The sequence below is a fragment of the Paenibacillus ottowii genome (assembly GCF_006874425.1).
GTDB lineage: Bacteria > Bacillota > Bacilli > Paenibacillales > Paenibacillaceae > Paenibacillus > Paenibacillus ottowii.
In genome coordinates, this window is record NZ_VIJZ01000008.1 from 173014 (window position 1) to 227021 (window position 54008).

82 protein-coding genes and 1 pseudogene (1 of these 83 running past the window's edge) are annotated in these 54008 nt (G+C 43.5%); 7 read left to right on the forward strand and 76 right to left on the reverse strand.

The features are described from left to right. Positions 1-17: 17 nt before the first annotated feature. From FKV70_RS18835 to FKV70_RS18865, 7 genes are all read right to left on the reverse strand, one after another. The gene (locus FKV70_RS18835) at positions 18-1559 is read right to left on the reverse strand and encodes an extracellular solute-binding protein (RefSeq protein WP_063210035.1); all 1542 of its coding nucleotides are present in this window, start codon (positions 1557-1559) and stop codon (positions 18-20) included. 110 nt (positions 1560-1669) lie between these two features. Next, positions 1670-2563, reverse strand: coding sequence for a carbohydrate ABC transporter permease (locus FKV70_RS18840; RefSeq protein ID WP_016821652.1), 894 nt, complete (start codon positions 2561-2563; stop codon positions 1670-1672). Between the two features lie 17 nt (positions 2564-2580). Beyond that, positions 2581-3573 (reverse strand): ABC transporter permease, encoded by a 993-nt coding sequence (locus FKV70_RS18845; protein WP_063210033.1) that lies wholly within the window; start codon positions 3571-3573, stop codon positions 2581-2583. A gap of 239 nt (positions 3574-3812) precedes the next feature. After that, positions 3813-4589: an NAD-dependent epimerase/dehydratase family protein gene (locus tag FKV70_RS18850; RefSeq protein ID WP_142613809.1), complete on the reverse strand. Its 777-nt coding sequence runs from the start codon at positions 4587-4589 to the stop codon at positions 3813-3815. A 127-nt stretch (positions 4590-4716) separates the two neighbouring features. Next, positions 4717-6267, reverse strand: a complete 1551-nt coding sequence (locus FKV70_RS18855) for a CbtA family protein (protein ID WP_142613810.1) — start codon at positions 6265-6267, stop codon at positions 4717-4719. Then, positions 6260-6784, reverse strand: coding sequence for a sigma-70 family RNA polymerase sigma factor (locus tag FKV70_RS18860; RefSeq protein WP_063210030.1), 525 nt, complete (start codon positions 6782-6784; stop codon positions 6260-6262). Before FKV70_RS18860 ends, FKV70_RS18855 begins: the two co-directional genes overlap by 8 nt. Positions 6785-6973: 189 nt before the next feature. Next, positions 6974-7861, reverse strand: a complete 888-nt coding sequence (locus FKV70_RS18865) for a DMT family transporter (protein ID WP_063210029.1) — start codon at positions 7859-7861, stop codon at positions 6974-6976. Positions 7862-8004: 143 nt separating this feature from the next. Here FKV70_RS18865 and FKV70_RS18870 point away from each other — a divergent pair, with 143 nt between their 5' ends. Next, positions 8005-8754 carry a YdcF family protein gene (locus FKV70_RS18870; RefSeq protein WP_142613811.1) on the forward strand — a complete coding sequence of 250 codons (750 nt, stop codon included), beginning with the start codon at positions 8005-8007 and terminating at the stop codon, positions 8752-8754. A gap of 109 nt (positions 8755-8863) precedes the next feature. On the opposite strand, the gene FKV70_RS18875 is transcribed toward FKV70_RS18870, so the two are convergent. Further along, a complete protein-coding gene (locus tag FKV70_RS18875; RefSeq protein ID WP_142613812.1) occupies positions 8864-9319 on the reverse strand; it encodes a 2-thiouracil desulfurase family protein in 456 nt (151 codons plus the stop codon). 260 nt (positions 9320-9579) lie between these two features. Between FKV70_RS18875 and FKV70_RS18880 the strand changes: the two are divergent. Next, a pseudogene (locus FKV70_RS18880) lies at positions 9580-9945 on the forward strand (sigma-70 family RNA polymerase sigma factor); the annotation flags it as partial. On the opposite strand, the gene FKV70_RS18885 reads toward FKV70_RS18880, so the two are convergent. The 7 genes from FKV70_RS18885 to FKV70_RS18915 form a co-directional block, all read right to left on the reverse strand. After that, positions 9940-11439 (reverse strand): recombinase family protein, encoded by a 1500-nt coding sequence (locus FKV70_RS18885; protein ID WP_142613813.1) that lies wholly within the window; start codon positions 11437-11439, stop codon positions 9940-9942. The pseudogene FKV70_RS18880 and the gene FKV70_RS18885 overlap by 6 nt on opposite strands. A 161-nt stretch (positions 11440-11600) precedes the next feature. Next, positions 11601-11966 carry a phage holin, LLH family gene (locus FKV70_RS18890; protein WP_142613814.1) on the reverse strand — a complete coding sequence of 122 codons (366 nt, stop codon included), beginning with the start codon at positions 11964-11966 and terminating at the stop codon, positions 11601-11603. Between the two features lie 12 nt (positions 11967-11978). Then, positions 11979-13046 (reverse strand): N-acetylmuramoyl-L-alanine amidase, encoded by a 1068-nt coding sequence (locus FKV70_RS18895; protein WP_142613815.1) that lies wholly within the window; start codon positions 13044-13046, stop codon positions 11979-11981. Further along, positions 12994-13335 (reverse strand): hypothetical protein, encoded by a 342-nt coding sequence (locus tag FKV70_RS18900; RefSeq protein ID WP_142613816.1) that lies wholly within the window; start codon positions 13333-13335, stop codon positions 12994-12996. Before FKV70_RS18900 ends, FKV70_RS18895 begins: the two co-directional genes overlap by 53 nt. Before the next feature lie 100 nt (positions 13336-13435). Continuing rightward, positions 13436-17830 carry an LPD38 domain-containing protein gene (locus tag FKV70_RS18905; protein WP_142613817.1) on the reverse strand — a complete coding sequence of 1465 codons (4395 nt, stop codon included), beginning with the start codon at positions 17828-17830 and terminating at the stop codon, positions 13436-13438. A 10-nt stretch (positions 17831-17840) separates the two neighbouring features. Next, complete coding sequence (locus FKV70_RS25925) at positions 17841-18065, reverse strand: lytic transglycosylase domain-containing protein (protein WP_162305675.1); 225 nt, start codon at positions 18063-18065, stop codon at positions 17841-17843. Between the two features lie 155 nt (positions 18066-18220). Continuing rightward, on the reverse strand, positions 18221-19774 hold the full coding sequence (locus FKV70_RS18915) for a hypothetical protein (RefSeq protein WP_142613819.1): 1554 nt from the start codon (positions 19772-19774) through the stop codon (positions 18221-18223). Between the two features lie 120 nt (positions 19775-19894). On the opposite strand from FKV70_RS18915, the gene FKV70_RS25930 reads away from it, so the two are divergent. Further along, positions 19895-20071: a hypothetical protein gene (locus FKV70_RS25930; RefSeq protein ID WP_162305676.1), complete on the forward strand. Its 177-nt coding sequence runs from the start codon at positions 19895-19897 to the stop codon at positions 20069-20071. Here the strand turns inward: FKV70_RS25930 and FKV70_RS25935 are convergent. From FKV70_RS25935 to FKV70_RS19015, 23 genes are all read right to left on the reverse strand, one after another. Then, positions 20068-20232, reverse strand: a complete 165-nt coding sequence (locus tag FKV70_RS25935) for a hypothetical protein (protein WP_162305677.1) — start codon at positions 20230-20232, stop codon at positions 20068-20070. The genes FKV70_RS25930 and FKV70_RS25935 overlap by 4 nt on opposite strands. Positions 20233-20371: 139 nt before the next feature. Then, positions 20372-20923, reverse strand: a complete 552-nt coding sequence (locus FKV70_RS18920) for a hypothetical protein (protein ID WP_142613820.1) — start codon at positions 20921-20923, stop codon at positions 20372-20374. Positions 20924-20988: 65 nt separating this feature from the next. Then, positions 20989-21654, reverse strand: coding sequence for a hypothetical protein (locus FKV70_RS18925; protein WP_142613821.1), 666 nt, complete (start codon positions 21652-21654; stop codon positions 20989-20991). A 12-nt stretch (positions 21655-21666) separates the two neighbouring features. Beyond that, entirely contained in the window at positions 21667-23073 is a 1407-nt protein-coding gene (locus tag FKV70_RS18930; RefSeq protein ID WP_142613822.1) for a hypothetical protein, read from the reverse strand. Beyond that, on the reverse strand, positions 23070-23630 hold the full coding sequence (locus FKV70_RS18935; protein WP_142613823.1) for a phage adaptor protein: 561 nt from the start codon (positions 23628-23630) through the stop codon (positions 23070-23072). Before FKV70_RS18935 ends, FKV70_RS18930 begins: the two co-directional genes overlap by 4 nt. 8 nt (positions 23631-23638) lie before the next feature. Then, entirely contained in the window at positions 23639-25402 is a 1764-nt protein-coding gene (locus FKV70_RS18940) for a glycosyl hydrolase family 28-related protein (RefSeq protein WP_244310789.1), read from the reverse strand. Positions 25403-25419: 17 nt separating this feature from the next. After that, the gene (locus tag FKV70_RS26280; RefSeq protein ID WP_142613825.1) at positions 25420-26721 is read right to left on the reverse strand and encodes a hypothetical protein; all 1302 of its coding nucleotides are present in this window, start codon (positions 26719-26721) and stop codon (positions 25420-25422) included. A gap of 1 nt (position 26722) precedes the next feature. Then, a complete protein-coding gene (locus FKV70_RS18950; protein WP_142613826.1) occupies positions 26723-27334 on the reverse strand; it encodes a phage adaptor protein in 612 nt (203 codons plus the stop codon). 13 nt (positions 27335-27347) lie between these two features. Next, positions 27348-27611: a spike base protein, RCAP_Rcc01079 family gene (locus FKV70_RS18955; RefSeq protein ID WP_162305679.1), complete on the reverse strand. Its 264-nt coding sequence runs from the start codon at positions 27609-27611 to the stop codon at positions 27348-27350. Continuing rightward, positions 27562-27714: a hypothetical protein gene (locus FKV70_RS25940; RefSeq protein ID WP_162305680.1), complete on the reverse strand. Its 153-nt coding sequence runs from the start codon at positions 27712-27714 to the stop codon at positions 27562-27564. Before FKV70_RS25940 ends, FKV70_RS18955 begins: the two co-directional genes overlap by 50 nt. Before the next feature lie 35 nt (positions 27715-27749). Next, positions 27750-27938, reverse strand: a complete 189-nt coding sequence (locus tag FKV70_RS18960) for a hypothetical protein (RefSeq protein ID WP_134902467.1) — start codon at positions 27936-27938, stop codon at positions 27750-27752. Then, a complete protein-coding gene (locus tag FKV70_RS18965; RefSeq protein ID WP_142613828.1) occupies positions 27935-28264 on the reverse strand; it encodes a hypothetical protein in 330 nt (109 codons plus the stop codon). Before FKV70_RS18965 ends, FKV70_RS18960 begins: the two co-directional genes overlap by 4 nt. 12 nt (positions 28265-28276) lie before the next feature. Beyond that, a complete protein-coding gene (locus FKV70_RS18970) occupies positions 28277-29239 on the reverse strand; it encodes a Mu-like prophage major head subunit gpT family protein (protein ID WP_142613829.1) in 963 nt (320 codons plus the stop codon). A 15-nt stretch (positions 29240-29254) separates the two neighbouring features. Then, positions 29255-29668 (reverse strand): hypothetical protein, encoded by a 414-nt coding sequence (locus tag FKV70_RS18975; RefSeq protein WP_142613830.1) that lies wholly within the window; start codon positions 29666-29668, stop codon positions 29255-29257. 11 nt (positions 29669-29679) lie between these two features. Next, positions 29680-30636 carry a hypothetical protein gene (locus FKV70_RS18980; protein ID WP_142613831.1) on the reverse strand — a complete coding sequence of 319 codons (957 nt, stop codon included), beginning with the start codon at positions 30634-30636 and terminating at the stop codon, positions 29680-29682. A gap of 105 nt (positions 30637-30741) precedes the next feature. Continuing rightward, a complete protein-coding gene (locus FKV70_RS25945) occupies positions 30742-30900 on the reverse strand; it encodes a hypothetical protein (protein ID WP_162305681.1) in 159 nt (52 codons plus the stop codon). Further along, entirely contained in the window at positions 30900-33011 is a 2112-nt protein-coding gene (locus FKV70_RS18985; protein WP_142613832.1) for a portal protein, read from the reverse strand. The genes FKV70_RS25945 and FKV70_RS18985 overlap by 1 nt, the downstream gene beginning before the upstream one ends. A gap of 44 nt (positions 33012-33055) precedes the next feature. Then, on the reverse strand, positions 33056-33301 hold the full coding sequence (locus FKV70_RS18990; RefSeq protein ID WP_142613833.1) for a hypothetical protein: 246 nt from the start codon (positions 33299-33301) through the stop codon (positions 33056-33058). A gap of 9 nt (positions 33302-33310) precedes the next feature. Further along, on the reverse strand, positions 33311-34771 hold the full coding sequence (locus FKV70_RS18995; protein WP_142613834.1) for a phage terminase large subunit: 1461 nt from the start codon (positions 34769-34771) through the stop codon (positions 33311-33313). Then, a complete protein-coding gene (locus FKV70_RS19000; RefSeq protein WP_142613835.1) occupies positions 34768-35163 on the reverse strand; it encodes a terminase small subunit in 396 nt (131 codons plus the stop codon). The genes FKV70_RS18995 and FKV70_RS19000 overlap by 4 nt, the downstream gene beginning before the upstream one ends. A 15-nt stretch (positions 35164-35178) precedes the next feature. Continuing rightward, positions 35179-35451, reverse strand: coding sequence for a hypothetical protein (locus FKV70_RS19005; protein ID WP_142613836.1), 273 nt, complete (start codon positions 35449-35451; stop codon positions 35179-35181). A 246-nt stretch (positions 35452-35697) separates the two neighbouring features. After that, on the reverse strand, positions 35698-35862 hold the full coding sequence (locus FKV70_RS19010; protein WP_142613837.1) for a carboxypeptidase: 165 nt from the start codon (positions 35860-35862) through the stop codon (positions 35698-35700). A gap of 66 nt (positions 35863-35928) precedes the next feature. Beyond that, the gene (locus FKV70_RS19015; RefSeq protein ID WP_142613838.1) at positions 35929-36381 is read right to left on the reverse strand and encodes an HNH endonuclease signature motif containing protein; all 453 of its coding nucleotides are present in this window, start codon (positions 36379-36381) and stop codon (positions 35929-35931) included. A 511-nt stretch (positions 36382-36892) separates the two neighbouring features. Here FKV70_RS19015 and FKV70_RS19020 point away from each other — a divergent pair. Then, positions 36893-37084, forward strand: a complete 192-nt coding sequence (locus FKV70_RS19020) for a hypothetical protein (RefSeq protein ID WP_142613839.1) — start codon at positions 36893-36895, stop codon at positions 37082-37084. A gap of 466 nt (positions 37085-37550) precedes the next feature. Here the strand turns inward: FKV70_RS19020 and FKV70_RS19025 are convergent, their stop codons facing one another. The 37 genes from FKV70_RS19025 to FKV70_RS19180 all read right to left on the reverse strand — a co-directional run bounded on the left by FKV70_RS19025 (position 37551) and on the right by FKV70_RS19180 (position 52093). After that, on the reverse strand, positions 37551-37979 hold the full coding sequence (locus FKV70_RS19025; RefSeq protein ID WP_142613840.1) for an RNA polymerase sigma factor sigma-70 region 4 domain-containing protein: 429 nt from the start codon (positions 37977-37979) through the stop codon (positions 37551-37553). Next, complete coding sequence (locus FKV70_RS19030) at positions 37979-38239, reverse strand: hypothetical protein (RefSeq protein WP_142613841.1); 261 nt, start codon at positions 38237-38239, stop codon at positions 37979-37981. The genes FKV70_RS19025 and FKV70_RS19030 overlap by 1 nt, the downstream gene beginning before the upstream one ends. A gap of 30 nt (positions 38240-38269) precedes the next feature. Further along, positions 38270-39148 carry a kinetochore Spc7 family protein gene (locus FKV70_RS19035; RefSeq protein ID WP_142613842.1) on the reverse strand — a complete coding sequence of 293 codons (879 nt, stop codon included), beginning with the start codon at positions 39146-39148 and terminating at the stop codon, positions 38270-38272. 191 nt (positions 39149-39339) lie between these two features. Continuing rightward, positions 39340-39534, reverse strand: coding sequence for a hypothetical protein (locus FKV70_RS19040; RefSeq protein WP_142613843.1), 195 nt, complete (start codon positions 39532-39534; stop codon positions 39340-39342). Continuing rightward, a complete protein-coding gene (locus FKV70_RS19045) occupies positions 39531-39938 on the reverse strand; it encodes a RusA family crossover junction endodeoxyribonuclease (protein ID WP_142613844.1) in 408 nt (135 codons plus the stop codon). The genes FKV70_RS19040 and FKV70_RS19045 overlap by 4 nt, the downstream gene beginning before the upstream one ends. Beyond that, positions 39935-40198: a hypothetical protein gene (locus FKV70_RS19050; protein ID WP_142613845.1), complete on the reverse strand. Its 264-nt coding sequence runs from the start codon at positions 40196-40198 to the stop codon at positions 39935-39937. The genes FKV70_RS19045 and FKV70_RS19050 overlap by 4 nt, the downstream gene beginning before the upstream one ends. A 103-nt stretch (positions 40199-40301) precedes the next feature. Then, on the reverse strand, positions 40302-40736 hold the full coding sequence (locus FKV70_RS19055) for a YopX family protein (protein ID WP_142613846.1): 435 nt from the start codon (positions 40734-40736) through the stop codon (positions 40302-40304). Continuing rightward, positions 40729-41073: a hypothetical protein gene (locus FKV70_RS19060; RefSeq protein WP_142613847.1), complete on the reverse strand. Its 345-nt coding sequence runs from the start codon at positions 41071-41073 to the stop codon at positions 40729-40731. Before FKV70_RS19060 ends, FKV70_RS19055 begins: the two co-directional genes overlap by 8 nt. Beyond that, positions 41066-41362 carry a hypothetical protein gene (locus FKV70_RS19065; RefSeq protein WP_142613848.1) on the reverse strand — a complete coding sequence of 99 codons (297 nt, stop codon included), beginning with the start codon at positions 41360-41362 and terminating at the stop codon, positions 41066-41068. The genes FKV70_RS19060 and FKV70_RS19065 overlap by 8 nt, the downstream gene beginning before the upstream one ends. Beyond that, positions 41355-41639, reverse strand: coding sequence for a hypothetical protein (locus tag FKV70_RS19070; RefSeq protein WP_142613849.1), 285 nt, complete (start codon positions 41637-41639; stop codon positions 41355-41357). The genes FKV70_RS19065 and FKV70_RS19070 overlap by 8 nt, the downstream gene beginning before the upstream one ends. Before the next feature lie 5 nt (positions 41640-41644). Next, a complete protein-coding gene (locus FKV70_RS19075) occupies positions 41645-42022 on the reverse strand; it encodes a BC1872 family protein (RefSeq protein WP_142613850.1) in 378 nt (125 codons plus the stop codon). A gap of 19 nt (positions 42023-42041) precedes the next feature. Continuing rightward, on the reverse strand, positions 42042-43331 hold the full coding sequence (gene dnaB, locus FKV70_RS19080; protein ID WP_142613851.1) for a replicative DNA helicase: 1290 nt from the start codon (positions 43329-43331) through the stop codon (positions 42042-42044). Beyond that, complete coding sequence (locus FKV70_RS19085; protein ID WP_142613852.1) at positions 43328-43696, reverse strand: replicative helicase loader/inhibitor; 369 nt, start codon at positions 43694-43696, stop codon at positions 43328-43330. Before FKV70_RS19085 ends, dnaB begins: the two co-directional genes overlap by 4 nt. Then, entirely contained in the window at positions 43697-44485 is a 789-nt protein-coding gene (locus FKV70_RS19090; protein ID WP_142613853.1) for a phage replisome organizer N-terminal domain-containing protein, read from the reverse strand. Positions 44486-44522: 37 nt separating this feature from the next. Beyond that, positions 44523-44690, reverse strand: a complete 168-nt coding sequence (locus FKV70_RS25950; RefSeq protein ID WP_162305682.1) for a hypothetical protein — start codon at positions 44688-44690, stop codon at positions 44523-44525. Further along, a complete protein-coding gene (locus FKV70_RS19095) occupies positions 44680-44919 on the reverse strand; it encodes a DUF3310 domain-containing protein (protein WP_142613854.1) in 240 nt (79 codons plus the stop codon). The genes FKV70_RS25950 and FKV70_RS19095 overlap by 11 nt, the downstream gene beginning before the upstream one ends. A 205-nt stretch (positions 44920-45124) precedes the next feature. Beyond that, the gene (locus tag FKV70_RS19100) at positions 45125-45421 is read right to left on the reverse strand and encodes a hypothetical protein (protein WP_142613855.1); all 297 of its coding nucleotides are present in this window, start codon (positions 45419-45421) and stop codon (positions 45125-45127) included. Next, positions 45422-45811, reverse strand: coding sequence for a hypothetical protein (locus FKV70_RS19105; RefSeq protein WP_142613856.1), 390 nt, complete (start codon positions 45809-45811; stop codon positions 45422-45424). A gap of 54 nt (positions 45812-45865) precedes the next feature. Beyond that, positions 45866-46066, reverse strand: a complete 201-nt coding sequence (locus FKV70_RS19110) for a hypothetical protein (RefSeq protein WP_068938620.1) — start codon at positions 46064-46066, stop codon at positions 45866-45868. Between the two features lie 5 nt (positions 46067-46071). Next, positions 46072-46221: a hypothetical protein gene (locus FKV70_RS25955; protein ID WP_162305683.1), complete on the reverse strand. Its 150-nt coding sequence runs from the start codon at positions 46219-46221 to the stop codon at positions 46072-46074. Next, entirely contained in the window at positions 46214-46396 is a 183-nt protein-coding gene (locus FKV70_RS19115; protein ID WP_142613857.1) for a hypothetical protein, read from the reverse strand. Before FKV70_RS19115 ends, FKV70_RS25955 begins: the two co-directional genes overlap by 8 nt. Positions 46397-46456: 60 nt before the next feature. Further along, entirely contained in the window at positions 46457-46882 is a 426-nt protein-coding gene (locus FKV70_RS19120; protein ID WP_142613858.1) for a BC1872 family protein, read from the reverse strand. Positions 46883-46956: 74 nt separating this feature from the next. Continuing rightward, complete coding sequence (locus tag FKV70_RS19125) at positions 46957-47136, reverse strand: hypothetical protein (protein ID WP_142613859.1); 180 nt, start codon at positions 47134-47136, stop codon at positions 46957-46959. Next, positions 47120-47401, reverse strand: a complete 282-nt coding sequence (locus FKV70_RS19130; RefSeq protein WP_142613860.1) for a hypothetical protein — start codon at positions 47399-47401, stop codon at positions 47120-47122. The genes FKV70_RS19125 and FKV70_RS19130 overlap by 17 nt, the downstream gene beginning before the upstream one ends. Before the next feature lie 55 nt (positions 47402-47456). Next, positions 47457-47579 carry a hypothetical protein gene (locus FKV70_RS26940; RefSeq protein WP_280115092.1) on the reverse strand — a complete coding sequence of 41 codons (123 nt, stop codon included), beginning with the start codon at positions 47577-47579 and terminating at the stop codon, positions 47457-47459. 93 nt (positions 47580-47672) lie between these two features. Then, a complete protein-coding gene (locus FKV70_RS19135; RefSeq protein WP_142613861.1) occupies positions 47673-47999 on the reverse strand; it encodes a hypothetical protein in 327 nt (108 codons plus the stop codon). Positions 48000-48025: 26 nt separating this feature from the next. After that, complete coding sequence (locus FKV70_RS19140) at positions 48026-48436, reverse strand: HNH endonuclease (RefSeq protein ID WP_142613862.1); 411 nt, start codon at positions 48434-48436, stop codon at positions 48026-48028. Between the two features lie 82 nt (positions 48437-48518). Beyond that, the gene (locus tag FKV70_RS19145; protein WP_142613863.1) at positions 48519-48902 is read right to left on the reverse strand and encodes a single-stranded DNA-binding protein; all 384 of its coding nucleotides are present in this window, start codon (positions 48900-48902) and stop codon (positions 48519-48521) included. Further along, positions 48903-49544 carry an ERF family protein gene (locus FKV70_RS19150; protein ID WP_142613864.1) on the reverse strand — a complete coding sequence of 214 codons (642 nt, stop codon included), beginning with the start codon at positions 49542-49544 and terminating at the stop codon, positions 48903-48905. Continuing rightward, a complete protein-coding gene (locus FKV70_RS19155) occupies positions 49519-49770 on the reverse strand; it encodes a hypothetical protein (RefSeq protein WP_142613865.1) in 252 nt (83 codons plus the stop codon). The genes FKV70_RS19150 and FKV70_RS19155 overlap by 26 nt, the downstream gene beginning before the upstream one ends. After that, positions 49754-49972 carry a hypothetical protein gene (locus FKV70_RS19160; protein ID WP_142613866.1) on the reverse strand — a complete coding sequence of 73 codons (219 nt, stop codon included), beginning with the start codon at positions 49970-49972 and terminating at the stop codon, positions 49754-49756. Before FKV70_RS19160 ends, FKV70_RS19155 begins: the two co-directional genes overlap by 17 nt. A gap of 75 nt (positions 49973-50047) precedes the next feature. After that, positions 50048-50272 carry a hypothetical protein gene (locus FKV70_RS19165; RefSeq protein WP_142613867.1) on the reverse strand — a complete coding sequence of 75 codons (225 nt, stop codon included), beginning with the start codon at positions 50270-50272 and terminating at the stop codon, positions 50048-50050. Then, a complete protein-coding gene (locus FKV70_RS19170; RefSeq protein ID WP_142613868.1) occupies positions 50256-50486 on the reverse strand; it encodes a hypothetical protein in 231 nt (76 codons plus the stop codon). The genes FKV70_RS19165 and FKV70_RS19170 overlap by 17 nt, the downstream gene beginning before the upstream one ends. Beyond that, positions 50479-50604: a hypothetical protein gene (locus FKV70_RS26945; RefSeq protein WP_267238285.1), complete on the reverse strand. Its 126-nt coding sequence runs from the start codon at positions 50602-50604 to the stop codon at positions 50479-50481. Before FKV70_RS26945 ends, FKV70_RS19170 begins: the two co-directional genes overlap by 8 nt. Next, on the reverse strand, positions 50601-50726 hold the full coding sequence (locus FKV70_RS26950) for a hypothetical protein (protein WP_280115093.1): 126 nt from the start codon (positions 50724-50726) through the stop codon (positions 50601-50603). Before FKV70_RS26950 ends, FKV70_RS26945 begins: the two co-directional genes overlap by 4 nt. 324 nt (positions 50727-51050) lie before the next feature. Continuing rightward, a complete protein-coding gene (locus FKV70_RS19175; protein WP_244310785.1) occupies positions 51051-51845 on the reverse strand; it encodes a phage regulatory protein/antirepressor Ant in 795 nt (264 codons plus the stop codon). A gap of 14 nt (positions 51846-51859) precedes the next feature. Then, entirely contained in the window at positions 51860-52093 is a 234-nt protein-coding gene (locus tag FKV70_RS19180; protein WP_142613870.1) for a helix-turn-helix domain-containing protein, read from the reverse strand. Positions 52094-52254: 161 nt separating this feature from the next. Here FKV70_RS19180 and FKV70_RS19185 point away from each other — a divergent pair, with 161 nt between their 5' ends. Both FKV70_RS19185 and FKV70_RS27130 read left to right on the forward strand, forming a co-directional pair. After that, the gene (locus tag FKV70_RS19185; protein ID WP_142613871.1) at positions 52255-52623 is read left to right on the forward strand and encodes a helix-turn-helix domain-containing protein; all 369 of its coding nucleotides are present in this window, start codon (positions 52255-52257) and stop codon (positions 52621-52623) included. A 192-nt stretch (positions 52624-52815) separates the two neighbouring features. Beyond that, complete coding sequence (locus tag FKV70_RS27130; RefSeq protein ID WP_142613872.1) at positions 52816-53031, forward strand: helix-turn-helix transcriptional regulator; 216 nt, start codon at positions 52816-52818, stop codon at positions 53029-53031. 188 nt (positions 53032-53219) lie between these two features. Here the strand turns inward: FKV70_RS27130 and FKV70_RS19195 are convergent, their stop codons facing one another. Next, positions 53220-53555 carry a LytTR family transcriptional regulator DNA-binding domain-containing protein gene (locus tag FKV70_RS19195; RefSeq protein ID WP_162305684.1) on the reverse strand — a complete coding sequence of 112 codons (336 nt, stop codon included), beginning with the start codon at positions 53553-53555 and terminating at the stop codon, positions 53220-53222. 162 nt (positions 53556-53717) lie between these two features. On the opposite strand from FKV70_RS19195, the gene FKV70_RS19200 reads away from it, so the two are divergent. After that, positions 53718-54008 carry the 5' portion of a hypothetical protein gene (locus FKV70_RS19200; protein ID WP_142613874.1) on the forward strand. The gene runs 99 nt beyond the window's last position, so the window shows 291 of its 390 coding nt (coding positions 1-291); its start codon is at positions 53718-53720; the stop codon falls past the right edge of the window.

The window sequence follows — 54008 nt, forward strand, 5'->3', positions numbered from 1 at the left end:
TCACAGCTCTCTACGTTTTATTTGATCCCCTTCTCCTTCACGTAGGCTTCCCATTGTTTTGTATATTCGGTTTGAATTTTCTCTAAGCCAGCTTGGTTCGCTTTTTGCAAAAAGGTCTCAAGACCTTGATCAACGTTGTCGATTAGTCCAGCTTGGAGTGGATACAGATACTGCTTCTCCACCTGTTCCAATGCTGCCTTTTCTGCTTGGTAGGTCGTATAGTCCTCTGCAAAGCCGGTAAACAGATCAGGCTTCTGGATTTTATCCAGCTCCGCAAATATCTTCTTCACACGGTCAAAACCTGAATCAAACAGCATGTATTCCGGATTACGCCAAGCCCAGCTGTTCATACCTTCCCGTGAAAATCCATTCGTGCTACCGCTACCTATCATATGATAGTAACCATCTTTGACTTCATAGTTTTTACCTTCGATACCATATTGCGTAAGCAGGTTATAGCGTTTGTCTGTCACCAGCTTTTCATAAAAGGCCAATGCGCGGGCTGGGTTCGGACTGCTTTTTGGAATTGCAAAGCCGTTATGAATCGGATGCACCGGAGTTGCATAGCCCGTTGTCAGCGGGAATGGATAGTACTCAAGCTTCCAGTCCGGGTGGGATGCTTTGAGCTTAATGACCATATCATTAAAGCGGGTTGGATTGTCGCCGAAAATACTCGCTGCTTTCCCAGAAGTGACTTGATCCTGAAGCGTATCTTTTACGTTTAATACATTTTTAGGAATGAATCCTTTATCAGCCCAGCGTTTATAAGTATTCAGCTCTTCTTTTTGTTCATCTGAGCCCCAATATTTATACACCTCTGTTGGTTTTTCATATTTGATGCCAATGCCATAAGGCAAAGCACCAATACTTTTCGTTACTAATTCGGTATATCGATCATGCAGATTTCCCTTGATATCGCTGTTCAAAGATACGGTTTTCATACCCGGCTCATGCTGGCGTATCCCATCCATATAAGCCTCGTAACTTTTGATATCGGTCGGTTTAGGCAAATTATACTTTTCACGTAAATCTTCACGCCATACAAAACCGTTTGTGACATATTCTTTGTACGTGCCAGGCACGGTATAAATTTTGCCACCGATTTTAACCCCATCCCACATGTCCTGTGGTACAAATTTTTGCAAGGCAGGTGCAGCCTTAGGGAGCAGATCGTCTAGCGGCAGGAATGCGCCCTTCTTGGCATAGGCCTGATACTGCGTCCAATCCGCAGTGAAGATCAGGTCAATAGGCTGGCCCGAAGACAATAACAGCTTATATTTTTGATCCCAGTCTGTCCACGTCGTATAGTTAAATTTGACGGTGGCATTCAAATCTTTTTCCGCCAACTTATTGATCTCTGCCTCAATGGTAGGCAGGTCCTTAGGCGCATCACCCAGCATATAAAATTGCAGCTGAACTTTCTGGGATTTATCATCCTCTCCATTTGCTTTTTGTGCGCTGTTTCCGCTACCTCCTCCACATCCGGCTAAGAGTGCCATGATAACCATGACTGCAATCAGGATGGACATGCGTTGTTTTCTTTTCTTTGTAAATGTCATGTGAATCCTCCCTTTGAAATGGTAGTCTGTCGCAAATAAAACGCTTACAAAAAGTGTTGCTTGGATGGCACAATGTCAGCACATCATGCCATCTTAACTCTTTAGTGCTGCTATCCTTTTACCGCACCAATCGTCAGTCCCTTGACAAAGTAACGCTGAATGAACGGATACAGTAGTAAAATGGGACCCGTAACCACGATCGCCATTGCCATTTTAGTCGACTCTGTCGGCATATCGTTGGACAAGGACACGCCGGTGCCTGCACCCATCTGAGCAATAAATTGCATAGAGTTAATTACATTATACAGATAGTATTGCAACTGGTATTTATGCGGGTCATTAATAAAGAGTGAGGATGAGAACCAGTCATTCCAGTAGGCCAAAGCCAGAAACAGTCCGACAGTAGCAATACCTGGAGTAGATAAAGGCAGTACAATTCGATAGTAAATTTTAAAATCACCCGCACCATCAATTTTAGCGGACTCGAACAGCTCCTCCGGCATAGAGGAACGAATGAAGTTTTTCATCAAAATAATCAAAAACGGAGTCATTAATCCCGGAAAAATCAACACCGTATACGTATCTAACAATCCTAAATACTTCGTCAGCATAATGTACCAAGGTACCAAGCCGCCTCCAAATAACGTCGTAAAGTAAATATAAAATGAGAATGCATTGCGGTATTTAAAATCTTTACGCGCCAGCACATATCCGGCCATCGTCATCAGGAACAGGCCCAGCGTCGTCCCTACAACTGTGGTAAAAATCGTCACCCCGTACGCCCTTAACACCTCTTCAGGAAAGGTGAACACCGTCCGGTATCCTTCCAGCGAGAATTGCTGTGGAATAAAATGATAGCCGTCCCTGATAATCGATTCATTACTGGTTAGTGAAGCCGAAATAATAAGTAGGAACGGGAGTAAACAAGCAATGGATGCCACAATGATAATCACATAGGAGATAATTTTAAAAAGTCGAGTGTATACATCCTCTTTGATCGCCATCCGTTGGGTCCTCCTTTCTAGAATAAGGCATATTCGTCGTTCAGCTTGCGAATGATGTAGTTCACGGTCATGATCAGTACAAATCCGAACAAAGATTGATACACACCTGCGGCTGAAGCCATACCCACATCAAAAGTTACTTTCAAGGAACGATACACATAAGTGTCCAAAATATCAGTCGTATTGTACAGCACACCATTGTTACCAATTAACTGGTAGAACAGATCAAATTGTCCTTTCATAATGCTACCCAGCGCAAATAACAGCAGCACAACAAAGGTGGACTTGAGCATAGGAACGGTAATGTACCAGATTCGTTGAAAAATGTTGGCTCCGTCTATTTTAGCTGCCTCATAATACTCGTCACTGATCCCTGTGATTGCTGCCAGGTAGATTACCATACTGTAACCGAGATTTTTCCACAAATAGAACAGGATAATCAGGAAAATCCACACCCATGGTTTGTTATACACATCCACACGTTCACCACCAAATTGCACGAGCAGCGTGTTCAGAAAACCATTATCATAATTAAATATGTTATACACGATGACACTTAGAATAACGAAAGAAACAAAATATGGCAGGAACATCACAGATTGAGTGATCTTTTTAAAGTAGCGACTTCGCAATTCATTCAGTAAAATAGCAAGGACTATCGCTAACACGTTGCCGAGTAAGATAAACGCCGCGTTATATCCAACCGTGTTTAATGTCAATTTTGTCAACGTGCCGGATTGCCATAGAAAGCGAAAATTTTGGAGTCCGACGAACTGGGCTTCAAAAAGGCTGGTATTAAAGTCAAACTGGGTAAATGCATAATAAATGCCGACCATAGGAATGTACGAATTTATGAAGAAGAAAATTAAAGTGGGCAACAACATCAGAAATAATACTCGATTGCGGATCAGTTCATAGAAAAAACCGTGTTTCCTGCCTGTTCCCAGCCTACCGTTCAAACGGGAATCTGTCGTAAGCATTGCAGAATTTTTGGGCATAGGCTGATTCAATGTGAGTCACTCCCCCTCTATATACATTACCGACCGCTAGATTTGTAGCACCGCCGCCGTATAACTATATATTATGTAAGCGCATTCAAAATGAAAAGTGAAGCCTCTCATGCTTCATGAACAAAGGAGTGTCCAGAGGAGTGAACAATTCGGATGTTGGTGAAGTTTTATGTGATATGAGGCGTCTGTTCGACGCCTTAAGCCCATTCATAAAGCATATTTGGTCAATCTAATCTACCCTACTCCTTTTGCCCACCCTGAAAAGTGGTTTCATCCTGTTTCACCCGAACTCCAGTTTTCTTGGCCTGCTCAAGCAGCTCGGCGGCATTATCCTGCGGCTTATATCCGATTCGTTCTTCCAAGTAGCCAATGTCATAATAATTATCCGTATTGGCTGACGTACCGTATAAGTTAAGATAACTCATGTCCGAACGCGCTTCGATACAGCAGACGGTCAGATGGACCATATCGCGCTCAGAGATCCAAATATGGGCAGCACGCTCCGAATGCGGCCGATCATCCCCAGGAAAATTACCGATACGGATATTTATTGAAGATATTCTGCCCTGATCGGCATACAGTCGGCCTAGCAGCTCGATGTAGCACTTGCTTAATCCATAAAAACTGTCCGGTCGGTAGGGATCTTCTACATCGATGGCTTCGCCTACTTTATAAAACCCTGTGGCATGATTGGAACTGGCAAAAATAATGCGTTTCACCCCATTTTGGACCGCAGCTTCATACAGCTTATAAGCTCCGCTTACATTGCCAGACAGCACTTTGCCCAGGAAATCCCCCTCATCCTTAATCCATGCAAAATGCAGTACCGTATCCACTCCATGTGTAAGCTCAGCCAGTCGTACAGCATCTTGTATATCCATTTCCACAATCCCTGCTTCTTCATCCTTCTTCACATCAGCAGCGATGATTTCATATTTATCTTCCGCTTTTAGCCCTTCATAGAGTACTTTCCCGATGGTACCTGCTGCACCTGTAATCAATATTTTCCGCCCCATTATCCGTCTCTCCTTTCTTTATTGGGTTTCATAGTGTCATCCCTATTTTTAACCAACTCCAAAGGAGGGAAACCTCTTCAAAAAAAACCCTGGCTGCCTTGTTAAAGCTTTTAACGGTCTGGCTTGATTACTCAACCGGAGCTATAAGTTCCTGCTCCTGCGGATCAGAAATTTTACGGTCATAATCACGAATACGGAAGGTAAGCGGCTGAGGATAATGCTTATCCAAAGTATAGTAGAAGAAGCTGGTATCGGTTTTTTCCTGTGATTTATACAAATGTACTTCGTTTGACCAATCATATCCTTCTGTGAGCTTGTGTTCGGCATGATCGCCATCCATAAAAATGGGATCAAGAGAAAGCGTTCGGTGTTTTTGCCCGTTATGGGAAAGCTTTAGTCCAAGCACCTGAGCTTGGCCTCCCGCAGCAAGTCCTGTTTTTACAATGGAGACAGAATCATCTGGACCGGCAAGAATTTGCTTTTTATTCATATCAACAACTAGGGTCGACTTGGCTTTTTCTATCCCGCGGATTCCTGAAGCCTTGAAGCGGATCGATTGTATCTGCAGATCCTCCGCACCTTCATAATCTTTGAATAGTGCCGTAATTCGGCCATCAGAACTGTTAAACGTCGGCATCAGAAGTGAGGAAAAAAAGTATTCCTTCCCGGATTTCGATGTAATCACCAGGCTTGGTTCCACCAGCCCATGAATATCAAATGTATTCCGCTCATCATAACGATAAACGAGACTAATCCCGGCCGGGGACACCACTGCCTTTTCCACATCAACCTTTTGACCAGCAATGTCCATCGTTTTATGGATGCTGAATACGCGATCGTTAGAAACTAGCGATTGAGAGGCAAGCTCAAAGTTGAGGCTAAAACGGCTGCTATTTGGGGTTTTACCATAAAGAACAGTCGGGTCCTTAAACGCAAAACTAACGGGATTTTTAGGGAGCTTGATATCCGTTTGCAAATTCCTGTTTCGTGTAGGGGTCAAGGTCGCGTTCAATTGTAATTTCAGCCAATCCGCTTTCTTTGCCACATAAAACTCCATGATCCCATAACTAGTGCCGGGTTCAAACTGGTGAAGTGCTCCCGACATCTTTCCCGTGCGTGTTCCATGAATGGAAGATACGTCGATCCTGGTAAAACTGGCGGAGGCTGGCTTTGAACGGTCCACTAAGGCAAAATCGTTTAAATCGACGGGTTTGGTGCCTTTATTTTCAAAGCTGAAAAGCAAGGCTATTCGATCACTTCCGGCATAAAAACCGTTGATAGTGAGTTTGCAGTTCCCCTGTTCCTGAGCAATCTGTAGCGGCTGGACTGCATTGAGCTCAAAAGCGCTACGTACACCGGGCTCCTTGTCCGTCAGCATGCGGAAACCGCTGAATTCCTTAGAATCCAATGTAACCGCCTGGACATCAAAATGAGCATTCGACGGACCTGAAGGGGTTAGGGCTCCATGATGAAAGACAAATATGGCTCCGGTCACGGCTGCCGCTCCCAATGCGACTGTTCCCAGCCACCATCCTTTTTTGTTTCGTCCCTTCTCTTTTCGCTGTCCTTCAGCAATCCCCTGTGAAATTGCAAAGTCCAGGACGCAGTCATCTATTCTTTTTTCCGCAATCTTCATTTCATGACTGGCCGTCATTAATAAACTTTCTTCTTCACGCATGGTTAAGTCCTCCCTCTTCAATCCCCATTCTGCGTCTCAACTGCTTTAATCCCTGGTACACCCAACTTTTTATCGTTCCCTCCGGCTTTCCGAGAATAAGTGCAATGTCGGGTACGGTCATATCGTGCATATATTTCAGAATCAGAACATGCCTATGTTTGGGCTTCAGTTTGGCGAGCGCATTTTGCACATCAAGCATGCTGTCGCTCACCATTTCATTCGTTTTGATATCTATGTAACCGTCCGTCAAAACGAGCCTTTTCCGCCGCCTCTGTTCATCTATACAGACATTGATGAGAATACGGGTCACCCAGAAATCGAAACTTTTTGCATCCTTTACATGCTTGCGCTTCACCCACGCCCTGCAGGTTGCCTCCTGTACCGCCTCAACCGCGTCTGCCTGATTCCGCAAATAGCTATAGGCGATACCAAACAGCCTTCTTTTTTGCGCTGATATTTTTTGAAAAAACAACTCTTCCTCCACTGCTGTACTGCCCCCATTTCCAATGTACTGCATGTTAAACCTTGAACCCGTCCCGTCACCCCAGGATTTGTTCTTTAGTTACGAATAAGACGAAGCTCACGGTCAAATCGTTTTATTGGAATTTGCGAACCTTGAATTCACAAGTCAGCCGCACACCTTCTACCAGCATAAAAAAAGGGACCCTGCCGCCTGTGCAGGGTCCTGCTTCTCTTGTTACTATGTTTAAGCTTGCTGTACTACCCTCACTCTGCGATTAACCAGATAAATGCTAAAGCCGATTAATACCAGACCAACCAGCAGAAAAGCCGTAATCGATTCGTGAAGCAGCATAGAACTGACAAATACCGAAATCACCGGTACCAAAAACGTATAGGAAGCGACCTTACTTGCATCTCCCGAATTGACGAGTGTGAAATACAGCAGCCAGGATAGTGAAATTCCCAGTACAGTCCCGAATACCAGCCCTGACATATATGGAACATTCCACACGATGTCTGACCAGCTTTCCGTTACTGATCCAGCTCCCGTTAACACAATGCCTCCAAGTGTACATTGAAATGCGACCAGCCACAACGAATCCACGCGCTGGTTAACCTTTTTCACATATACGGTCCCCAACGCCCAGCTCACTGCTGTAATAATAGCGATGACTACACCTGCAATAGCCACATGTCCTGAAAACCCTCCGACACTGACAGCTGCCACGCCCAGAAATCCAATGATCAATCCAATCACTTTGAGTTTGGACATGGCTTCCCCCAGCCACATCCATGCAAAAATGCCGACCAGCACCGGCTGAAGATATACCAGCACAGAGAACAAGCCAGATGGAACATACATCAGCCCCACGGTTTGCAAGCCATAAAACAGGACTACGTTAAAAATACCTGAAATAGCATACACTCGCCAATTTTCTTTCCAGCGAATGCGACTCCATCTCGGTGCTAAAATCGCTCCCAATAGCAGACCACCCAACAGTGTACGTAGCCCTGCAAACAAAAGGGGCGGCGTGTATTCCAGTGCAACTTTATAGATGGGCCAAGAAATGCCCCATAATACAACCAGTAGCGCGATCATCATTATTCGCTTGGCTGTCGTTAACTCTCCCATGATGCTCTCGCTCCTCTATGAAAAAAATCACTAGGCTTTATATATTACGCCTACGAGACTACTTTATCAACAGAGGAATCCAATCATTTGCCTATGTTACAATGTATCCAATAGATAAAGCTTATAGGATAGGAGGTCTGTACTTGATTTATTTCATCAAATTTCTATACAGCTTCGTGCTTCCTCCCGGTTTGTTTATCCTCGTGATGGCAGGTCTTGTAATCTGGCTATGGCAACGGGCACGTAAACCTGCAATTGTACTGCTCGTTGTTACATTGCTGCTGTATGTTTCATCAACCAATTTGGCTGGAGATTTGTTAATCCGTAGCCTGGAAAAGCAGTACCCGCAGCCCCGTACCGTTCAAGGTGATGTTATTGTCGTACTGGGGGGCGGAGCTACAGAGGGAACTCCCGACATCAATGGACAAGGTAATCTGCTGGGGTCTGCGGCCAACCGATTGCTCACTGCAGCTAGACTGCATGAAGCAACAGGTCTACCTATCCTTTTTTCCGGTGGACAAGTGTTTGGAGACAGTGGTAATGAAGCCAATATTGCGCAAAGGCAGCTGTTAGGACTGGGTATTCCAGCAAAGGACATTTTTATCGAAAACCGTTCCTTGAATACACAGCAAAATGCCGTATATACCTCGCAAATTTTAAAACAACATCAGTTCACAAAACCTATCCTGGTGACCTCCGCATTCCATATGCCACGTGCTGCCCTGGAATTTCAACGTGCAGGTATGCAAGCAACAGCTTATCCAACCGACTATCTGGCAAGTGAAAGGTTGTCACTATATGCCGCCAAGCTCTCTCCTTCGGCTGGGGCCATATCTACTACCGGGACAGCCCTCAAGGAGTACTTAGGGATTTTGGCATTAAAGCTTAAATAATGTCATTACGCTGGTGTAAAACGGATACAACACAAACAAGCGTCTTGCGCTCACAGCTATAAGCCAGTAAGCGATCAAGACGCTTGATTTATCATTACATATTCTCCGGCTAAAAAATCTCCGATATTTGTTCTTCGGATATAACCTTAAAGCCTTCCCTTTTTAACAAGGCAGAGGTTACCCCGTTGCCTGCGATTTTTCGGTTTTCGAATGTGCCGTTATAGATCGCTGCTGACCCGCAGGACGGACTGTTTTCTTTTAAAATAATAAGTGACGCGTTAACCTCTCTAGCTATATGCAAAGCCTCGTGCGCACCTCTAATGTACATATCACTGACATCCTTGCCTGAAAGCTCGATCACCTTGGCTGTGCCCCTCAGCACGTCTTCTCCAGTCCCTCCAACGATCTCCGCAGGCTCTCGAGGCGTCATAAAGCCCCCCAGCAGCTCAGGACAGATCGTCATTGCCTTCTTTTCCTCTACCAACTTCTGAATATGTACATCCAAACTATCCGTCCCGTTGTATCGAACCTTCATTCCTGCCAAACATGAACTTACCAGAATCACTAGTCCCACCTCATATCCATCACTATTAAGTAATTAAAGTATAAACGAGTTTTATCATAGCGTCATCGTACAAAATGGCCTCTGACATTTTGAATTTTTATGGATTGGAGGCAGCTCAAGAAAGATATCGCGCAATTTGTTACAAAGCAGTTTTCGGAGTACAGGCACGGATGGGCACCTGCCTACATACAATAAACAGACCGCAAGCCCGGTAAGTAACAAAGGTCGTAAGTTTGCAACTACCTCAGGAGGTGTCATCCGTGCCCGGACTATTTAGTGCTATCGCTCTGTTCATCAAGGAATTGACGCTACTCGTTTCCTACGTGAAAAACAACGCCTTTCCGCAGCCATTGACTGAGAAAGAGGAAGCTCGACACCTAAAGCTGTTTGCCGAAGGCAACGCACATTCCCGTAACACACTTATTGAACATAATCTAAGGCTGGTGGCCCATATTGTAAAAAAATTCGATAACACCGGCGAAGATTTGGAGGATCTTATATCCATCGGCACCATTGGACTGATCAAGGCTATCGAAAGCTTTCAGACCGGAAAAGGAACAAAACTGGCAACATTTGCAGCCCGTTGTATAGAAAACGAGATCTTAATGACTATAGAGGTCCTAAAAGGTGATGATGTTCACTTCATCTTTAGTTACTCTCACTTCTCTAACCACCCGTCTGATTAGATTTTGCTTATCCTCAAATGTGAGTTCATCAGGATTAAGGGTCAGGTAGTATTCCAACGTTTCCTTGAGCAGATTACGGCTACTTTCGTAATTCTGTACATTCTCCATCTCAGCAGTCAATTCAGCATGCCGCTGTTTTAATCCCTCTTCTTTATCCGCAAGCTCCTTCAGTTCCTCGCGTATTTCCTCTTCTCCCATACCAATATCAGAAGAGAACAATTTAATAAGGCGCTTTCGAGCTGCTTTTGTCTTCTCTAGATCCTTTTCAATCCGCTCTAACTCCTGATCGGCAAACGAATCTTGGGTCTCTTCCATACTAGCGGCCGCAATTTCCTCTGGTTGGGACAACCACATGTGTACACGATCCCAAACGATTGTATCCAATGTGTCGCAAGCAATCTTCATTCCACAGCCTTTGTTTTTAGCACCTGCGGTATTCTTTATATCGCTATACTCAAGTTTATATGTTCCCCAGTTTTTCTGGCGACGACCAGTCATTGTATTCTCGCATACTCCACACCGGACCAAACCAGATAGTAGGTACTTGCGTAATCCAGACTTAGCATAGCGACGTCTCGCTTCTCCTAAGAGTTTTTGAGCCTGTTCGTACTGAAACTCAGTGATGATTTGCGGACAGTCGACCCAAATCCATTCTTCTTTTGGCCGCAATTTAATGGCTATTTTCTCTTCTTTAGATTTGTGTTTATTACCCAACATACCTTCTGTATCCCATTTGTTTTGAGCAAATTTACCTGTATATGTTTCGTTCATTAGTATTTGTCTGACTACTTGTTTGTGCCATACCTTTGCACCGCGCTTTGTCGGTATTTTTTGAGCCGTTAGATATACAGCTATACCATTTATTCCTTGTGCAATCTCATTTGGCTGAGTAAATAGGTTGAAAATGAGTTGCACGACACGCGCTTCATACTCATTAATGACATTTGCATTGTTCTGCTTGTCGTAATCATACCCATACGTATAATTATTCTTTACTACTTTTCCCTGGTTGGCTTTTTCTTTTCTACCACGTGACATACGTTCATTAATCTTCGCTTTCTCAAATTCGGCAATAGCACCACGCATAGAGTAGAATAATTGGCCTTCTGGTGTCTTGGCATACTCACCGTTTATAAACACAAGTTCAACACCACGGCGTTCAAATTCGTCCGTTATGATAAGCTGCAACATAAGTTTACGAGCCAAGCGGTCAGGATCTAAGCAAATAATTTTAGTGATTATTCCGTCTTTTACATCTTTACGTAGATCATCAAGTCCTGGACGCTCTAAAAACTCTCCAGATATACCTTCATCTAAATATACTTTTACATCATCAGTCCCGGCTTTCTTCTTTCCTTCCCTCACTTGAAAGTCGATTGAAAACCCCGTCTTGGCCTGTTCCTCTGTGCTGACACGTCCATACAGTCCGATCACGCTGCACACCCCCGTATTTCTGATAGAGATAATCATAACAGGCGGCTCGCAGCTTGTCAGTACATTCAGACGTTGTAAACTTTACATGCATCTGTGCATCACCTCAGCACATCGTATGCGCCGAGGGATTGTCCATATACTAAAAAAGAGCCCCGAAGGGCTCAAGCAGACTTTTTCGCATTTGCATTATAATCTTGTACAGCCTTTTCGATCACGGCCCGTATCTCCTGTTCTGTCACATTGATACCCATTACACGTAGTCTGCCAATCACATAGTCAATGGCTTCCTGCAGCTTCTTATCTCCTTCGAAATCTTTAAACACCGATTCAGCATATGCTACCGCCTCAACACCAACCTTATGCAAAAACTCCCGATCCTTAACGGATGTATTGGATACATAGTATTCTGTAGCCTTCTGTTGCGCCTTTTTAAGAGCACTTGTAGCAATCGTAGCCAATAGACCAATTAGCGCTGTTACGATGGTTAATACATACGGTTGAGCTGCTTCTATTAATTGTTCCTTCATTATAATCACTCCTTATAGTTTAGGGAAAATATCTACCCGTTTTGGATTTGTCTTGTCCCAAAAGATGCGAGCCCCAAGCGCTGTGGTTAGCGCACGAGCTGGCACATGACCGATACCGCCGATATTAACCGTCTCTACCGCATCACCATTGATAGTAACCTTGCCGTTGGTGTATCCGATCTTACCGCCAAGCATTTCACCAATCGGCCGGGATGGTACAAAGGTTACATTCTTGATGCTGTAGCCCGTGAACTCCTGACTACCTACAATGACCTCCATTGTCGGGTATGGCGCTGGATCTGCAGGTTTAGGAGTTACTGGCGTTGGTGTAGGCTTTGTATCAGGTCCCGTAAACGGAACGCCTACATGAGCGCACAAGCCTTTTGCGATGGCAAGGGCAACACGATTTTGAAAATCTACGTCGAATAAAGCTGCTTCCTCAACTGCATTACTTATAAAGCCTACTTCCAAAAGTACAGCATCCATTTTGGTGTGTTTAATAACGTAAAAACTACCATACGTTACACCACGATCTCGCAGCCCTGTAGCCTCTGCAAGTTGTTTGTGTATGGTGTTAGCAAGGTTTTTACTGGTCGGACGCATATAATACGTCTGTGTACCTGACGCCGATTTATTTGAATTACTGTTAGCGTGTATTGATACAAAAACATCAGCGTTGGCCTTATTGGCTATAGAAACCCGCTCTTCCAATTCTAAAAATACATCAGTACGACGTGTAAGAATCACCTTAAGTTCAGGATTATCTTTTAAGATAGACTCTACTTTAATCGCCATCGTCAAGTTAAAATCCTTTTCATTTTTTTTGGTAGGACCAACTGCTCCCGGGTCCTTCGCTCCATGTCCTGCGTCAATTACGATTGTCTTTTTCGCCATCTCGTTGTCCCTCCAGTTGTTGGATTTGTCTGCATCTTGGGCATAGGTAAACGTCACCCAGGATAATAAAAAGGGCCTTCTTGGCCCCTTCAGATAATTTTGCAAATCTTCGTTTGGCGTGTTCGCATCCCATTCAATCCCGGCCTCCTGCATGATTAAATCTATCTTGGATTCCATCCGCATCATTCGTATATCTTGTTCCTCTGTCAGTAGCCAAGGTAGCCACTTCCGAAGCAGTCTTTTCACTTTCTTCTGTTTCAGAATCAAAAATATTATTCCGGCCGCCGTTGACAGCGAAAGCCCGTTCTTGATGATCTGTTCTACTGCTGAAATTATAAAGTCGTACACTGCTGTCCACCGCCGGGTATAAAAACTTGTCTCGTGCTGTCGGGCCGAGCAACCATAAAACCATGTTCAAAAACTCTTGAGAAACCGCACATTCGCGGCTATCATCATCCAGTTCAATATATTCCATGTTGTTTCCCCCATAAAGAAAAGGACCGCCGAATAAACGGGGTCCTTAATAAGGTGTGTAGTTAGTAATCATTACCACTCGTTTCTATATTGGAAACAGGTTATCTTAAAGGAACCCCTGCTTCTTCTAATTGTTGGTTGATATCAATAAGTGTTTTATTAATCTCCTGTTGAATCACACGTTGTTGCTCTGTAACTTCGCGTGGTGACAATGAGATATTTGATCCAATCTCTCTCTTTTGATTTCTTAACTCTGATAAACGCTTGGAAAGTGAGCCATTTGCTTGAGATGTTACAGTCTTCCTTAATTCGTCATTATACCATGTTGGTATATTTCCTTTTCCATCCTGCAAATCTTTATACGCTTGCGTAAGCTTATCTTTAGCTCTGTAAAAATCATCGTTAAGAGTATTGGAGAATTGTGGATCAGATATAAAGTTTCTCAAAAGTGTTTTTGTAGGGTCTCCGGCCCCTTGTTCACTCGTAAGCGGCAATATCAGCCTAGCTGGATCACCACCATATGCACGTAAAAGATAATCCACTTTCTTAGGGGACATATTAAGTGTCTCACCTAATTTAATTGCTACGCCAGATGTGCGTTCGTCATAACGATTAATTGGTGAATTTCCTTCCAAATCCTGAGATTCAATAGGGCGACCTGCATAATCTTCGTTTGAGACCAAGGCCACACCTGGTGAAAGTATAGTAGAGTTAAATACACCTTTTAGGCTTTCTAATGGACCGCCTCCTCTTGTTATTCCTTTTAAAGCACCACTAACTACTGGAGGTGTCCAGACATCTACAATAGAATCCATAGCATCTTTAAAAGCATGTGGATCATTATCTTTGAAATGTCTAAGTGCTTCAATTGTTATCTCACCAAAAGAATTATACTGTGGTTCCATTGGAATTTTATTAAATGTACCATCATCATTTTTGCTTATATAAAGGAAACGATACCTTTCACGTGTTGGAATCAAATCGTAATCAGGATCGTCGGAAAATTGTGAGTATTCATATATTTTGGGCAACACAGATACCATTGCAATGGCTCCCAGTGTGCGAACTGGATTTTGTTTCAACCCTTTTAGAACTCGGTAAGTTCCCTGTACAGCCGCGTTACTATATGGGCTTATCGCTTCTATATCACGACTTAGAGCACCACGTCTGGAAAAGTTTACAGTGCTTTCTCTAGCGTGTTTCATGGCTTGTCTAATGTTTTCAGGCGTTCGTTCTCCACCTAAGCGCTGAAGTTCAAGCTTGTACGCTGCCATACGCGGAGCGTTTTCAGCGATATTCCCAACGCTCTCAAGCATTTTGAAAGGTGTAGCGGCCAGTTTACCAGCTCCTTTGACTATTCCTTTTGGCGTAAGTAGAGGGTCACGTGTCATAGCTGAAATATTGCGGTTCAACTTTCGATCACCTTTTAAAGCTGCTGAATACTCACCACCAGCTCGACGATATTCTTCCGCTAAATTTTTCAGTCCTGGAATGCGGAGACGATCACCAATACCGCTGAATATCGAATACACGGTATATCCAGCTTGTTTTAACGGTTGCCGCGACTGTATTGCAGACTGCGCAAGGTCCATCGTTGTACTTTTAATGGCGAACACTGGAGCAAACAAGCCTGTCGCGCCTCGTTTAGTAGCATTACTAAAAGCAGATGCAACATCAATAAGTATATTTGATGCTTGAGGACCCATACCAATAAGTGTTTTCACCATTTCTGGATCGTGTATTTGTACATAAACAGGTTCACCTTTGACCATAGCCCGAACAATATTATCCTGATCCATACGGGTGGTTTTGAAAAGGTTTTTAAAATCATCATTCATCGCCTCCACAAAATCATCCATACCATCTTCTTGTAGTATTTTTCTCAAGTCTTTAATACCTTTAGGTTTTTGGACAATTTCAGCTACACCGCGGTACTGCTCAGGATTCTTGGCAACAACACTTACTATGGACTGCATAACTCTATTGTTCATAGATGCATTAGTCCAAGCGCCCACCATTTCAACTGTTGTTTTTCTTGGATCTACTATGTCACGCATAGATCCGGTAGGACTAACTTTTTGCAAAGGCGCTTTTTGCCCTGAGAAAGATGAACTCGTAGTTTTAGCTAAGAATTTTCTTCCTGGTTTTTCAGAACGCTTGAATTGTCTACGCATTGGAGAATAGTTAGGGTTTTCCTGTCTAAGAGACTTAAATAGGTTTTCTGAAATAAGACCCTCCTTAACGCCGTAATAGCGCAATATATTCTCGTTAAATTGATCCCATTCTTGAGCTACTTCTTTAAACCCTGGATGCCTTTTATTTAAGACCTCAATCCGTGCCTGTATTTTATCTGGTGTCATCCCCAAGCTTTCAGCATAAACTTTTTCTCCTCTTGCAATACGCGTTTTAGCATGTCGCAGAGTCAAGTAATCGACGAATGCTTTATCTTGTCCACGTGCTACTTTTTTGAAAATGTCATTCAAACTAGGGCCAATTACTTGACCTTCAGGTGTTACAAATTTATCGCGTACAATAGTATTAGCGATATTATTACTTCGTGCAGTTGCATCCATAGCCGCTTCATAGGTGTCTTCACCTATTTTTTTAAGCGGATCTAATCGGTCCACTATATTGTGATAGGCTGCGCGTGCCTCTGCTGTAACTGTACTTTTAATACCTGCCACATCGTTTTTAATACTATTACGAACAATTTGATCTGCTGTAGTTAATGGACCTGCATTTATTCTTTTTGAGCTTCCAAAAGGAGAAATACCTACGCCGCCATTACCAAATAGGTTTGTAAACCAATTTTGCTTCATTGGCGCGGCATTTACTGGAGCGCTTGGTATATCATTCGTTGGACTTACCGCTGCTTCATCTGCTATATCCTGTTTAAAACCAGACTTGACTCTTGCATTTCCAGCTTCCATTTTCGCTTGTCTGACACGCAAGTAGTTAGGAACAGCAGGATCGCTAATATCAAACGTTCTTTGAGTATTCATAGAAGCCTTCCCAACACGTTGTACTTGGTTAGTCTCAGTATTTATAAAACGTTGTCTAGGCGCTGCTGCTTCTCCAATGAAAGTATTTGCTTGTGTCTCTCTCACAGGAAGTGGCACACCGAATTTCTCGCGTGTAGCTTGATTCTGGCGTGCTGTTTGTATCAAATCCGGGGTCGCCTGACGACGTGTTGCTGGATATGCCCGATCAATCAATTCGCTTAATCCCGGATCTTGGCGGTTTGCCATGCTTCCCCAAAGTTGTTCTAATTCTTCCGCTTCTCGCCCTGGTGTGAACTCCGTCTGATTGGCTACACGCATCAGATTTTCGAATTTAACTCGGTAAGGGTTACTTGCTAACCGACCAGTAGTTGCTGCTGCATTGCGTCCAGAAGGAAGTGCTAAAGGTTCAGGCCTCCAGTCTGTTGGATTAACAATGGTTCCTTCGCTGGTTGAAATGTTAGAGCGCTGTCTAGCCTGCGCCATACGTTGATCAGTACGTCCAAGAGGTAAGGCAAGCATTTCCTCTATTTCTTGTATTGGACGATCCCCTTTTATTTTGGTAAGAGCTGTACGTACACCACCCCCTAAACTTCTTAAGGCTACATCTCCTCCAGCGCCGAAAGCTGCTCCTACAGCAGCGTTGTGAAGCATTTCTCTGCCTGTGGTTTGATCATGATTGATCCCAATTGCAGTATTTCCGACTGCACCAGCAGCAGCGCCAGTGAGCGCACCACGAGTAAAACGATCTGCTGTCCCAGCGCTTACTCCTGGGATTCTAGTGGCTTGTCTACTAATTGTATTTGTAAGGGCATTACCAGCGCGTGTAGCAAGAACACCTTCAGCAGCTTCTAACGGTCCAGTTAATAGGTTTTGTCCTTTAACACCTGGAGCGGCAGGGTTAAATCCCATTGCTAATACGCCACCTATATTACCTGCATAATCCGCTACCTTATCCGCTGTTGCATTGCCAGTTGTGACGTTGTAATACGGACGGTCACCAATAACCATTCCGCCACCCGTACTTATCATACGGTTTGCGAAATTGCCAGCGTCTGTGTCGGACATTACACCTGTACCCCATTCAGCAAACGGTTGGATGTACTTCATATAAGGATGCTCTTGGGCTGTACGTCTAATATCTGAGATGCGTAATTGATATTCGGTTGGATTAGGAGGACCTTGAAGCGGCTGAATATCCAAGCCTGTAGCCGCCTTGTACGTATCCTTTGCCTTTTGATTGCCAGCAGAAGCACGGGCAAGAGTGCTATTTTCAATGAATCCTGGTCCAATCTTAAGGGCATCTGGCAACGCTGATAATACGCTTGTATCTGTAAGCTTCGGATTTGCACTTACATTGGCTTCGAACGCTGCTGTCCGCCTATTCATCCTTTGTTGTGGTTGTTGCCTTTGAAGCGTGCCATTAAGAGCATCTGTTTTTATTTGCTGCGCTCGCTTCCGTTGCTGTTCGACAAACTGTTCATATCGCGATGCCATTTAATCCACCTCAATACCATTTATTTTTATCCCAAAATGCTAGTGCCTTTTCAGGCGTTCCATAACGATCTTTAATATATTGAACTCCTGCTAATGCTTGTTGTGCTGGGTCATTCCAGTTCACGCTATTGCCCCCATAAGACTTGCGGGTACCATCCAAAAACTGAAAAAGCCCACGGGCTGTGGACTTCGGATTTTTGGAATTTGGATTAAAACTTGATTCCCGGGCAACCAATTCAAGCGTAGGTTGTAGCCAACTTTGCGGCAGTCCTTTTTGTTGAAGAGCAGACGCAACAGCAGAACTAGCAACTGAGTAATTACGCGGATTCGCCTTAGCGTCCTTTGCTGCTTTGTAATAGTTTTTATACGCCCCGGAGCCACCGGGGCTAGTCAGTTTCCCGATGCTATTCCATATTTCTGATCAAGCTTCTTGATGGTGTCACGCGATAGGCCAGACATCAACATCGCTTGATCATCTTGTCCATCTGGTAAATTCATAGCTACTACTTGTTGATATATCAATTCTTGTGTCTTCTCGTCAGTAGGTATCTTCTTAGTGGTCGGATCAGCATATTGTTGACGTATTCCATCAATGACTTGATTAACTGATGCGCCACTATATTTAGCTGTTGTGCCATTTAAGCTATCGCCGTATTTAAGCCAATCAATCGTGTTTCCATCTTGCTGAATTGCCGTCCGTTGTTGGTCAATAGCATAATTCAAACCAAACTGCCGAACATCTTCATCAAATTTAGCTTGATTAAACTGGTTTTCCCAACTTTGCTGCCCTTCGTTAAACTCTTGTTGTCTAGCAGCCAGACTGTTATTAAATTGCTGCTGTTGCGCTTGTAGCGTAAGCGGCGTATTTGGGTTATTTGCTTGTCGATTAAGCCCCTGCCAGTCGTCCTGTGGCGTTACAGCACGTCCCGTCATTTGACTGACCACATTAGCTGCATTCAAGTTTGATTCTTTGCGTTGTAGATCCTGTTGCTGTCCTTGTAATGTCCGGAACCCTGTACTTGCATTTTGTGCAGCGTTATTCGCATTCACATTCGCACCATACGCAGCAGAGTTAATGCCAAGAGACTCCAGTATCTTTCGTCTGTTATCAGCTTGTGCGCTTAAATCTGCACGCTGTTGGGCTGTGGTTCCTTTCGTTTCTGCCTGATTTTTGAATGTGAGAATATCATTTATAGCCTGCCGTGCTTCTGCTGGCATGTAGTTACCTGTCAGTTGTGCCTCTGCCATTGGCTTAGTAACGTCTTGTTGATACTGTAATCCATACAGGTTAGCAAGCTGCTGCGCTTGTTGCTGTGCCGCGCTTTGATCGTAGTTAGCCTTATCAATAAACCGTCCGTATGCCTGCTGCATCATTTGTGGCAACGTAGTATTTGCTATGCTTTCCATGGAACGATTGGCAAGCTGATTAGCTAACGTTTCGGAATAAGATGATTTACCTTGTCCGGTAGCTCTCAAGCCAGCATTGGTATTACGTTGAGCCGTTGCTAGGTTAGCCTGTGCCTCGCGCAAAGCAGCCTGATATGCCGGGTCAGAATCTGGATCATACTTGAACTCTGGCAACTTAGCAGCCTGTGTATTAGCCAAACCTGACAAGGAGTTGAGTGTCTGCTCTAAGCGAGGCGTAGGCGGTGTAAACGTCGATGTAGTCATGTTGTTTCGTACATTATTTGCTGCCTGCACCATAGGTGATGCTTTGGCTACTGTTGGCACAGATACGGGCTTAGTAGGTGACATGCCCTGCCAAGCACTATTAAAATTTTGCTGCGTGGACATTGCTGATCCGTTAGCAACTGAACCGGGTTTAAGAAAGTTTTTACCGTCCACCGTCACATACCCATTGCTGTATCCGATTCGGCTGTTATTTACTCCTTTGTTATTCAGAGCTTGACGCACACCGAAGTTGTTTTTATTGGTGGTTGCCATTGCATACCTCCGTTCTATTGAAAAATAAAGGACCGCTCAAAATTGAGCCGTCCATTTTTTTACTATCCATATTCTTCATACTCTACTAAAATGTAAATGTTAGAGAGGAGGTGGAACTATATGGCACAAAACGAATATGAAATCGCAAAAGATATTTTAGTTGCTGCAATTCAATCCGGGGCTTTTATTAAACCTCAAGTGCAAGGTAACGTTGCAAACACAAATAATCTCGTCGCTGAAAATTTAGGTGAAGCCTACAAAATTATTTTCAAAGCAGTACTAAAAGCTAATTCTTAATCTTTAGCTACAGCAATAAATTGTGACGCTGATTGAAGAAGGGCCGGAAGAGCAGTAGTATCAATAACTGGTCCTTCTTTCTTCAGTTCAGTTTGGATTTTATCACAGAGAATGTTAATTGTTTCGTCCAATTTATTTTGAGTATGCAAGTTAATCATCATAATTCCTCCTAATAGAAAAGGACCCTCATGTGAGAATCCTTTTGCTCATTATTTTATTGTTGTGTTGAACATTCTGAGAATTCAATTTTGAATTTTCAGAATACTTCTACACAAATGGCGCAACGTCGCACCCTTTACATTATTGTTTTTCTAGTTCAGCTTTTTGCTTTTCAAACTTCTCAACATTTTTTTCTCTGTCGGCTTTATTGTTTTCATAAAATTCTAGGATTTTTTTATTAGATTCAACATCACGGCCTGAATCAATGAGTATTTGTTGATTTTTAATAGACGCATCAAGAACTTCAATCTGAGATTTATTTTCTTTAATTGCACTGTTCAATTGTTCTAGAGTCAATGGAGTTTCTTTAATTATTTTCTTTGTTTCTTTTGTTTCTGCAATAGGCTCCGTAGTTACTGGATCAGGTTTAATTTCTTTAGTAGACTCGTCACTCAATGAAATGCCCTCTTTTCCAAACTGGACTTTCATTCCAGCTGCTTCGGCAACTGATCGTACAGGCGCGTAGCTTTTACCTTCAACTACAACAGCTTTGTCGATAGATTTACCGTTGACTGAAACTGCGGTCTCTCCTTGAATTTTCTTTCCAACCAAACTTTGAATTTCATCTGCAAACGACGTTGCTCCTATTGTAAATAGCGCACCAGCTAAAAATCCTGCTACATATTTTTTCATGATGTGTCTCCTTCGTTCCATTTTTCACCAATATAACACATCATGAATAGTATATAAATTCTTTTTTAAGGGTTTTCTAAAGATTCAAGACGATTATATATTTCGTTTAATTCGTCTTGAAGAGTTTTGTTTTCATCAACATTTTTAAGCTTACTCCATCTTTGTATATCAACTGTCTCTGAAGGGTTAAGCTTTATACTTCCTCCAGCAGATTGAATATTCATATTGCCTATAGACAATACTTCAAAACCTAAAATAGTATTTAGTCTGCCTTGTATTTCTCCATTTCTCACAAAATTAAGTGATGGTCCTTGACCATAGTCGGGTTCAATAGAAATATATGTGCCCTCATTATAAAAAGCAGCAAGCAAGTTTCCCTCTGACCCCATCTCGATCTTAGGGTATTCGCCATTTGTACTACTCAAAAGAAACTTAGTCAGCGTAACCAATCCACTCTCAAACACCTTAAAAGCTGCCTTAGCACGGTCTGGATCACCAGCCCATATACGTAAATCATCCTCATCCGTTCGTGCGCTGCTCATGCCTACGGCGCCGTCTCTGGATTGTAGCTCAGTTTTGTTTACGTTGTAGCCACCAATCTCACGGACATTCCTAGAGTCGATTGCCCCGTTTACGATAAACTCTAATTCTTTAACTACCTTTGCGAACTCATCCAACAGTTGAGCGTGACTGGTTTGTGCGGTTAATAGTGGAGCTTGAAACATTGCCATGTAAAAAACCTCCTAATATAGTGGCATCTCGCGTTGTTGCCGAGTCAATTCGTGCAACTTAAAGTAGCCAGTACCTTCAAACTTGATGCGTATATAATTCTCATTCGCTATCTTGGCGGTAGGTATGATAACTCGATGCTTAATAAGGTCAGTAGCTGGTGCAATCTCACCGACCTGTACCCAATCGTCGCCTTTAATAGATGGTGACAAGGATATTTTAAGTGAGCTGCCAGACAGTAGATCAACGACAGCCCATAGCTTGTACATCCGTAGCTTCTGGGCAATTGAGCTATTGTTAAACGGCTTAGTTACAAGTGACCATTTAACGTCCTGTGTGCCATCCTTAGCGGCTCCAAATAGCTGTAGCACTCTACCCTTGCTATCGCCCACGTAAAGGTTCTCACCCATTGAAGCAAAGCATAACGGGTCAATATCGTTAAACATCGTCCACGCTTGAATGCGTGGATCATAGTTTAATATGTCGTTTTGGTGAGTGGAAAAGAATAGTGTTTTACCATCTGTACCAGCACAACTTGTGCTTGAGACACCGTTTATAAAGCCCTTGACGACCTCACTAAACGATTTATCTGGCAAGACCCCACCAGTATATTGATAGACACCATTGAGGTTAGCAAAGTAAATAACACCGTCCTGGGTGATTACGCTTTGATTGTTACGCACGCCAATACGGTCAGCCACCATCTTAGTGGTAAAGTCCGAGGGGACACCGCCGTACATCTCGTGTAGGCTGTTAGGCATGCCTATCGTAAGTTTGGTTAAGCTACCAGACAGCATATTTACGTTTTCCCCTGCCATGGATTCCATCTCTTTACCATAACTGTCTTCATCGTCTCCGTTGTACAGTTCCCATTGCTCTGGTTGATCTAAGGCACATGACTTTATTTCCTTGCCTACAGCGCACCACAGCCTATTTTGATAGGTGGTAATATAGTTCCCTTTGGCTGGTGATCCGGCTAAATCAGCTACTGTAGTGCCGTCATAATGCTTGATAGCATCAACTCCGTTGGCACCTACTAAATGAATGTCACTCCAGTTGCCCTGGAAGTTGGTGAAACTCCAACGAGCCGAAGTATCCAGTCCAGATGCCAGCGTCTGCCAAGTATTATTGTTAAACACTCGCCATGTACCGTCTCCAAAGACAGCGTGCAGCTGCTGATTCTTCCATACACCTAACCCAAGCACTGACGTACTTATTGCACTCCCCAGCACGCTGTAACCGCGCCTTGCTGCTATGACGGGGTATTCGTCCAATACAAAGTTGCTGATGCTGGTAAACAAATTGTCCTGGATGGATAGAGGGTCGAAGCTGCTCAACCCTTTCCATTCGCGTATCGTCACCGCCTGCTGTATGCCGGGTAACGGTTGGTAGTTGGCTTGTGGGTACCGAATCACATTCACGATACCACCGCCCTTTGATAGTTCTGAGCCGCCACGTTCCAAGCATTTTTATATTGATTCTCATAGTTGGCCGCTTTAACCTCATCGTCCATACTATGAGCGATGTATGCAGCAAGAGCCGGGATATACGTCCAGTGGTACTCCAATGGCGCATCCGGCTCTATGGTTATGTTGCTGCTTGTATAGGTTGCGGTACCAATCCTGTTGTACCTCACCAAACCGCCTAAACCTGCCACATAAGGCGGCGGTGATAAGGTGAGTACTTTGGTTGTATCATCGAATCTAAACGTGTTTTGGAGCGGATTAGGAGCGTCTGGTGATAGCTCTTTATATTTGACCACGCCACACATGACATAATCTATATTTTTAAAGCGCACATTAGCTGATAAAGTATACTGGCCTTGGTCCAGGACGCTTATAAACGAGTCGAAGACAGGTATCTTCACCACGTTAAAAAAGTCTTGGTTAATTGCGTTCAGCCAGATCAACTTATCTGCCACGTCGACTGCATTAGGTACAAGTAAATCAGCTTCTTTTATGATGTCGTTAATGTTCATATCATCACCTACGACTTTGTGACTTCTACTGTGACTTCAAATGCGTTGTTACTGCTGACCACGTTGATTAAAGTAAGGGATATCTTAGCGCCTTCGGTGCTTACACCCCAGCGGGATATGTTGAGCTTGGCTGCTGGTCCGATGTTGGATGTGCCAATCACATCGGTAATATTACCCTGCTGAAAATGAGCATCAGCAAAGTCCCTGATAACCACCAAAAATACACGACTGACGGAAATAATGTCAGTGCTCGTGTCCTTCATAGTAATCGTGAAGGTGTGTGTCTTCTTGCTATTGTCAATTAGCGAGTCTGTCCAGAAATCAAAGGTGTACTCTTTACCATACGTAAGCGTAGTCTTCTGTCGTTTATACGTCCCCAGGTTATTTACAAGCGAAATATCTGATGCACCAGAAACTAGAGAACCAAAAGAAGCCTTATCCAGGTTACACCCAGTAAAGCTAATTCCTGAACTTCCTGATCCTGTAACAAGGTGTGTGGGTTTTGCATTACCTTCCCAATAATCCATCGTAAACACGTTGCCGCTAAACACTATGTCTTCACAGTTTATCATCCGTAAGTGCGTTTGTTGCCAGTCGTTAGCGTTTGAGTAACCTGATGCCATCATTACATTTCCTACAAAGGCTAAGTCCCTTGCGTTGTTCATATAGATGCCCTCGTTCTCGCCTCTATCGAAGACATTACCTACAAACGTCGAACGTTGTGTACCAGTCAGTGATATGTGCATATCGTTGTACTCGATCTTATTGTTTACAATATTGCATGCAGACCCGTTAAAGACCATTCCTATCTTGCAAGTATAGATAAAGTTGTCGAATACCTTCGAATCATATAGCAGGTTAATTCCAACATTAGCGTTAAAGATAGCGTTACTATTGATCTGCCACTGCTGCCCCTGTGTGCCACCAAGATCAAAACCTATTGCAGTGTTAAATCCTGCCCATTGGCAATTGGTTACTTGGAGCAATCGCACCGATCCATCTATACCATTGGTAATCCGGTTTTGCCCGACAAGAGTCAAATTGTGTATCCCGACGTGACTGGCACCGTTAGCCCTGAACATAAACTCGTCGCCAATCTTAGCGATGATACGTGATGGACCTAGGTCATATTCGTAGTCCCACGTCTGATTAACCCCCATGAGAGAGATACCATTGTATAGCTTGAGTTCGCCAGCGTAATACTTGCCCGCCGGGAAAAATATAAATCCACCGACCAATTTGAGAGCATCAATAGCTGCCTGAATCGCAGCGGTGTCATCTGTTACTCCGTCACCTTTTGCGCCGTAATCTTTAACATTAATTGAGTACGTTCCCTTTTTGACGAAGGTGTTTTTATTTGCGACCCAATCGTTCAAATATGCAAGCTGTTCTGGACTCATTAAGCCACTTACAGTGAGCGTTGCATTTGGGATAGGGTCTGCACCATCACTCAAATGAGACGATCCATGCAAGCCGGGGATTGCGTCTCCGGTAGCCGTGAAGATTAATTTGTCTTCCCAAGGATTTGTTGTAATGGCTATGCCTGTGCGAGCCTCAAGGGTTAATGTATCTTCCTTATCATCAGCTACTACCGGAAGTTTGCCGGGCACCTCGATAGTTTTAAATGCATTCTTCGCAAAGTTATCGTCAGCGTATAACTTTGCGTTTTCTTCGGCTTTATCAGCCTTTTCCTGCGCACCCATTGGGGTTTCGTACCTTGGGTTAAGTTGAGAGCCAATATCTTGTGTTGTGTTAGGACGCCATGGTAGCACCAATATCATTCACCCCTTTACGGCCTACGTCCTAGCCGTGTAAGTCTTATATGCACGTTGTACAAGCTGTATGTTCCTGTACCTGACTGCGAAGTTTTAAACGTAATTACATCCGTTGCAGCTAAATACCTTTGTTCTTCGAATCCTAAAAACGTGACCGCACCAGCTCCAAATCCAACTACTTGGCGACTCGTCAACATTGTGCCGTTTTGATTTATTGTCAAATCCAATCGGTTAGTTGCTGGTAGGTCCTGCACAGTAGCAAGTATGTTGATGCTGTACCAGCCATCTAACGGGACTACTACGGTGTTACCACTGCGCATGCTGTAGCTGTCTTCTACTACTGCCGTTATTGGCACATCCAATACAGCCGGGCTTGCAGGCAAGGTTAATAGCCCGCTACGCAGATAAGTAAACGGGAAATCAGCCCACGTTAGATAGCCTTGTTGCTTAACAAATCCCGTAGTAGCTACCTGAGTATTGTTGGTTGCTGCTGCCGCTGTAGGAGCCGTTGGAGTACCTGTGAGCGCTGGACTGGTAAACATGGTCGCCTTGCTCTCATTGGTTACATTGCTCAAGCCCACATCAGCCTTGGTTAGCGTCACAACGCCTGTTTTCCCGGCTACGCTCTGCACAGGAGACATAGGTGTAAGCAACTCCTGCCAGTTGGCTAATACCGTTGGGTCCGTGCCCTTGAGGATGTAAGACTTACTCAAGTCTGTACGTACAGCAACATCACCTGTTTGGGCTACCAGTGCCAACATGTCAGCCTGAGTAGCTACCAAAAACGTATCTGTGACCGCTATAGCTGGAACAACTACAGCATCAAGCTTGCCGTTTTCGTCCAATACAGGGACATTGCCTGCTGCTGTGCCGGCATTAAGATAAGCCGAGTTACCAGCGTCATACACTTTGCTTAATGGGATAGGGTCAATATCTACTGGCCCAGTTGCCGTTATGGTGATTGCTCTGTCGTCCGGATCTTGAGTTACCCGTATACCGATGCCCTGCAATATTTTGAGCTCAGTCATCGGCGCATTGGCTGGGATTCCATTAATGACCGTATAGGCGTTTTGGTTGACCTCTGCTCCCCACTCAATGCCGTCTAGCTTGTTATGGTCAGTCTGTGTAACATGTACCGTCTGATCAGCGGCATGAGCCTTAAAACGGTCGTCTAGGGCATAGGTGTACGTCTTAGCGTTCTGCTCGGCTTTGTCTGCTTTCTCCTGGGCGCCGAGTGGTGTTTCATAGCGCGGGTCCAGTTCTGCCGCTGTATTTTCACTCGTGTTACCGTGTTTCCATGGATAAGGATTAGCCACGTTACCACCTCTCCTCTATTACATACCGCTCATATCCACTCGTAGCTGTGCGGTAATCCGCAAGCAACTGCTGATAACGCACATCAAAGTTGTTATTTTCAGGCATAATGTCTCTGAGCACACCGTACACCAGCAGCATATCCCAATCAGGATCGAAACCTGTCGTGGATTGCATATCGTTTACTGTGATTTCTGGATACACGGGTGTGTAAAAAATCTTGATGCCGTAGGCCTTCGCATACTTAGGCGGTGGAAAAATACCAATCTGACCAGCAACGAAGTAGTAATAGGTATGTTTCATACGCTCATTAAACTGCCTGAGCGGTATCCTGTGCCAGTCCCGGCTATCATCATGACCTTCGCTATTGTCATAAATAGCTCGCCGTATATCGACGTCTGTGACGTTTCCCGGTGGGCATGGCAGATCATATAAGCCCTCGCCCACAACGGTGTCAATGGCTTCCTCAATTACCTCTGATTGCTGCTGTGCTGCGGTTGGTGTACGCAATAACATATCTCTTACATTGGTCAGCTTCCGCAAGATTGACACGACTGGGGTTTTGTTCTCCGGCAGCTTCTCGACTATTTCCTCTACTACATCCTGTACGCGCATAGTGACACCTCTCTTAGTACAGCGCTAAAATATTGGTTGCTGTCGTCCCAGTCGCTTTGATCCTCTTAGCAGGTAAAAATAACGGTACGCCTGCTGGTACAGCCTTAATTGTTACGGCATTACCTGATGGGCTTACGACAGCCACATCGCCGCCTACACCGCAGTAAATACCTACACACTTACCATCAGGCAAGTCGGCCGTATCGCTTGGTGTGACAGCTACATAATCACTTGCCTGTTTTACGGGTAGTGGGTCTAGTCGGCTTGACATCCTCATGCTCTTCACCTCTTTGTTTAACTATGATTTCAAGCAGCTCATTTGTCCGCTGCTGCTCCTTAACAAGCGCATTTAATGCGTCAATCTCCATCCTGTACGACATCACAAGTACCTCCTATACATAAAAAAAGGGAGCTTTTAGCTCCCCTTCTTCTCCATCAATCCATTGTTAAACAAAAAATCACGCATGCTGTTAAAGTTGGTAACCATGTCTTTTTGGGCGTCGTTAAAGTCCTCCAAAACCTTAAGCTTCGCAACGTATTCATGCTTTGCGCCACCAGCTTTAGGATTGGTTACTGTCCATTCAACATCCCCTTTACGGCTCACGGTGCCACCACCTTTACTTTCCAACTACCGGATGCCAAGTCAATAGTGGCACCAGTTGGGTTGAACAAGGAAAATTTAATGGCATTAGCAGCAGATACATAAGCCTGCACCTGTACACCTTGCAGATCGTATGGAGGGAATACCTCTACACGTCTGCCGAGGACAGCACCAGTTACAGTAATTGCGCTTGACACCGCTCCGGTCATCGTAGCCAAGGAAGGAGGATCAAACGTTACTGTTGCTGCAATAACATTCGAACCGCCTACAGGTTGTCCAGCTACTGTCAGGCTATTAGTCTCAATCGCGTCAAAATGTGTTTTAGACAATTTAAACCCTCCTTATACTGGGAAGTGACCATAACCCCAAGTCCAGTCAATGCAACCATGGACACAGCTCATGATAACCTTAAACTTTTTAATTTCTGTATCAAAATCTTCCATGGTTCCTTCTTCTGGCAAACGGTGGTTGAACCACTTCATTGCTCGTTTCATGCGGCGGCTGTCTGCTGCGACCCATGCTTTACGATTACCTTTACTAAAGAATGGGTTAACGATTACCTTGATGTCACCTTCATAGATGTTAATGTTATGATCTGCAGAACCTGGTTCGTATCCTTCGCCCTTACCGCTAATCCCTGCAATTTGTAATGCCGCACGTTTGTTATAAGGTGCAACGATCAGTGTGTCAGGCATGATAGGCAACAAGTTTCCACGATCATTAGTCCATTCCTGCATAGCTACTACAGTGTCGTCGAATGAATCAATCGTTAGAGCATCAGTACCCTTGTTAGATTGCCCTGGTCCTGTGTCTCCAGGTGCCAAAGGATGATCTGTCGCAAACAAAGCTTTTCCATCTGGCAGAGCAGCGTTATATGTGCGACCACGGAAGTCAATTGCATTTGTTGTTTTATCTCCATTTACAAACCACTGTGCAGCCATGTTTTGACGAGTGTAGTAAACAGATCCGGCCAAAGAACGAATACGGTCTTTAATAGCTGTCAGTTTTACAAAATCAACGAGGTCACGGTCAATCTCACGACCATCAGAATATTTTGAGTGAGTGAAATATTTTTGCCATAGTTCATTCACGTCAGAGTAGAATACTCGTTTGTTGGAGTGAGACCATTCTTCCATCAAGCCTTCTCCACCGATCATTTCAATACTTTCTGTTTCTTTTGTAGATGCTTGTACATCAAACATATCAGGGATATAATCTTTCATCCCTTTTACTTCTTGGCTGTACAGTTCGCGGAAAATCGGCTCCAATACCTTACTATCCCATTGCAAAATACTTTGTACCATATCTGTTTATCCCCCTTATGAAAGTTGACGGTTTTTTACTTTAACCCGGCAAGTAGCTTTATTTGTGTTGATATCCATTACAACCAGCGCGCCACCAGTTACATCCGACGACAATACGGACAGACCATCGGCAGATACATCCACTGTATTGGCGCCTACCAAGAAAGCTGCATCTGGTGTACCCGTATAAGAAGCTTCGAAGTTATCTCCTTCACGCGCCAAAGTTACTTCTAGTTTTTTGTCAGTGCCAGCAGTAATAGTTTGATTAGCAAACCCTCCGATAGCTGCTCCGTTTGCTGTTTTGCTCCATCTACCATTTACAAGAGAGACCGCCTCACCTCTTGCAAACGCCTCGCTATTTGTTGCAAGAATATGAGCAATACGACTTTCAGGCGCTCCATAATCATTAAAAACCCATCTGAATCCCATATGTTTTTACCTCACTTTTTAACGTATTTTTTGGCTGCTGCCGGGTTTAACCCAAATAATGCGAAACCGTCCGCCAACTCTTTTGGCACTTCTGGTTCTGTTTCTAATGCTGCTTGTTTTTCCACCTGAGCACGCTTATTCAGGCGTTGTTGCTTGATTACAGCTTGCTCAGTGCGTTTTCTTTCATCGGCAATGATCTTATCCCGGTTGGTAAGTTCGAACGCGTGAATAGGCTTGTAACCCTGCTCAATGAGTGCGTCCATTTCCGCAGTCAGCCAGTCTGGTTTTTCTCCTTCTGGTGGTGCATTTTCCACCAACTCAGGATGCTGATTAAACAACTCTTCCCAGCCTTTGAGTAGCTGTTCCTGCTGTTCTGCCTGCTTACGTGTCTCTTGTGCCTTGGATTCACGCTCAACTACTTCACGAGCTTGCTGTAACAAAGGGTGAGCATCCAAGTACCGATCAAGGTAATCAGGGTCAATCCCAGCGTTTTCGGCATCCTCACGCAATTGCTGTTTAAGTAAATCAAAATCATCCTGTTTTTTTTGTATTGCTTGCTGCTCGATTTTGTCCAAGTTAGCAAGGTATTCGTCCGCTGTTTCATACCCGGCGAGTTTGGCTGCTCGCTGCAAGGCTTGTTCAGCTTCAGTTCTACGTTTGCGCTCCTTGTCCAGACCGAAACCCTTCTGTACTAGCTCAGGGATTTGGTCATCGTCGACCTCGATCTCTTCTTTGTTAACTTTTACTTTGAGTTTCTCGGGTTTATCCGCTATGGCTGGCGGTTCATCCTCTGACTCAAGTTCTTCGTCTTGCTCCGGTTCGTCTGTTTCTTCGCCCATTGGTTCATCCTTGATGATGCCGAATTCCCTCAAAGCTGCGTTGATATCGACGTCCGTTGTATCTGGTGTTTCATTAGGTTGAACGTCCTCACTATGGCTGGTGGGTTGTTCGAATACTTCATCTTCCATCGGTACTTCCTCCTATCGGATAAGCTGCTATGGCTGGCAGCAGAGATAAGCAATATAAAAGGCCGCCCCACGACTGGGAACGGCCTGCATTTTATTCGTTTGATTTTAATAAATTCCGTTTACTAATAGTGCTCCATCTTCCCATTCAATCTTCATCACTTCTCCGTCTGTAAATGTGATAATAATAGTTGTCCAACTTTGCATTTCCGTTTTAAGTATTGTTTTTCCCTCAAACTTCTTTATTTCTCGTAACATTTCTTCCATTACACGCCACCGCCTATCTGATTCATCAATCCACCAGCTACTTTGCTGGCTTCAATGTCCAGTTTCTGTTGCTGCACCTGCTGGTTGAACTCCCTGTCTTGCTGCTCCTGCATCTGCTTCTGGCTGGTCAACTCACCAAGCTGTTGCTGCATTTGCTGGTTCTGCTGTTGCAACTGACCAAACTGTTCTTGCATCTGCTGGATTTGTTGTTGTAAGCCTGATTCCTCCTGAACCCTACGTTTGATAACGTCCATAGGCTCCATACGTCCATTTTGGATGGTGTAGCGGACTGCCTCACCGTCAATCATTGGTAACTGTGTAACCGGGTCCTGCATCTGAAGCATATTGAATGCCATCTGTATCCAGTATTCACGGTCATGCGGCTTATCTGAGCTTATATTGACCAATATGTCGAAGGTAGGGACATATTCCTCTGTGACATCCCGAATGTCCGGTACTTCTTCGTTTGTCATCGGATCAATAGCTGTGTTCCCTGTGTCATACTGCGAAGGCACTTGAGATACAAGAGAATCCCTACTAACGCTGACTGAACGCCCCGTAACACGCGCCACACGCTCTGTGGTGTAGAACTGCGCCATCAACTCAATGTACTGCTCAAACACATCTTGCAAGGCTTCCTCTATCGTGTCAGTGACCGTGTTCAGCCTTGTACTTGCTGCTGCCATAAGTGACTTAGCTTGCTCACCACTGGTTACGTTGCTACTGGCTTGACCGTTCGCGCTGTCAAACTGTCCCGGCAACTTCTGAAGCATTTCCTTGTAGTATTCCAGCATGTTAAAGACAGTGGATGGAACGTTTATTCCTTCCAATTCCTTAACCCTAGCAATACCACCAGTTGCCACAGGAAGCATTGCCCCAGGTTGTGAACGCATCTCTTTCCACGTGTTGACCTGTTTTGAGGTAATAGCGCCTTCTTCGTACATCATGCCGCCATTCCCTTGTTTGGCCATTGTCTCTACAGCTATCTCAGCGAATTTGTTCAGCATGATTTGAGGACTGATCATATCCCTGACAAATCCTTTGCCCCATACATTACGTTCATCTGGGTATAGTGTACGAGCTGTGAAGGGGTATTTACCGTGGTCATACACATAGGCTTTATGCTCCAAGAACACACCATCTGCGCTTATATAAATGCAGTGTATACCCTCCATATCACCATTTGCCTTAGCCAGTGATTCAGATGGGTCTTTACCATCCATCAGTTTTGTTTCTGCTTGTTCGTTGAATATCTCCTTATCGTCACTGCTGATCATCTTAGGCAGTCCGCGATACCAATACTCAATCAAACCAGCAGTGCTAGATTTCTCTATGCCAGTACCGTATGATGCGCCATAATCCCGGTTAAATCCCTCGCTATTCGTTGACTCATGATTGAAGATTTCAATGTCGTCTGTATCATCGTCAGAAGTAACCTTTTTGCCTTGTCCTTGCCAACGCTCTTTGAAATACTCCAGTGTCTTACGAGACTTGACGATAATGGCGCCCATGTCCTGTAGGTTGATGAAGTCCTTGACCCGTGGATCTGGAAAGAACGTGCCCAGGTCAACAGGTATAATGTCATTCTGACCTGTCCACCGATTCATGCCACGTCCACCCTCAACAGTTGGGTCGTATACCGTTTTAAATATCAGCGGACCATGAATGACCATACGGCGTACAGCACGGATGTACTTCTGTTGGAATTTAATCTGTCGTAGTTCATAAGGCATATAATCATTCAGGTCAGCCGCTTTCTGTTCATCGCCTTCTTCTTGAGCTTCAAAATCAGGATACGGCGACCAACCTGTTAACTTGCCTACAATGGACTCTACTTGTGAGCCTATAATGTTATCCTTGCTGTTTGGTCTTAAAGCAGACTCAGGACGCAAGCCTTTCCAGTGATCACCCATGTAAAACTGTTGTTCCTGTCGCCAATGCTTTTCAATGCTTTGCCTAGTGGATTTAAACTCTTCAAAGTCACGTTGCACCATGGCAACTAACTTCTGCTGTTGCGGCGTGTTAATCGGCTCATTTGATTGCTTTTTACTTTCGTCTGTGCCGAATATACCAGCAAATTTATCTTTGGCTTTCTCTAACACCGATGCCATTCAATCACCCCTTTCAAGCAAAATAAAAAGCCGCTTATCGCGACTCACTGCACCTCTTCTTCTGTTTCGTCTCCATCATCCCAATAGCTCATTCGTTTGCGTTTTGGCTTTGCTGTTTCCTCGTTTACAGGCTGCTGATACGCTTTATATTCCCCGTAGTCCTTAGCCATTAGCTTATTGGTCAAGTCTCTTATCGTGTCTTGTTGTACCCTTGTGATGCGGTATACAAGCACACCAGCAGCACATAGGCCAACTGTAAATACACCAGCTATAAACTGTATGTCTGTCATCGTTTCACCTCACCAGAATGTTTCATTACCGCCGAATGGGTTATGTTCATCGTCATCATCTTCATCAAATCTCACCTTATAACTTCCGTCTGGTACTGCTGACCACGGTTTCTCCTGTACATCATTCTGTGGTCTACTCATGCACCAGTAACGCAATGCATCGGGTACGTGGTCAAGTGGATGGGCTGCGGCATCTTCCACATGTCTGTCATCGTGTACCATAGCCGGTATAGACTCAATCGCATGAAGACAAGTGTTAAATATCTTTAGGTTAGCGTCCTTGTACATCTTGCCAGTCACATGATCCAGTACATCCTTTACATGTAGCCATTCCCTAACCCGCTTCCAACCGTTAATGCGTTCCTTTTTAGCTTGGATTAACGGTACTTGGAAACGCGCAAATATCTCGGCTGGCGTCACATCCTCCATCTTGGATTTATTCCAAAAGGATGTATCAGCTACCGAGTATTCATAATGCTCTGTAATAGGGCTGTTCAGCCTCACCATTTCCACCTGTTCACTAGTCAGCAGCTTACTCTTTACAAACTCGCGGTAAAGGTATGCCGTACCCTTTGGATCTAGTGCTATCCATAGACACACAAATGGGTCGTTGTAGCCTTCATCCATCGCTCTAAACTTCTTCCAATGGGTAGGTATGTCAAACGGCTCTACAACGTGTATAGCGCGGCTGAACTCACCAAAGTATTGCCCTGCGAATGTGTCCCAGTCACCCTCAAGCAACTGTTTCCGCTCATTGTCAGGCAACGACATCAGCCGCGCTACATATCCGGGGTCATTATCAACTAACGCTTTGTTATCAAATACATTCGCCGGAATGAATATTCGCTTACGAATTATAGGCTCTCCAGCGTTCGCCATTCCCTCCGGCCAATGTAGTGGATTACCGTTGTCGTCAAGCTCCGGCACATCATGTATTTGCTCAGGTACACCAATATCAATGAAACGACGTTTAACCCACGAGTGACCTATGCCCCCTGGGTTGGTTGTGCTCTTCACACTGCGCGGATATGGTTTACTACCCCGTAGACGTGAAAGCATGTATGTGTACCATCGTTCCTCAAACTGCGTTAACTCTTCCCAACGTATCTGATCGTACTCAGCACCTTGGTATTTCATAAAGTCACTATCATTGTCCCAGTGAGCAAGCTCAACAATTGAGCCATTAAGGAATATCCATTCATGTTTTGCTTGGTTGTACTTACATAGCTCTTTGGGATAAACCTGTAATGTACGCATGATAATTGACCGCTGCAAGTCAGGGAATGTACGTCTAAAGATAATTTGTCTGCTACCCGGATACTCCAATGCATACTTGAGCGCATCCCATATTGTAGCTTCTGACTTACCTCCACCTGCTGCACCACCATATAGCAGTTCATCTACCCCAGTGGCTTGGTGATACTTCTGCTGTCTTGGTTGAGGCTTATAAGGTATCCTGAGCGTTGTCATGGCGACATACCTGCATCAAATACCACCGTTACGGTGCCTTCACTGTTAACATCTGCAACTATCTTATCAGTTGCTTTGTATCCTGCGCGGTCTAACAAATCCTTAGCGGCAGACAGCCTATCTTTGTGTTGTGCCGCTGGGTCATTCATAATCTCTTTCATGACTTCGTAAGCCTTAACAGCATCAGCTACGAACATTTCTCGCAAATCCCTGTTAAGGTTCTGTTCATTTTTGTTAAGATATTGTTTAACTTTATCGTTTTTTAACATCCTACTGCCTTGTACATGTGCTGATTTTTCAGAATATCCAGCAGCTTTAGCCGCCGCAGTGATATTGTTATGACGCAAATATTCTTGAACAAATACCAATTGTTTTGGACTCAAGTCTGCCATGTGTCTACCTCCTTTCTACTCCTTCAAGAATCGGTTAAAGTCTTCTTTCATCCATGTAGGAATCTCGTGTGAGTATTCCCGCAATCCTTTCATGGATTTATACCCTACATCAACCATAATCATGTTTTCTTGTTCACCTTTTACATAAACCGTATTTCCGTGATGCTCAAGTTTAAGTATCTTTCCAATGTCCAAGTAAACAGTATTGTGGAGAAACGGCAACTCATATAGCGGGTCCATCGTGTGCATTATCTTGTCGTCTTCATGCCACACCTTTGGGTTAAACATCGTCTACCTCCTCTCTCCAAACCAACTGTAACACTGTAGCGCCATCATCAGCGCAATACAGCCCGGTAACCAGCCTATCCTAATGGCTATCCTCATGTACCATGGGAACTCCCTTAGATCAAACATAAAGCTTACTGCGATGTAACAGATGCCTATACATAGTAATAGAATCATGTTGCCTACTTTCTCCCATGTACCTTACTTTACCGTCACCCCTCGGTGTTTCGGGTTTAGATTACGGGATGCTTAATCTTCACTTACTGACTCACAAAGCTCATAAGGATCTTTTTCCCACAATAACTGTCCATCCATTGACCAATATTGAGTGATGACTCTTACTGGACTGTTTTTACCATCACCTCTACGGGTTAACGTTGTTTCAATCACTTGTATCACTTTGCATGTGTCCAATGTTTATATCCCTCCTTATAGGAAAACCCTCTATACGGCTGCCGCTTCGCTAGGTGATTCTAATACTCAAGCGGATATATCAACATGTTTCCATGTTCGATTTTCTCTTATCGCTCTGACTATTTTCACACTAACACCCAATGAATCTCTGATTTCCCTGGATTTAATTCCGTCACGTAACATGATCTTTATTCGTCTCGCCGTTTCTTCGTTTATCTTTGCTCTACCATTCCTTTCCCCGTAAGCGTTTCTTTCCCTACAAACAGCGTCTTGCATGTTTTCTGTATGGGTGCCTAACTCCAAATGTTCAGGATTTATACAGCTTCTATTATCACATTTATGCCTCACTACAAGCCCTTCGGGGATCTCCCCAAAGCATTCTTTATACACAACTCTATGAGCTCCTTGTTCTCTGCCTTCATAATACAGGAAGCCATACCCCTCGCCATTAATTCGGTGTGAAGTAATGACGAAACAACCATTTTCATCAATCCGAAAATCAAGCCTTTTTTTCCTCATAATCCTCACCCCTCGATGACCTTCGGTAAAAACACAAAAAAGCCACAGATAAATTTTTCCTGCGACTTCACTAAACGTATTGACAGCAATACATATTCGTGTTATTATATATTCAGAGGGTGCGGTAAGCACTCCGGAAAGGAGAAACTAAGATTATGGTGACGCTAATTATCATTTTACTCACCGCACTGGTTAATCTTGCAACTGCTTGGGTAAACTTCCAAACATCCAAGAACAATAACCGGCGGCTAAAGTAAAAAGCCCCTTACGGTGCGACGTAAGAAGGCTAATGACTTGCACAAGGTTGGGGAGAAATCCCCTTCCTTACACCATATTAATCTTATGCTTATCTTACCCTCTGTATACTTCGTTGTAAATTATAATTTACAAAAAAAATCAGAAATAAAGGAGGCACCAGCATGGAAACTGTTACTCTTGTCATCTCGTTAGCTGGCTTAGTTTTATCGTTGGTTGCTTTGACTCAAGCTATCAAGAATAGGAGGTAATCACCTTGGCAAATGCAGCTTTGTCTTTCCGATTCCCGGAAGAATTCGCTACCCTGTTGCGTACCTGGTCATTCGTGACCGAAAAGGATCAACGCACACTATTACAAGAAGCATTTACGGAATATGCAGCCAATCACCCCGACATTAGAGAAAAAGTCGATCAAATTATAAATACACTTAATGACCCGTCCAAGTGATGGGTTATTTTTTTACTATCTGCAAACAAAAAGAGCAACGGTTACCCGTTACCCTCTCTGTACAGATATCATTTTTGATGTGGACAAGGGACTTTCACCCTTGCATGAGAGGTTTTTGGCCTTTTGGTTATTGCGCCACTGGACATATTTACTGGGCTGCCCTAGCCTCATTCATCTAACATCCTCTCTAAAGATGACCAATAGCGTCTATATTCCGCCACCACATCGCCAGATCCCTTATAATCTGAATGGTCGACCTGAGTTCCATTACAGATGTCGGTATACGGCCCCGACAGGCACGGTGTGACCTACTTTCTGAGACTCGCTCAGTTTCAGTCGTAACCAGATATTATGAAGAAACAGCGTGGACAGCGACTGCGCATTTAGCTACCGTTGCCCATCGCATATTTCCTATACTACTATCTTAGCATTTTGTTTGATGCATTTGTGTGCAAAAATGCGGCATTTATGCTGGTTCTACGTGACGCCAATTCGGATCAAACATGTGATCAAGATTGTTGATTTCCTCTTCATCCTCCGTCAATGGATCTAACGCAATGGACAACCGTCTGATTGCTTGAGTGTGCCATCTGCCTACTGTTGTTCGATCCTTGTGTATGACATTTGAAATCTCTCCTATTGTCATAGGATTACGGTCTAGATACTTACGCATAATTACAGAACGCTGATCATCGTTCAAAACGTAGTTTACAGCTCCATCAATCATGTTGACAATGCGGTTGTATCTTGCCCTATCCCATGAATCTGGATTCTTTTTTCGCTCTGATATAACCAGCGGCAGCCTAATTGCATCGTCATCTTTCCCACAGTTTTGTACTGCATACCGATATGAACGGTAGTTCTTCAACAACCTTGTCACTTGGTTGTGTTCCATCACATTCCCTCCTTCAACTCTACTAATGGCACAAAAGCTACTTCTCTGTACCCTTCATGCAGTTTGTATTCTTCGTGTAAGTGGAATGACGGCTTTGTCCAACGTCCGATACTCCAACCTCGTCTGTCGAAGTCGAAGTACACCAACAATGAACCTGTAGCCTCTTCGTCCTTTAAATCAATCATCACCGCGTATGGGTGATCTATCCCAGGATTGCGATATCTGTAATGCTGCATCACGCTTTTATCACGTTTAAGCATGGTTACCCTTCTTTTAGGAAAAGGCAGCCGTTAGGCTACCTCCTCGGGTCTTTTCACCAGTTTTTCCACGATCACTACACGTCTTTTAAGTTCTTCAAACTCTTCCCGCGTAACTGCCGCTCCTGCCATTTGCTGACCAGCGTCCCCTTGAGCCACTCCGTCGGTTGTGTCCGGTGTCTCTTCGTCTGTTTGAAACTGTGACGGCAATTCTACTACTGTTCCTGCCGTGTCCACACTCTCCCCAGGTTGTGCCAGATCCTCATTAGCACGTTTTTGTTCTTCGGCTGCTCTTCGAAACTGCTCGGCCTCTTGGGCCGTTACCTCCCGATACTTACCTTTTTCCAAGTAGTTAAAGGTGATTTCTTCATCAGTTTCAGCCAATTTCGCTTTGAAGTTGGCTCCACGATTATCCAACGGTTGTACATCATAAATTGCTGGACGAGATTGCTTGAATTTCTCCATTTCTGCCACGAGATTGGTTTCTAGATTCGTGTTAACAACCCGCGTTGCCGCTTTTACTCCGATAGCAATTTCAGTGCGCAGACGTTCAACCTCCGCTTTAGCAGTAGCCAACTCAGACGCAGCTGCATCCCGTTTCGTCGTAATGTCCTCAATCTCCAGCTTAGCATTGCTCAATTCCGTTTTAGCTTGAGCCAGCTTGTCCGACATTTCGTTATTCTCGGCAATAAGCTTTGCAATTTGCTCTTCGTATTCCTTTTGAAGCTCATTAATCCGTTCTTTGTACCCATTAGTCATAGTCTCCACTTTAGCCTCAATTGCTAAGCGAATAGCTTTATATGCCCCTTCATTGGTAAAAAAGCTTTCTACGTTTACTCCCACCGTATTGACACTATCCAACACATATTCAGTAGGCTGTTGTTCTTCTGCTTCAATAATTTGGTCTGTCATGCTACTACACACCTCAATCCGATTATTTTCATCTCTATACTATGATTATACCATATATAGTGCCGTTATAGTACATATTTCGCACTATTACACAACATTTCGTATGTGGTTGTGACTTGACTATCTCAAATATTTTCGAATGGCGACCATCACAATTGCGTATATCAATAATGCCGCTATTAAGTCCATGTTTAGGCTCCTACCTTATCCGGTGGTTTGCCTATGAATCTATGACCATCCGTTTTAAACCACGTAGCAGGCTCGTAGAGACCTTTTAACTTTCTGCCTAGTATTCGGTCATCCATCACAAGTAACACACCTATACGGGTTCCAGAATCGTCCATAAGGGTATATCCCTCTTTGTGGTTGATCCAACATGCTATCATGCTGCTTCTACCTCCCATACTTTGATAACGATTCGTGGTCTTTCGGAAAAATACTTACGTGTATTAAGGACAACAACTCGGTTATCATCTTTCCAAGCTATTTTATTTAGAGCATCAAAAATTCCTTTGACACAATTATCAATATCAGGCTTGACTATAGGGAATATTTTCCCTTTCAGCGCCTCATCTCTTTTCTTCTTGCTCCAGCTTTGCGGTACCGGATAATAGAATCCGATCTCTGTTCCTACAGGTCCCGATAATGGATTATCAAACTTCTTTCTCGCCAAGTAACCAATCTTAGTTTTGTAGGTGAGGTAATTTTGTGCTGACGGGTTTTTCCACTTGCTCCGTTGCGTCATACGAACTGCACCCATTGGCGTAATATCTACTTCAAACGTTATCATGCTACGCCTCCCTGGTTTCCTCTGTTTATCCTGTCTAACTCATGTACCACTCTCGCTTTTGATATACCAATATTTTTAGCGATCTCTGAGCGCCGTACGCCTGCCTTTGCTTGCTGGCTAATATATTTGCTTATCTCAGGTGAAAGTGGTTCATACAGGCTTGCTATGAGCTTATCCGCGGTCTGTGGCTGCTTCTGGCTTTTTACTGGCTGTGCCTGCTCCCGGATAGATCCACCTGTACGATAATGCTTTTTCATCATGCTGCCTCATCCTCCTGTGCTTTCTCCCACTCTAACTCTGCCATTCCTTTACGTATGAATTCGTCCCAGTCTTTGTCCATTAGGTCATAGTCGTCTATTGGATTCATGGGGTATCCTCCAGTGGGGTTTCATAGATGTTGCCGATGACTTCCACATAATCATTTTCATGAATTCCGTTATCACATTCTTCAAAGTACGGCATACCATATACCTCATCATCCAATGTCTTTGTACATGTCCAGCAAGCTCGAGATTCGTCATACTTCATATATCCAAGAATCTCGTCATTTCTCATATTTTTGTTCCTGAAAGCCAATATATCTCCCTCATATATCTCTTTACCGTTACGGTCTTTTAGTCCGGTATATTGCATGTATTTTAAGTGATATAGATTCTTGAATTCCTCTTCATCTTCCGTAATATCAGTCGCAACAATTCCAGCACTATCGAAGCCAAAACAAACATCTGTTTCTTCACCAACATAAAGCATTTTTTCCTTAACGTTGTCCCACGCTCTAAATTTGATGGGTCTACTCATTTGTATCCTCTCCTTTCAAAGCTGCACGGGCGCATTTGCCGTTATCGTAATCCATTTCAGCTACTCTGAATGGTCCTTTTTGCCTCCAATTCTCTCGGTTAGCATAAAACTCCAGTGCTTTATCCTTAATCTCTATCTGTTGTAGGAGGTAGGTGATATATTCAGGAGCGTTCGCTAAGAATTCAGCGTCTTTATGTCGGTTAGCCCACAATACGATATTGATTTCACCTGAGCCTGCTGGTTCTTCTACTGCAACATCTGAACCGTGCATAACAAACCATTTACCCGGTGTAGCTGCTTCCAGTGCTGTACGTATCTCTTGTATCTTCTTATCCATGGTTAACCTGCTTTCCCGGGACACGTTGCCCGTCTTTGTATATCCAGCCTGTTTTACCTGTGCCTTCGCATTCTTCACACTCATGAAAAAATTGAGTTGCGCTCCCTTCGCAATATGAGCAATCTGGTAAGTCATAGAGCCTTCCTTCTTCTGATTCCTCAAACTCTCTCCTGAGTTCTTCAAACTCTTGTTTGACCGCCTTTTTACTCTTGCGAGATAGCTCTTTTACTTCACCTTCTTTACGGACAAAATACTTCCAGTGACGATCAAGTCGTTTCTTCTTATCCATGGTTTAGACCTCCATCAAACGTCACTTTTTCAACGATGTGAATTTCATTGCCAACAAAAGGCGATTCGCGCATTCCCAAAAAGATATGGGGTCCATATATCTGCATTAGTTCCCATAATTGAAACTGTATTGGCTCTTGTTTCGATGCTTTGAAGTGCGTATCTAGCGGCATTCTTATGCTGATGGGCAAATGAGAGTACGCCTCCTGATAATGATTTTCAAGCATTTCTATTCCGGTTTTTGTCAATATGACTTCTACATGATCGTTTATGTTCATATCCCTTATTCCTCTCCTTGAGCTATTAGAGCTGCTAAACAGATGGCTTCTTGTACAGTTGTAGCCGTCATCCTATACCCTTTCACCCAATAAGGTTCACCTTCTGCCAAAATAAACCTAGCCATCCATCCCCATGAGCCGTCATCCAATTGAGTCATAGCTACCTCTGTAAAATGCGTCTTGCTCAATTTGTCTATTACTTCCCATGCTGCGGAAATGTCGATACTGTACATTGCTGGTGACATTGAATAGCCCTTACCGTTAATGATCATCCCCGGTCTGATTCGATCCGCCTTATATCCCATTACAGCCGTAGCAACCCATATATCTCGCTCTTGTGGTTGCATACTATTCCATTTAGCTATTACTTCATCCCTGGTCATAGGGTATCTTCTTCCCTTCTTATTGGAGTCTATAGTCAAAATCCTTGAATTTACCGTATTGCTTCAGATTCATCATTTCCGCAGTTCCTACAGATCCCTCACGGTTCTTGGCGACAATGATTTCGATAATGTTTTTTTTCTCAGTATCTCGGTTGTAATAGTCGTCCCGGTACAAAAAGGATATGGTGTCCGCGTCCTGTTCGATGTTTCCAGACTCGCGCAAGTCACTCATCATCGGCCGTTTATCCTGACGCTGCTCCACTCCACGGCTGAGCTGAGCCAGCGATATGACCGGACAATCATTTTCACGCGCCATCTGTTTAAGGCTGGAACTGATGTAACCCACCTCATCATTACGATTACTGAACTTTTTCCCGCCTTTAATGAGTTGCAGATAGTCGATATATACAATCAAATCAGGATGCCTCTTTTTCAGCTTTCTGACCGCTGCACGTATTTCTTGAACACTCAGTCCTGGCCGATCATCTATAAACACATTCATTTCTGTCAGAACTGATAATCCAAGCGTGTATGTCTCCCATTCGTCGTCTCGCAATTGTCCGGTTCGGATGCGCTCACCGTCTATGTAGCACTCTGCGGCTATCATCCGGTCATACAATTGCATCTCAGGCTGTTCTAGGCTAAATATAGCGACTGTAAGGCCCTCCTTACCGTTTCTAACGGCGTTGTTTAGGAGGAAGGCTGTTTTACCCATAGAAGGTCTTGCAGCCACTATATTGAGCGTCTGCTTCTGCCATTTGCCCGTTATCCTGTCCAACTCTGTGCCAACTGTACTGACTCCTAATGCTTGTCCGTTGTACTTCTTGTCATTCAAAAGTTCAAAGTGGTTCATGAGTCCGTCTTTGATATGTGAGAAGCCTTCTCTATCCCGTGACTGGTCACCGATTTTTTCAGCAATGCTCATTAGCTCTGCCGCAAACTCTACAGGGTCTTCATGACCACCGCTATACACTTCTTTGACAGCAATCAATCCGGTTCGCATTAAATACTTTTCCTTCACAATACGTTCATGTGAAGAGAAGTCCGAAATGGATGGAACTGACTTGCTCAGGTCAACCAAATAGCTCATGCCACCAACATCCTGCAAGGCTTGTCCCATACGTGAAGTTATAGATACAACGTCTATCTTTTTATTTTCTTCCCGTAATGAGAGCATGTTTTCAAATATGACCCTATGTCCCTCGTGATAAAATGCATCTGGCATTAATAGACTCTCGTATATCAAATCTGGAGCTAACAGGATGGAGCCAAGTACAGATTGTTCTGCCTCTAAGCTGAAGTAACTCATTGAGCCTCAGCCCGTTTCTCTGCCAGCAACCTTTGCATCCAAGCCTGTCTGGTTATACCTTCCCTGACCCACGGCGGATCTTTCGGTATATCTTTGCGTTCTTCATCCTGCCTGCGGATCATCTCACGCGTTCTCTCGATTTCTTTATTAGCTTCAATTCTCTCGTTCGCTTTTATTAGAGTAGGTATGCCAGGAGCAAAGTCTTTTCCCAAGCTTAGATAGTCGCTCAAGTTGGCCATTACAGTTTCGAAGTCATATTGTTGGAGTTTATCCACCCAAATATCTACGACCGACTTATCAATCTTCCAACTTGGGAAATACGCTGCTGTTTTCTTTACGATATCAATAGCTTCCCTTTTTTCCATCTACCCCAGCTCCCTTTCTAATTCATCAAAGATAGACATACGACCATGCTTCTTTCTCATACCTATACCTTGGTGTCTTTCTTTTATTGCTTGGGTATAAAAGGAGAAAGAATTTACTTCCCCACCTTCAAGCGTTTTTTTCTGGTACTTCTCTTTCATTACAGAAATAATAGTGTCAACAGGAATTCCATCTTTTAATAGACCAGATACAACAGGCCATTCTTTTGCTGTCAGTCCATGATTATGGTGAATTTGTCGATATGCTTTATCAATTTTTGAATAATCATTTTCATCAGTAGTAGTAGTAATATCTTTATCTACTTCTATATCTACTTCTGTTTCGTTTCCGTCCGTTACGGTAACGTTACACGTAACGCCTTTTGTACTACCTTGTAACTCAATTCGTTTATTCTCCCTATGCTTCTGGACTCTTAATCTCGTTTGTTCCCTAATCTTGTCCATTTTCTCAATAGCCTGATGCTTCTCCCAGTTGGTTACGAAGATATATCCCTTTTCATCAATATCTATCATTTCAAACTCTGAAAATGTTCGTAGTGCCAATTCAACCATCTGCTGGGGTTTATTAAATAGAGTAGATAACATACCAGCTGTGTATGGCATATTACGTTTCAGATAAATGTATCCACCATCATTTGTTTTCCCGGCTTGAGACAGTATTTTGAACCACATCACTAAAAGGGAATCACCCTCCGGCATTGATTGGATGATCTTTATTTTGTCGTCCGAAAAAATATCAGTAAGCACTTTAAACCATGTAACGTTAGCCACATTTACACCACCTGTCCTGCTTGATTATGTCTGAGGACTAAGCCCCTCTCCGCTCCAGACGATCCATCTTTTGCTTAATGCGGTCTATCTGCCATTCGTAGTGCATGACATCTCCGTAATTGTTGTATTTTTCAGCCTCGTCCCGTTTCTCAATCGCGTGGGCGAGGTCAATTTGTAGTAGTGTGTAATCGTTGTTAGTTGCCATTTTCGTTTTCCTCCAAGTCTTGTATGAGCCGTTCAATGTATTCAACCGTCTTTCGCAGGTCCTCTACTCCATTCTTTCGCTTCCATCGCCACAAGTATTTTATACATGCACCAGTGGTATAAGCTTCTAAGCCACTTAGTCCCTTCGTAGCGGTCTTTATAGCAGCAAGGCACTCTACTTCTCCCTCAACTCCTACATCGTAGTGAGACGGGCGTATAGCGTCACTCATGGGCAACTCTCCCTATGCTCAAAGTGTTCGGCTCTATCTGCTCAATCAACATATACCTATCTACTTGCACAATCCCCACATATAACAGTAATGCGCATAATATAGAGGTATAGGCTCTTATCATCGACTTTTCCCCCAATAGGTTGTACATACACAGAAGAAGATCCACATCCAAAATGCCATCCAAGGGTGAGTCATCATCCAATCAGCTATAGTCATTGTTGTTTCTCCCCAAACGCATTCCGGATAACATACCTAGTAAGTAAGCCATAGTCACTCGTTCATTCCCGCTGGCGCAGGCAATCTCCTGGTATTCTCCATAACCCATATCAGCGTATAGGTTGTAGATGGTCTCTGGTTTCTTCCACAAACCTCTCTTTATCGTTTCACATTCGATTATTAATTTACGCTCGATCTGTTCGTTGACTTCGTGTAAATATCCATAAAGTTCACTGTTTGGGCATATATTGTTTTCTAAGTATCCATAAGTGAAAACTGGCATCTATATATCCTCCCTTAGTGGGTGTAGGTCCTTACTGATTAATGTCATATAAGCAGCCTCTGCCCTCTGGCGTGGGCTGGAGAGCATAAAAACTGTTACTCCGGTGTAGGAAAACACATCGTTATCGCTATATTCCAAATCGTCCCCATCCCATTCAAGGCGCTTCGCTAAGTTAATGGCATACTGTCGGTCATTTGCTTTGATAGCTACTGCCTGTACCTCCAGAGAGGCGGCAGGATCGGATGAAGGGTGCCAATCCGTAACCTTGCGTCGAAACTCTTTTGTGGCTCCATCAACCCATATAAGCCTCACACCATCCCACACATTCACCCAGCCCAACAAACCAGCAAGAGCAAAATCTAATTTCTCGTCTATCATATCCACTGACATATCTATCATCCTTCCAACGCTCCGTCAGATTGCAGGAGCGTATTGTTTTGGTGGTTACTCCCCTAATGCTGATACCTCACCTTTTGCCCATCTTGCAAAGCCTACTAGGGTCATAAGATACCAGCCGCGAACGTGTTCTTTCTTGTAATACAACTCACCGTCTTTACCAACACGATTGCCGATCAAGATTACCGTTCGTTTTTCGCCCTTACCGTTGTGGTATGTCTGACCTTCCTTGACTGCGCTGGGACTCATGACTGTTATTCCTCCCCTAATTTCTTGCCACATTTACCGCAATACTCATAATCAAGAATGGCTGAATCGTTGATATATAAGTATTTTTGTTCAGTCATATCTTTTGGGTGCAGACACTGTTTTTGTATTTCATACAGGTTCTGTCGTTCACTCACCTTTACCGCCTCCTTGGGATGCAATAGAATCATATTCGGGCCGATCAATCCGTTTAACCGCACAACCTTCCCGGGTAAAATAAAGCTTCTGTACAGCCAGCACATCTGGATCGTGGTGTTTAAAGACCGCTACCACTTTATTGCCTTTTTCAGCTTTGAAATATTGTTCATTCATGACTTCTTATCGCTCCTTATAGGGGTATAGGGTAAGAGGCTGTTATGCCTCATCCCGAATTTATAAATCTAGTACAGCCAATAGAGCAGACTTGCAACGTTGTTCAGGCGTGGCGTGGATGTAGTCAAATAACCCAACATATTCACCCGTGCTTACTACAACCTGTTTTAATGCCCGGCAATATTCAACGTGTAACCGCATCTTCTTAATCTTTTCTTCTACTACCCATGCTGCTGATATACTCTTCGACCAACAATGGCGATTTACGAAGTACGTAAAGGGGATGGTCCCTTTTGGTGGCATCATTCGTAATGCCTCGTCCGTACTGGTGTTTGAAGGTATCAGCACATCTCCATGCTCCACAGGACCGTGGTAATCATGTGTTGGTCCGGTTATACGAGTCCATCCAAAAACGAATTCGGCTACCATCGCATCTAAATCCACTCCCAGTTCCATCGCCAGCACTTGTTCTCTTGTCAGTGACATGTATATCTCCTTTTAATTTAATTGGATAGGGTAAGAGGCTGTTATGCCTCTCCCACCTAAATATTGAGTTAACTTTACACTTTGGAATCCATCATATTTTCACTTCCGCATATTCGGCATCCTTGATAATCCTCGACCCATACCGCTTCTCCAGCTTTGTCATATCCGTCATAGCGTGTTATTAGTCTCAGCTCACTTCTGAAGTGTTTTTCACCACAGTCAGAGCAAACCACCAAATCAAACAGTCCGGTCATTTAGATCGCTTCCTTTCCCTGGATCTGGGTAATAAACAATCTTTCCATCAGCAAAGGAAAGTGACACACTCGTCGTATCGGGGTCTGTGGCTTTTTGTTTCTTGTATTCACCGCGTATATGTTGGTACACGGCTCCGACGATCTCATTCGTTTTATCGGGACTTTTATCGGCAATTGACGGAAAACCGCCTGTTTTCTTCACCTTAGCGATAACCAATTGATTTGCAGATACTGTGCATATAACTCTATAATTTTCCCATTTCATCGCTTATCGCTCCTTATATATAGGGGTATAGGGTAAGAGGCCCGAAGGCCCCTGTTTAGGCGTTGTACGGCAGTTCCTGTACCTCTGCCTCGCAATCCTGGTCCGTCATGGTAGCAAGCAGGCTTTCTTCGTATCCGATCTCGCGCAATAACTTCCGATCATTCGTTTCTGTAAACATGTTCATTCGCTCCTTTTAATTTGTTTGGTATAGGTAGTAGGGGGTGTATCCCCCTTATGGAGGGCTGTTCCCTCCTTCTTATCCCCTATGGGGCTATGCGTACATGCCAGGCACTTTTATGCCCACTATTTCAGCCGCCATTCTTATGCCTATTGCTATGCCACGATACTTTCTGTCGTCAGAGGAAATGTGCATTTCGTACTGTTGCAACAATTTTTGTTCTACCGTCAGTTCAATTTCATAGCCGATGTATAAAGCGCGAATAAGTTTGTCCGGCGACATGTCTCTTAATGCTTTATCTTCCTCGATATATTTACCTGATAAAATATGGTCATGTACAAGTTCCTCACGAGTGCATCCTCTTTTGAGTAATCTTTCTATAACTTGAGCCTGTGCTTTGGTTAAAATCACATTATCCATGTGTTTGTCCTCTCTGCCCTTGGGGGCTATAGATTCCTTGCTTGATATATTGGAGACATATCAGGTGCATTTTTCATTACCTTGATATGGTCTAGTAGTATGGGTTGCCATACTCGCTTATTGCTGTGGATTAGTTCATGGCAGGCATGACACACCAGTACACAGTTGTCTACCACATACTGGCCTCCACCGCCGCCCATGCCGCCATATATGATGCGATGAAGGTGTAAGCCCGGACCCGGCTTGCCGCACAACAGGCAACAATTATGATCGCCTACAGATGCGTCACGTTCAGACACAGCAGTACGTACCTTATCTTTGCTAATGGCTTCTGGATCGATATAACGTTTCTTCTTAGGTCGCTCTTTACGATTATGGTGAGCTAGGATATTTTTACGATGTTCAGGTATAGGTTTCTTTCTTTTCGCAAGTGCCATAGCTACCTCCTAAAATGGTCCGTCAATGGGTTCGGGTAATGGTCCGCCATCGTCGTAAAAGGGGTCTTTATCGCGATCGTATTTAGAATGGGAGATCATCATCGCTCACTCCTCGTGAATAGTCCGGGTCTTGTCGTTCAAGTTGTTGCCCGCCGTTCTCAGGTCTTTCTAGGAAGCGCACATTATTAGCGATAATTTCCGTTACATAGACCTTGCGTCCATCCTTTTCATAGTTACGGGTAGCAATCCGACCTTCAACTGCACACAGTCGTCCTTTGCGTAGATAGTTAGCACAAGCTTCCGCTTGCTGGCGCCATACTACAATGGGAATAAAATCAGCATCCTTGTCTTTGGAATAAGGGTTATCAACGGCAAGAGTGAACGTAGTGTTTGCAATTCCACTTGGTGTATATTTCAATTCAGGATCGCGTGTTAGTCGTCCAATCAGTACGGATAAGTTCAACATTTAAGCTGTCTCCTTTTCGGCTTTCATAGCCTGCAATTTAGTAATGAAATCGTCTGCTAGATCTTCTGTAAGCTGTGTTAGCTGCTTTTTGTAGAGTTTCAATGTCTGCTGATTAATGGCATCTGCACTAAATCCAAGTTCAAGCCACATCTTTTTTGCTTCACCGACTTGTTTAGAAGTGATCATATTGACCAATCCATGAGTTTGCTGGAATGAATCTGGATCGTCTTTATCTGTAGCGATGTTGAAAAATTTGAGCATGAAATATTTTTCCGCATATGTCAGAGCTTTGCCGACACCCTTCTCACCTGCTATATCAACTCCCTGACCGTACCAGGGGACTGATATTTGTTCTTTGGGGTCATCTGCGTTGATCCATGTCATAGTCATTTCAAGCTCTGTAAAGTACGTTGTTGTACGTTTGGTTACATTGCCCTTGTCGTCCTTATATTCGATAGGCGATTCATGAAGTGTCGGTTTAGTGATTGATGGCACCAGCAGTAAACCCAACTCGTCCATTTTTGTCTTAAGTGACGCAAGAACACGGCTTGAACCTGTATATTGATACTGCGATCCCTTATCTGCCTTCTGTATATAAGGAACCTCTTTCCGCACCTCAATCAATTTTTGATAGATGTTCATCTGTATCATCCTCCAATTCATAGGTGGCTTTTACTTTTCGAGCATGGTAATTCTCTGGGTCCGTTGGTGCATAGTGTTTGCTTTTATAGAGATAGTCGTTTATTTCTTCGATATTGTGCCAACGTGTGACACGCATAAAGTCAGTGCTCATATTCCCTGCTATGTCGATGAAGTATCCTTCTTTGTGCTGTAACACATAGTAGGTCCGTTCATCCGATTTTTTCATACCATTCGACCTTTCGTTGTGGTATAATCACAATACTTACTTTTGAAGTGTCCTTGATCTGTGCTGCCGTTGCATCGGCAGCTTTTTCTTTTTTATAAGCTATCACCATGTTTTTCAGGTACACCCTCAGCAACGTTTTTGTCAGCGTTCCGCGTTGTTTTGCGATCTTTGCTAGCTCCAGAAACACCCTGCGATCCGTCATCCTTCTTCACCTCCACAAGTTTGACCTCACCTCCCCAACCGTAATGCTTTAAAATATCGTCTACGTTGCGAAACCTCATGCTGTGCGTTTGCCCTCCCGGTCCTCTGGGTGAAACATCTTGTCCAATTCAAATGCGCGCTTCTCGTAAATCACGTCAGGTCGTTTCAAATCGAAATCTACTGCCCATTGACTATCCTGTCTGCCATTCTCCATTTCATCTGCTAGTTGACTAAGCCAGAAAGCCTGATCCCGCAGATAAGCGATGTACTCAGTTCTGGTCATGTTAGCAAGCACCGCCATATACTCGCCGCCCTCCTGCCTCTTTCAAAACCCAGTTCGTCACGCACCCATCATCAAGAAACAAGTCACCGTCTACAATGATGTAACTGTCTATGCTCGTGTTAATCTCACAACCACAGCCGCATTTGCAAATCACTGCGTTTGTTGATTCAGGACGTTTAAACGGGAACGGGGTAACTACTCGGTTTTCAATCTCCTTTGGATGTTTAGCCATGCTTGGCACTTCCCTTCTGTTTTTTAGATTCAGTAAGTTGCTTATCCTTAGCAAATTCCTTCATCGCTTCACGTAAGGATTTCTGGAACTCAGGTCCTTTCTGCTCTGTCTGCTTCACTTGTTCACCACCTTGGGTGCATCTTTTTTAAGGTAATCCGCTATTTTGTTGTTTCCCCAATCCTGTAGGATGGATTTTCGTAACTGGAGCGACAATTCGCCTTGGATTAAATTTACTTTCATGTCTTGCCCTCCTAGATGTACAATGGGTTGTGGTTGTTCTTACATATCCGTCAATATGTTGTTATTCACGAACATGAATTTCAGGGTCGTTAAGGTATCCGTAAGTTGGGGATACCCTCATTTCAAATGATGGTATTAAGGCCTGAGGTCATTTGAAATGACACCAGCTGTCGGGCTATGTTCAACATAGGTCGTGCACATAAGGGATTGTGTTTAATACAAACCCTCTGTTTAACGGGCACTCTCGATTGAATCTAGGGTGACTAAGTTCAACTTAGGAAGCTTATAGGGTGTAGGTTCAATTGGCACCATTAACTTTGCTTTTCATGCGCCTGGATTTTCTCTATCCATGAATGGAAGAATTCCGCGCTTGCCAAGTAATTCATGGATAAATAGTCTTCCTTTTTGCGTCCATCGTGTGTTCATTTTTACAGTTCGTTCACCATTGTTATGAAGAATGTCCAACGTTTGTGACTTGGTATATCCCTTATCCTGATATTTGGAATACAGTAGCCATTGCTTGTTTTGTTTGTACTGTACCTTTTCTTCATGAAGGATCTGATTAAGTGCTGTTCCTGACAAACCATAATCCTTAGCGATTTGGGTAATTGTTACAGCATCTTTACTTATCAAAATTTGATCTAAATAAGTGAGCTTTGGTTCGTACTCTTTTACTCGCTGCTCTAACACGAGTGTTTTAGTTTCCAATTCTTGGCGAGCCTCTTCTTCTTGAATCCACTTCTTAGCTCGCTCAACTCTGTTGTCGATCATGTAAGAGGGCGTATCTTTTGGTATAAAAAGTTGCTGTTCCATTTCGGCAAATTTCATTACATATGTTGCTGTAAACAAAACACCTTTTTCGCCTGTCATTTTATTGGCTACCATATCGCAGCCTTTTCGTGTAATAAGAAAACAATCGTAAGTTTTATTGTTACTTTCTACCTTGTAGGTACTTGGTATGAAAAAAACACGAGAATTCAATTTTGATTTTTCAAGAATATCAACATAACCACGGATATCACGCATCAAGTTGCTATGCTCTTTTTCCGTCATTACTGCAACTTCTCGACTATCTACAAGCAATTGATTGTTTTTAAGGATGATTGTTAATTCGTTCATACTCATTCGCTCCTTTAAGCGGGTTTTTTAAAATTAAACGTTTCGCTTAGTTTTGGATTAAAAAGGACCATTGGCTCTTCTTCCAAAGCTTCAGCGATCAACAGTACATCATCAAGGTAAACACCACGGCGGCCTTTTGCTATATCCTTGTACCAAGTGATTGTTTTACCGCAATGCTTTGCTACATACGTTTTTGTCATCCTTTTGTTTGTACGAATGGCTTCCATGTTTTTTACTACATAATTCATGTTATTCACCTCCTTGACTAAGCGTTTCGCTTACCTTGTGATTTAAATATATACTAAGCATTTCGCTTAGTCAAGAAGTTTTTAAAGCGTTTCGCTTATTTTGTTATGCGGATCGCTTAATATTGTTATATTTGTATATTAGGAAGGAGGTTTTGAGATCAGTGGATAGTTTGGGATCTAGATTAAAGAAGGCCCGAGAAAAGAAAGGCTTGACTCAGCAAGATGTAGCTAAAAAACTTGATGTCACTAACGGAGCTATATCAGGGTATGAAAGAAATTATAGAGATCCCGATTCCGAAACATTAAAGAAACTTGCTGACCTTTATGAAGTATCTATCAACTGGATTTATGGTAGGGACGAAAAAGAGAGCGAATATACGCTCCCAGAGGAAGTTATATCAAAAGTCATTAAGGAAGCTGAGGCACATTATGGAGTTAGCCTGAGGGATGATCCTGTTGTAGAGTCGGCAGTTCGCGATTTGATAAACAATCTTGCAAAGATGAAGCAATCAACTCAGAAAAATGATTAATTAGTGATTTGTTTGTTTCGTTTATATCAGTCCTAGAAATTATTACACTTGCCGACATCAACAACTGTTCATCCATGTTAGCAGCTCCTTTGTGTCTATTTCAGCCGTTTTTAACATAATACCACAGAATCATACTTTTCAGGAACGTGTGTTCTGTTTTTAGCTAAAAAAAGAGAACAAGGTGGCAGTGAGATGGAGTTAGTACCCGTCCGCTGTCGTATTCCCGAGTTACTCAAAAGGATCAACAAAAATCAACAATGGTTAGCTGATAAGATTGGTCTGCCCAAACAGCGTATATCAGATATTGTACACCTGAGAATGGATAATATCTCGATAAAACGCGCTGCTTTATTAGCCTATCATCTTAATTGTTCGATTGACGATCTTTTTGTGTGGGAATTGCGGTAGCAGAGTAGCAACTAGCTACTCTCGGGGAAAAGTAACAATTTTCTGTTACTTGCGTTATAAAAAAATTAACTGCAACCGCAGCCATTCCCTGCTCACCTTTATTAACACTATAACAGATAATAATTGTCATATGCTGTCGAATTTTGCCTAACTTTGTATAGTCAAATGGGGTTAGAGGGGTATTGACATTACATATTAAGTTTGCTTCTTACGATTACATAAGAACCATCAACGAAATAAATGCGCGTCCCATTCTTTGCTGCTACCTTGTCCTGCACTCGCTGTTCATTTATCAAGGTTGATTGATCATACCGTTTAAACCCAAACTTACTATAAGCTCGCTCTAAATCCATAAGACGATCCAACGTCACAAACGAATGGTCTTTAGTATGATAAGCAGGAACTTTAGCAGAATGCGCTGTCCTGCGAAACGGATCTATCCAATTCACATCAAACAGGGAAAATTCCGCAATTTCTGCTATTTCCGTTGGTCGAGTATCTAGTTTAATTCCGAAGATGTCCATGTTGTCACTCCCTAAAATAGTCACTAACATAATAAGCTATGTAATGACTGGACACATCGGACAAAATATGCCAAAGGAAATGATGGGAAATGACGATAATATAGATGACAGATAAAAAGCAAATACCGCAGCCGATGTGGATCTACGAGGACGTTTAATCAGATGAAATTATTAAGTGTTTTCCAGTGGATTTTTAGCATAATTGGCAGTCTTGCCTTTATAGGAATCCTTTTTTGGTTAGGTTCTGATGTAATGCAAGCCCCACCAAGAAATCTTGTTTTGCTTGCTGATCATACAAACAAAACATATATATCGCCTGAATGCTTAAATGCAAAAGTTGATTATACAACAAGTGAATTTGAACTTGTTACTTTAGAAGAAGCATCAAAGGAATTGAATTATGAGTATGATTCAGTTTGTACCCATGATAGTATATGGCCTTCTAGAAATTCA

Coding starts and splice junctions, on each gene's coding strand:
- FKV70_RS18835 (WP_063210035.1), bottom strand. CDS start 1,559: ATGACATTTACAAAGAAAAGAAAACAACGCATGTCCATCCTGATTGCA.
- FKV70_RS18840 (WP_016821652.1), bottom strand. CDS start 2,563: ATGGCGATCAAAGAGGATGTATACACTCGACTTTTTAAAATTATCTCC.
- FKV70_RS18850 (WP_142613809.1), bottom strand. CDS start 4,589: ATGGGGCGGAAAATATTGATTACAGGTGCAGCAGGTACCATCGGGAAA.
- FKV70_RS18855 (WP_142613810.1), bottom strand. CDS start 6,267: ATGCGTGAAGAAGAAAGTTTATTAATGACGGCCAGTCATGAAATGAAG.
- FKV70_RS18860 (WP_063210030.1), bottom strand. CDS start 6,784: ATGCAGTACATTGGAAATGGGGGCAGTACAGCAGTGGAGGAAGAGTTG.
- FKV70_RS18865 (WP_063210029.1), bottom strand. CDS start 7,861: ATGGGAGAGTTAACGACAGCCAAGCGAATAATGATGATCGCGCTACTG.
- FKV70_RS18890 (WP_142613814.1), bottom strand. CDS start 11,966: ATGAAGGAACAATTAATAGAAGCAGCTCAACCGTATGTATTAACCATC.
- FKV70_RS18895 (WP_142613815.1), bottom strand. CDS start 13,046: ATGATGCGGATGGAATCCAAGATAGATTTAATCATGCAGGAGGCCGGG.
- FKV70_RS18900 (WP_142613816.1), bottom strand. CDS start 13,335: ATGGAATATATTGAACTGGATGATGATAGCCGCGAATGTGCGGTTTCT.
- FKV70_RS18905 (WP_142613817.1), bottom strand. CDS start 17,830: ATGGCATCGCGATATGAACAGTTTGTCGAACAGCAACGGAAGCGAGCG.
- FKV70_RS18915 (WP_142613819.1), bottom strand. CDS start 19,774: ATGGCAACCACCAATAAAAACAACTTCGGTGTGCGTCAAGCTCTGAAT.
- FKV70_RS25930 (WP_162305676.1), top strand. CDS start 19,895: ATGGCACAAAACGAATATGAAATCGCAAAAGATATTTTAGTTGCTGCA.
- FKV70_RS25935 (WP_162305677.1), bottom strand. CDS start 20,232: ATGATGATTAACTTGCATACTCAAAATAAATTGGACGAAACAATTAAC.
- FKV70_RS18920 (WP_142613820.1), bottom strand. CDS start 20,923: ATGAAAAAATATGTAGCAGGATTTTTAGCTGGTGCGCTATTTACAATA.
- FKV70_RS18925 (WP_142613821.1), bottom strand. CDS start 21,654: ATGGCAATGTTTCAAGCTCCACTATTAACCGCACAAACCAGTCACGCT.
- FKV70_RS18935 (WP_142613823.1), bottom strand. CDS start 23,630: ATGAACATTAACGACATCATAAAAGAAGCTGATTTACTTGTACCTAAT.
- FKV70_RS18950 (WP_142613826.1), bottom strand. CDS start 27,334: ATGCGCGTACAGGATGTAGTAGAGGAAATAGTCGAGAAGCTGCCGGAG.
- FKV70_RS18955 (WP_162305679.1), bottom strand. CDS start 27,611: ATGAGGATGTCAAGCCGACTAGACCCACTACCCGTAAAACAGGCAAGT.
- FKV70_RS25940 (WP_162305680.1), bottom strand. CDS start 27,714: ATGTCGTACAGGATGGAGATTGACGCATTAAATGCGCTTGTTAAGGAG.
- FKV70_RS18970 (WP_142613829.1), bottom strand. CDS start 29,239: ATGGTACAAAGTATTTTGCAATGGGATAGTAAGGTATTGGAGCCGATT.
- FKV70_RS18975 (WP_142613830.1), bottom strand. CDS start 29,668: ATGGGATTCAGATGGGTTTTTAATGATTATGGAGCGCCTGAAAGTCGT.
- FKV70_RS18980 (WP_142613831.1), bottom strand. CDS start 30,636: ATGGAAGATGAAGTATTCGAACAACCCACCAGCCATAGTGAGGACGTT.
- FKV70_RS25945 (WP_162305681.1), bottom strand. CDS start 30,900: ATGGAAGAAATGTTACGAGAAATAAAGAAGTTTGAGGGAAAAACAATA.
- FKV70_RS18985 (WP_142613832.1), bottom strand. CDS start 33,011: ATGGCATCGGTGTTAGAGAAAGCCAAAGATAAATTTGCTGGTATATTC.
- FKV70_RS18990 (WP_142613833.1), bottom strand. CDS start 33,301: ATGACAGACATACAGTTTATAGCTGGTGTATTTACAGTTGGCCTATGT.
- FKV70_RS18995 (WP_142613834.1), bottom strand. CDS start 34,771: ATGACAACGCTCAGGATACCTTATAAGCCTCAACCAAGACAGCAGAAG.
- FKV70_RS19000 (WP_142613835.1), bottom strand. CDS start 35,163: ATGGCAGACTTGAGTCCAAAACAATTGGTATTTGTTCAAGAATATTTG.
- FKV70_RS19005 (WP_142613836.1), bottom strand. CDS start 35,451: ATGTTTAACCCAAAGGTGTGGCATGAAGACGACAAGATAATGCACACG.
- FKV70_RS19015 (WP_142613838.1), bottom strand. CDS start 36,381: ATGAGGAAAAAAAGGCTTGATTTTCGGATTGATGAAAATGGTTGTTTC.
- FKV70_RS19025 (WP_142613840.1), bottom strand. CDS start 37,979: ATGGAACACAACCAAGTGACAAGGTTGTTGAAGAACTACCGTTCATAT.
- FKV70_RS19030 (WP_142613841.1), bottom strand. CDS start 38,239: ATGCTTAAACGTGATAAAAGCGTGATGCAGCATTACAGATATCGCAAT.
- FKV70_RS19035 (WP_142613842.1), bottom strand. CDS start 39,148: ATGACAGACCAAATTATTGAAGCAGAAGAACAACAGCCTACTGAATAT.
- FKV70_RS19040 (WP_142613843.1), bottom strand. CDS start 39,534: ATGATAGCATGTTGGATCAACCACAAAGAGGGATATACCCTTATGGAC.
- FKV70_RS19045 (WP_142613844.1), bottom strand. CDS start 39,938: ATGATAACGTTTGAAGTAGATATTACGCCAATGGGTGCAGTTCGTATG.
- FKV70_RS19050 (WP_142613845.1), bottom strand. CDS start 40,198: ATGATGAAAAAGCATTATCGTACAGGTGGATCTATCCGGGAGCAGGCA.
- FKV70_RS19055 (WP_142613846.1), bottom strand. CDS start 40,736: ATGAGTAGACCCATCAAATTTAGAGCGTGGGACAACGTTAAGGAAAAA.
- FKV70_RS19060 (WP_142613847.1), bottom strand. CDS start 41,073: ATGGATAAGAAGATACAAGAGATACGTACAGCACTGGAAGCAGCTACA.
- FKV70_RS19065 (WP_142613848.1), bottom strand. CDS start 41,362: ATGGATAAGAAGAAACGACTTGATCGTCACTGGAAGTATTTTGTCCGT.
- FKV70_RS19070 (WP_142613849.1), bottom strand. CDS start 41,639: ATGAACATAAACGATCATGTAGAAGTCATATTGACAAAAACCGGAATA.
- FKV70_RS19075 (WP_142613850.1), bottom strand. CDS start 42,022: ATGACCAGGGATGAAGTAATAGCTAAATGGAATAGTATGCAACCACAA.
- dnaB (WP_142613851.1), bottom strand. CDS start 43,331: ATGAGTTACTTCAGCTTAGAGGCAGAACAATCTGTACTTGGCTCCATC.
- FKV70_RS19085 (WP_142613852.1), bottom strand. CDS start 43,696: ATGGAAAAAAGGGAAGCTATTGATATCGTAAAGAAAACAGCAGCGTAT.
- FKV70_RS25950 (WP_162305682.1), bottom strand. CDS start 44,690: ATGGCAACTAACAACGATTACACACTACTACAAATTGACCTCGCCCAC.
- FKV70_RS19095 (WP_142613854.1), bottom strand. CDS start 44,919: ATGAGTGACGCTATACGCCCGTCTCACTACGATGTAGGAGTTGAGGGA.
- FKV70_RS19100 (WP_142613855.1), bottom strand. CDS start 45,421: ATGCCAGTTTTCACTTATGGATACTTAGAAAACAATATATGCCCAAAC.
- FKV70_RS19105 (WP_142613856.1), bottom strand. CDS start 45,811: ATGTCAGTGGATATGATAGACGAGAAATTAGATTTTGCTCTTGCTGGT.
- FKV70_RS19110 (WP_068938620.1), bottom strand. CDS start 46,066: ATGAGTCCCAGCGCAGTCAAGGAAGGTCAGACATACCACAACGGTAAG.
- FKV70_RS19115 (WP_142613857.1), bottom strand. CDS start 46,396: ATGAATGAACAATATTTCAAAGCTGAAAAAGGCAATAAAGTGGTAGCG.
- FKV70_RS19120 (WP_142613858.1), bottom strand. CDS start 46,882: ATGTCACTGACAAGAGAACAAGTGCTGGCGATGGAACTGGGAGTGGAT.
- FKV70_RS19125 (WP_142613859.1), bottom strand. CDS start 47,136: ATGACCGGACTGTTTGATTTGGTGGTTTGCTCTGACTGTGGTGAAAAA.
- FKV70_RS19130 (WP_142613860.1), bottom strand. CDS start 47,401: ATGAAATGGGAAAATTATAGAGTTATATGCACAGTATCTGCAAATCAA.
- FKV70_RS26940 (WP_280115092.1), bottom strand. CDS start 47,579: ATGTTTACAGAAACGAATGATCGGAAGTTATTGCGCGAGATCGGATAC.
- FKV70_RS19135 (WP_142613861.1), bottom strand. CDS start 47,999: ATGGATAATGTGATTTTAACCAAAGCACAGGCTCAAGTTATAGAAAGA.
- FKV70_RS19140 (WP_142613862.1), bottom strand. CDS start 48,436: ATGGCACTTGCGAAAAGAAAGAAACCTATACCTGAACATCGTAAAAAT.
- FKV70_RS19145 (WP_142613863.1), bottom strand. CDS start 48,902: ATGTTGAACTTATCCGTACTGATTGGACGACTAACACGCGATCCTGAA.
- FKV70_RS19150 (WP_142613864.1), bottom strand. CDS start 49,544: ATGAACATCTATCAAAAATTGATTGAGGTGCGGAAAGAGGTTCCTTAT.
- FKV70_RS19155 (WP_142613865.1), bottom strand. CDS start 49,770: ATGAAAAAATCGGATGAACGGACCTACTATGTGTTACAGCACAAAGAA.
- FKV70_RS19160 (WP_142613866.1), bottom strand. CDS start 49,972: ATGACGGATCGCAGGGTGTTTCTGGAGCTAGCAAAGATCGCAAAACAA.
- FKV70_RS19165 (WP_142613867.1), bottom strand. CDS start 50,272: ATGGCGGTGCTTGCTAACATGACCAGAACTGAGTACATCGCTTATCTG.
- FKV70_RS19170 (WP_142613868.1), bottom strand. CDS start 50,486: ATGGCTAAACATCCAAAGGAGATTGAAAACCGAGTAGTTACCCCGTTC.
- FKV70_RS26950 (WP_280115093.1), bottom strand. CDS start 50,726: ATGAAAGTAAATTTAATCCAAGGCGAATTGTCGCTCCAGTTACGAAAA.
- FKV70_RS19175 (WP_244310785.1), bottom strand. CDS start 51,845: ATGAACGAATTAACAATCATCCTTAAAAACAATCAATTGCTTGTAGAT.
- FKV70_RS19180 (WP_142613870.1), bottom strand. CDS start 52,093: ATGAATTATGTAGTAAAAAACATGGAAGCCATTCGTACAAACAAAAGG.
- FKV70_RS27130 (WP_142613872.1), top strand. CDS start 52,816: ATGGAGTTAGTACCCGTCCGCTGTCGTATTCCCGAGTTACTCAAAAGG.
- FKV70_RS19195 (WP_162305684.1), bottom strand. CDS start 53,555: ATGGACATCTTCGGAATTAAACTAGATACTCGACCAACGGAAATAGCA.